The organism is Streptomyces sp. NPDC096324 (assembly GCF_044763015.1).
Taxonomy (GTDB): domain Bacteria; phylum Actinomycetota; class Actinomycetes; order Streptomycetales; family Streptomycetaceae; genus Streptomyces.
The window spans coordinates 512,347-570,017 of record NZ_JBIWFK010000002.1 but is presented as its reverse complement, the minus strand read 5'-3'; the positions used below and the strand labels follow the sequence as shown (position 1 = coordinate 570,017).

General features: G+C 71.0%; 43 protein-coding genes (2 of these 43 only partly in view). 17 read left to right on the top strand and 26 right to left on the bottom strand.

What is annotated here, in order from left to right:
* The 4 genes from ACIQ7M_RS05970 to ACIQ7M_RS05955 form a co-directional block, all read right to left on the bottom strand.
* Nucleotides 1-415: the 5' portion of a glycosyltransferase gene (locus ACIQ7M_RS05970; RefSeq protein ID WP_403640196.1), read on the bottom strand. Its footprint begins 857 nt before the window's first position; only the first 415 of its 1,272 coding nucleotides appear in the window; it begins with the start codon at nucleotides 413-415; its stop codon lies off the left edge, out of view.
* A complete protein-coding gene (locus tag ACIQ7M_RS05965) occupies nucleotides 412-1,194 on the bottom strand; it encodes a glycosyltransferase family 2 protein (protein WP_403640193.1) in 783 nt (260 codons plus the stop codon). Before ACIQ7M_RS05965 ends, ACIQ7M_RS05970 begins: the two co-directional genes overlap by 4 nt.
* A gap of 219 nt (nucleotides 1,195-1,413) precedes the next feature.
* On the bottom strand, nucleotides 1,414-1,842 hold the full coding sequence (locus tag ACIQ7M_RS05960; RefSeq protein WP_403640190.1) for a hypothetical protein: 429 nt from the start codon (nucleotides 1,840-1,842) through the stop codon (nucleotides 1,414-1,416).
* Nucleotides 1,843-1,849: 7 nt separating this feature from the next.
* On the bottom strand, nucleotides 1,850-3,709 hold the full coding sequence (locus ACIQ7M_RS05955) for a glycosyltransferase (RefSeq protein WP_403640187.1): 1,860 nt from the start codon (nucleotides 3,707-3,709) through the stop codon (nucleotides 1,850-1,852).
* 338 nt (nucleotides 3,710-4,047) lie between these two features.
* On the opposite strand from ACIQ7M_RS05955, the gene ACIQ7M_RS05950 reads away from it, so the two are divergent.
* The gene (locus ACIQ7M_RS05950; protein ID WP_403640184.1) at nucleotides 4,048-4,926 is read left to right on the top strand and encodes an alkaline phosphatase family protein; all 879 of its coding nucleotides are present in this window, start codon (nucleotides 4,048-4,050) and stop codon (nucleotides 4,924-4,926) included.
* A 79-nt stretch (nucleotides 4,927-5,005) separates the two neighbouring features.
* On the opposite strand, the gene ACIQ7M_RS05945 is transcribed toward ACIQ7M_RS05950, so the two are convergent.
* Together ACIQ7M_RS05945 and ACIQ7M_RS05940 are read right to left on the bottom strand one after the other, a co-directional pair.
* Complete coding sequence (locus tag ACIQ7M_RS05945) at nucleotides 5,006-6,088, bottom strand: GNAT family N-acetyltransferase (protein ID WP_403640181.1); 1,083 nt, start codon at nucleotides 6,086-6,088, stop codon at nucleotides 5,006-5,008.
* Between the two features lie 178 nt (nucleotides 6,089-6,266).
* Nucleotides 6,267-7,349 (bottom strand): GNAT family N-acetyltransferase, encoded by a 1,083-nt coding sequence (locus ACIQ7M_RS05940; RefSeq protein WP_403640178.1) that lies wholly within the window; start codon nucleotides 7,347-7,349, stop codon nucleotides 6,267-6,269.
* Between the two features lie 274 nt (nucleotides 7,350-7,623).
* On the opposite strand from ACIQ7M_RS05940, the gene ACIQ7M_RS05935 reads away from it, so the two are divergent.
* On the top strand, nucleotides 7,624-8,397 hold the full coding sequence (locus ACIQ7M_RS05935) for a hypothetical protein (protein WP_403640175.1): 774 nt from the start codon (nucleotides 7,624-7,626) through the stop codon (nucleotides 8,395-8,397).
* A gap of 95 nt (nucleotides 8,398-8,492) precedes the next feature.
* Here ACIQ7M_RS05935 and ACIQ7M_RS05930 read toward each other — a convergent pair whose 3' ends face one another.
* Complete coding sequence (locus ACIQ7M_RS05930; RefSeq protein WP_403640921.1) at nucleotides 8,493-9,716, bottom strand: metallophosphoesterase; 1,224 nt, start codon at nucleotides 9,714-9,716, stop codon at nucleotides 8,493-8,495.
* Nucleotides 9,717-9,975: 259 nt separating this feature from the next.
* Nucleotides 9,976-13,503, bottom strand: coding sequence for a S8 family serine peptidase (locus ACIQ7M_RS05925; protein ID WP_403640172.1), 3,528 nt, complete (start codon nucleotides 13,501-13,503; stop codon nucleotides 9,976-9,978).
* Between the two features lie 605 nt (nucleotides 13,504-14,108).
* On the opposite strand from ACIQ7M_RS05925, the gene ACIQ7M_RS05920 reads away from it, so the two are divergent.
* The 3 genes from ACIQ7M_RS05920 to ACIQ7M_RS05910 all read left to right on the top strand — a co-directional run bounded on the left by ACIQ7M_RS05920 (nucleotide 14,109) and on the right by ACIQ7M_RS05910 (nucleotide 23,396).
* The gene (locus ACIQ7M_RS05920; protein ID WP_403640169.1) at nucleotides 14,109-17,837 is read left to right on the top strand and encodes a S8 family peptidase; all 3,729 of its coding nucleotides are present in this window, start codon (nucleotides 14,109-14,111) and stop codon (nucleotides 17,835-17,837) included.
* 335 nt (nucleotides 17,838-18,172) lie between these two features.
* The gene (locus tag ACIQ7M_RS05915) at nucleotides 18,173-21,922 is read left to right on the top strand and encodes a S8 family serine peptidase (RefSeq protein WP_403640166.1); all 3,750 of its coding nucleotides are present in this window, start codon (nucleotides 18,173-18,175) and stop codon (nucleotides 21,920-21,922) included.
* 475 nt (nucleotides 21,923-22,397) lie between these two features.
* Complete coding sequence (locus tag ACIQ7M_RS05910) at nucleotides 22,398-23,396, top strand: TrmB family transcriptional regulator (protein WP_403640163.1); 999 nt, start codon at nucleotides 22,398-22,400, stop codon at nucleotides 23,394-23,396.
* Nucleotides 23,397-23,959: 563 nt separating this feature from the next.
* On the opposite strand, the gene ACIQ7M_RS05905 is transcribed toward ACIQ7M_RS05910, so the two are convergent.
* The 7 genes from ACIQ7M_RS05905 to xylB form a co-directional block, all read right to left on the bottom strand.
* Entirely contained in the window at nucleotides 23,960-25,483 is a 1,524-nt protein-coding gene (locus tag ACIQ7M_RS05905) for an aldehyde dehydrogenase family protein (RefSeq protein ID WP_403640160.1), read from the bottom strand.
* 250 nt (nucleotides 25,484-25,733) lie between these two features.
* The gene (locus tag ACIQ7M_RS05900; protein WP_403640157.1) at nucleotides 25,734-27,071 is read right to left on the bottom strand and encodes a GAF domain-containing protein; all 1,338 of its coding nucleotides are present in this window, start codon (nucleotides 27,069-27,071) and stop codon (nucleotides 25,734-25,736) included.
* A 109-nt stretch (nucleotides 27,072-27,180) separates the two neighbouring features.
* Nucleotides 27,181-27,783 (bottom strand): N-acetylmuramoyl-L-alanine amidase, encoded by a 603-nt coding sequence (locus ACIQ7M_RS05895; protein ID WP_403640154.1) that lies wholly within the window; start codon nucleotides 27,781-27,783, stop codon nucleotides 27,181-27,183.
* Nucleotides 27,784-27,910: 127 nt separating this feature from the next.
* On the bottom strand, nucleotides 27,911-28,924 hold the full coding sequence (locus tag ACIQ7M_RS05890) for an acetamidase/formamidase family protein (protein ID WP_403640151.1): 1,014 nt from the start codon (nucleotides 28,922-28,924) through the stop codon (nucleotides 27,911-27,913).
* A complete protein-coding gene (locus tag ACIQ7M_RS05885; protein WP_403640148.1) occupies nucleotides 28,921-30,405 on the bottom strand; it encodes an APC family permease in 1,485 nt (494 codons plus the stop codon). Before ACIQ7M_RS05885 ends, ACIQ7M_RS05890 begins: the two co-directional genes overlap by 4 nt.
* 292 nt (nucleotides 30,406-30,697) lie before the next feature.
* A complete protein-coding gene (locus ACIQ7M_RS05880) occupies nucleotides 30,698-31,906 on the bottom strand; it encodes an ROK family protein (protein ID WP_403640145.1) in 1,209 nt (402 codons plus the stop codon).
* Nucleotides 31,907-32,093: 187 nt separating this feature from the next.
* A complete protein-coding gene (gene xylB, locus ACIQ7M_RS05875; RefSeq protein ID WP_403640142.1) occupies nucleotides 32,094-33,539 on the bottom strand; it encodes a xylulokinase in 1,446 nt (481 codons plus the stop codon).
* 216 nt (nucleotides 33,540-33,755) lie between these two features.
* Between xylB and xylA the strand changes: the two genes are divergently transcribed.
* Both xylA and ACIQ7M_RS05865 read left to right on the top strand, forming a co-directional pair.
* Entirely contained in the window at nucleotides 33,756-34,922 is a 1,167-nt protein-coding gene (gene xylA / locus ACIQ7M_RS05870; protein WP_386981313.1) for a xylose isomerase, read from the top strand.
* A gap of 624 nt (nucleotides 34,923-35,546) precedes the next feature.
* A complete protein-coding gene (locus ACIQ7M_RS05865) occupies nucleotides 35,547-36,149 on the top strand; it encodes a hypothetical protein (protein WP_403640138.1) in 603 nt (200 codons plus the stop codon).
* A gap of 66 nt (nucleotides 36,150-36,215) precedes the next feature.
* On the opposite strand, the gene ACIQ7M_RS05860 is transcribed toward ACIQ7M_RS05865, so the two are convergent.
* Nucleotides 36,216-37,559 carry an esterase-like activity of phytase family protein gene (locus ACIQ7M_RS05860; protein ID WP_403640136.1) on the bottom strand — a complete coding sequence of 448 codons (1,344 nt, stop codon included), beginning with the start codon at nucleotides 37,557-37,559 and terminating at the stop codon, nucleotides 36,216-36,218.
* A 248-nt stretch (nucleotides 37,560-37,807) separates the two neighbouring features.
* On the opposite strand from ACIQ7M_RS05860, the gene ACIQ7M_RS05855 reads away from it, so the two are divergent.
* Nucleotides 37,808-37,990 (top strand): hypothetical protein, encoded by a 183-nt coding sequence (locus ACIQ7M_RS05855; RefSeq protein ID WP_103553378.1) that lies wholly within the window; start codon nucleotides 37,808-37,810, stop codon nucleotides 37,988-37,990.
* 138 nt (nucleotides 37,991-38,128) lie between these two features.
* Here the strand turns inward: ACIQ7M_RS05855 and ACIQ7M_RS05850 are convergent, their stop codons facing one another.
* From ACIQ7M_RS05850 to ACIQ7M_RS05840, 3 genes are all read right to left on the bottom strand, one after another.
* Entirely contained in the window at nucleotides 38,129-39,013 is an 885-nt protein-coding gene (locus ACIQ7M_RS05850; RefSeq protein WP_403640133.1) for a hypothetical protein, read from the bottom strand.
* Between the two features lie 135 nt (nucleotides 39,014-39,148).
* Nucleotides 39,149-39,466 carry a hypothetical protein gene (locus tag ACIQ7M_RS05845; RefSeq protein ID WP_355770210.1) on the bottom strand — a complete coding sequence of 106 codons (318 nt, stop codon included), beginning with the start codon at nucleotides 39,464-39,466 and terminating at the stop codon, nucleotides 39,149-39,151.
* Nucleotides 39,467-39,575: 109 nt separating this feature from the next.
* Nucleotides 39,576-40,109 carry a PadR family transcriptional regulator gene (locus tag ACIQ7M_RS05840; RefSeq protein ID WP_355770245.1) on the bottom strand — a complete coding sequence of 178 codons (534 nt, stop codon included), beginning with the start codon at nucleotides 40,107-40,109 and terminating at the stop codon, nucleotides 39,576-39,578.
* A gap of 110 nt (nucleotides 40,110-40,219) precedes the next feature.
* On the opposite strand from ACIQ7M_RS05840, the gene ACIQ7M_RS05835 reads away from it, so the two are divergent.
* Nucleotides 40,220-40,978, top strand: a complete 759-nt coding sequence (locus ACIQ7M_RS05835) for an alpha/beta fold hydrolase (protein ID WP_403640130.1) — start codon at nucleotides 40,220-40,222, stop codon at nucleotides 40,976-40,978.
* Nucleotides 40,979-41,096: 118 nt separating this feature from the next.
* Here the strand turns inward: ACIQ7M_RS05835 and ACIQ7M_RS05830 are convergent, their stop codons facing one another.
* Nucleotides 41,097-41,696, bottom strand: coding sequence for a class I SAM-dependent methyltransferase (locus ACIQ7M_RS05830; RefSeq protein WP_403640128.1), 600 nt, complete (start codon nucleotides 41,694-41,696; stop codon nucleotides 41,097-41,099).
* Between the two features lie 152 nt (nucleotides 41,697-41,848).
* Here ACIQ7M_RS05830 and ACIQ7M_RS05825 point away from each other — a divergent pair, with 152 nt between their 5' ends.
* From ACIQ7M_RS05825 to ACIQ7M_RS05795, 7 genes are all read left to right on the top strand, one after another.
* Nucleotides 41,849-42,622 carry an MHYT domain-containing protein gene (locus ACIQ7M_RS05825; protein WP_403640125.1) on the top strand — a complete coding sequence of 258 codons (774 nt, stop codon included), beginning with the start codon at nucleotides 41,849-41,851 and terminating at the stop codon, nucleotides 42,620-42,622.
* Between the two features lie 62 nt (nucleotides 42,623-42,684).
* Entirely contained in the window at nucleotides 42,685-45,246 is a 2,562-nt protein-coding gene (locus tag ACIQ7M_RS05820) for a nitrate- and nitrite sensing domain-containing protein (RefSeq protein WP_403640123.1), read from the top strand.
* A complete protein-coding gene (locus tag ACIQ7M_RS05815) occupies nucleotides 45,243-45,680 on the top strand; it encodes a roadblock/LC7 domain-containing protein (RefSeq protein ID WP_355770222.1) in 438 nt (145 codons plus the stop codon). The genes ACIQ7M_RS05820 and ACIQ7M_RS05815 overlap by 4 nt, the downstream gene beginning before the upstream one ends.
* 19 nt (nucleotides 45,681-45,699) lie before the next feature.
* On the top strand, nucleotides 45,700-46,113 hold the full coding sequence (locus ACIQ7M_RS05810; RefSeq protein WP_403640120.1) for a DUF742 domain-containing protein: 414 nt from the start codon (nucleotides 45,700-45,702) through the stop codon (nucleotides 46,111-46,113).
* Between the two features lie 194 nt (nucleotides 46,114-46,307).
* Complete coding sequence (locus ACIQ7M_RS05805) at nucleotides 46,308-46,913, top strand: GTP-binding protein (protein ID WP_403640117.1); 606 nt, start codon at nucleotides 46,308-46,310, stop codon at nucleotides 46,911-46,913.
* A 202-nt stretch (nucleotides 46,914-47,115) separates the two neighbouring features.
* On the top strand, nucleotides 47,116-47,529 hold the full coding sequence (locus tag ACIQ7M_RS05800; protein ID WP_403640114.1) for a roadblock/LC7 domain-containing protein: 414 nt from the start codon (nucleotides 47,116-47,118) through the stop codon (nucleotides 47,527-47,529).
* 127 nt (nucleotides 47,530-47,656) lie between these two features.
* Nucleotides 47,657-48,718: a DUF6397 family protein gene (locus tag ACIQ7M_RS05795; protein ID WP_403640111.1), complete on the top strand. Its 1,062-nt coding sequence runs from the start codon at nucleotides 47,657-47,659 to the stop codon at nucleotides 48,716-48,718.
* Here ACIQ7M_RS05795 and ACIQ7M_RS05790 read toward each other — a convergent pair.
* Entirely contained in the window at nucleotides 48,655-49,521 is an 867-nt protein-coding gene (locus ACIQ7M_RS05790) for an acyl-CoA thioesterase II (RefSeq protein ID WP_355770234.1), read from the bottom strand. The genes ACIQ7M_RS05795 and ACIQ7M_RS05790 overlap by 64 nt on opposite strands.
* Nucleotides 49,522-49,540: 19 nt before the next feature.
* Nucleotides 49,541-52,054 (bottom strand): DEAD/DEAH box helicase, encoded by a 2,514-nt coding sequence (locus tag ACIQ7M_RS05785; RefSeq protein WP_403640108.1) that lies wholly within the window; start codon nucleotides 52,052-52,054, stop codon nucleotides 49,541-49,543.
* 145 nt (nucleotides 52,055-52,199) lie between these two features.
* On the opposite strand from ACIQ7M_RS05785, the gene ACIQ7M_RS05780 reads away from it, so the two are divergent.
* Nucleotides 52,200-52,994, top strand: coding sequence for a metal-dependent hydrolase (locus ACIQ7M_RS05780; RefSeq protein ID WP_403640105.1), 795 nt, complete (start codon nucleotides 52,200-52,202; stop codon nucleotides 52,992-52,994).
* Between the two features lie 89 nt (nucleotides 52,995-53,083).
* Here ACIQ7M_RS05780 and ACIQ7M_RS05775 read toward each other — a convergent pair whose 3' ends face one another.
* The 4 genes from ACIQ7M_RS05775 to ACIQ7M_RS05760 all read right to left on the bottom strand — a co-directional run.
* Nucleotides 53,084-53,359, bottom strand: a complete 276-nt coding sequence (locus tag ACIQ7M_RS05775) for a type B 50S ribosomal protein L31 (RefSeq protein ID WP_403640102.1) — start codon at nucleotides 53,357-53,359, stop codon at nucleotides 53,084-53,086.
* 36 nt (nucleotides 53,360-53,395) lie between these two features.
* A complete protein-coding gene (locus ACIQ7M_RS05770; RefSeq protein ID WP_403640099.1) occupies nucleotides 53,396-53,866 on the bottom strand; it encodes a DUF5709 domain-containing protein in 471 nt (156 codons plus the stop codon).
* Nucleotides 53,867-54,079: 213 nt separating this feature from the next.
* Nucleotides 54,080-55,966, bottom strand: coding sequence for an ABC transporter ATP-binding protein (locus ACIQ7M_RS05765; protein WP_403640096.1), 1,887 nt, complete (start codon nucleotides 55,964-55,966; stop codon nucleotides 54,080-54,082).
* Nucleotides 55,963-57,671 carry the 3' portion of an ABC transporter transmembrane domain-containing protein gene (locus ACIQ7M_RS05760; RefSeq protein WP_403640093.1) on the bottom strand. It continues 160 nt past the right edge of the window, so only the last 1,709 of its 1,869 coding nucleotides appear in the window; the start codon falls outside the window, past its right edge; its stop codon occupies nucleotides 55,963-55,965. The genes ACIQ7M_RS05765 and ACIQ7M_RS05760 overlap by 4 nt, the downstream gene beginning before the upstream one ends.

The following is a 57,671-nucleotide window of genomic DNA, read 5'->3' as shown; positions in this document are numbered from 1 at the left end:
ACTCGGGGTACGTCGAGCGCAGCAGCGACCGCAGGCAGCGGCGCAGCATCTCCGGCCGGTCACGCGTGGCCACGATGACGCTGATGGCGGGTGCCTGCTGGAGCGCGGGGTGCCGGACGCCGCCGCCGGAGTGCTCGGCCCGGTCCACGGCGCGGAGCCGGGTGAGCTGTTCGGCCAGTTCCACGTTCGCCGTGTCGGCCAGGGCCCGCCACAGACCGTCGGGTCCGGAGGCGTTCGCGGCGCTGACCATGCCGAGGGGGCGACCGTGCAGTCGTACGAGTGCGCGGGCCTGCCTCCGCGGCCGGGCCGGACCCCGGTCACCGGGCAGCCGGAACTCGCCCGGACGGCCCAGGTCGATGTCGACCACCGGCACCGGGGGCCGGACGAGAGGGGAGCGGACCGGCGCGGCCCTCACGACGCGCTCCGCTCCGGCTGGGCGGAGGAGGGGCGTGCGGAGGTGTGCCGGGCGGAGGTGGAGGGGGCGCCCGGGCGTTCCGAGAGCAGGGTACGCAGCACCCGGCGCCCGTCGGATATGGCGTGGAGGTTCGAGCAGCCGCTGCGCCGGGGCAGTTCGAGGCTGGGGACCTCGGCGATGCGCAGTCCGGAGCGCAGGGCGTGCACGATCATCTCGGCCTCGATCTCGAAACCGACGGCGTGCAGGTCGAGCTGGTCGAGGAAGCTGCGCCGGAAGGCGCAGAAGCCGTAGCACAGGTCGGTCAGGTGCGCGTCGTACAGCCGGTTGGCGGCGAGCAGGAGCACGTGGTTGCCCATCTTGCGGATGGGCGTGATGTCGAGCGAGCCACCGCCCGCGACGAACCTCGAACCCTTGACGAAGTCGTAGCCGTGGTCGAGGAAGTGCACGAAGTGGGGGATCTCCGCCGGCGACATGCTGCCGTCGGCGTCCATCATCACGATGTAGTCGCCCTTGGCCGCGAGGAAGCCGGTGCGCAGCGCGTTGCCCTTGCCGGGGCCGCTCTGGCGGACGTTGCGCACGGTCGGCAGGCAGTGCTGAGCCATGGGGACCGTGGCGTCGGTGGAGTCGCCGTCGACGAGGATGACCTCGTCCACGCAGGCCGGGATCTGATCGAACACCCACGCGATGTTGCGCGCCTCGTTGAGGGCCGGGACGACCAGGCTGACGGTGCCGTGTGTTCCGGTCTCTCGCTGGTCACTGACGATCGGGTCGTTATACATGATCATGCATCTCCGAGTGCGCGCCTACGACATACGTTTACAACGTATATCTACACCTTCACCCGATTTGTGAGAGACGTCAAGACGGCGACGGGAATCATGAGGCGGCGCCCCACGTGGAGTGTTGCGGCAGCTCGGAGGCCCTTCCGGGCAGCTCGGAGGGGCCTCCGGTGTCTCACCTCGAGGCCTTCCGTGACTCACTCCGAGGCCTCCGGTGTCCTACTCCGGGGCCGGCGGTTCGGGCCGACCGCTCCCAGTGGTCCTCTCGGCCGAGTCCCCGGCGGCTCGCGACCCGCGGCGCCGCCGTCCGCCACGCCTGGGCAGCAGCGTCAGGACGGAGGTGACGGCGGCCAGTGCCAGCAGTGCCCGGGTGACGGTGAAGGCGTCCCGCAGGAACAGTGGTTCCACGACGAGCACCGCCATCGACACGCTGAGGGTCAGCGCCAGGACACCCGTCTCCAGAAGCGCCGTGCGGTCCCTGGCGCGTACGGCACCCGGGCGGGCCCACCGGGAGGCCGCAAGGCCGGGACAGACGAGCAGGAACGCCGTCGTCACCACACCGCGCAGGACCAGGGCGTCCGGCAGGAGCGTGACCACCGCCAGGGTCACCCAGCCGGACAGCGCGAGCCCCCAGCGCAGGGAGGTCATGGCCCCCTCAGCTCTTCGTGCCCTGATACCGGTAGACCACCGCGTCCTTGGTGCGGTAGACGGGGAAGTAGTCCGGGTTCTTCGACAGGGCCGAGTCCATGCGGTTCACGGTGCCGGCGGGCAGGACCCCCGTCTGGTAGATGTCGGCGGCCTGAGCCCGGCTCAGGATGATGAACGCGGGCTGCTGCGGGGTGGCCTGCTGGAGGAACCCCTCCAGGCCCTTCACCGGATCCTTCACCAGGCGCCGCCGGTCGTCGATGTCCTGCTGGTCGAACTCCACCTGGGCGTTGTCGTCGTAGCGCGCGTACAGGCCGGGGACGGCCGAGGTCAGCGAGACGACCGTGGACCCGGGAGGCGCGGTGGCCGCGACGAAGTGCCCGGCCGCCACCTCGTCCTCCGTGAAGTAGTTCGACGATTCCTTGCCGTAGTAGCCGAACATCAGCCCCCCGAGCAGGGCGAGCAGCAGCGGACAGGCGGCCAGCACCTGAAGGCGCGGCCGGCTGCCCCGCTCGAGGAGGAGGACCGCGATCAGCAGCGAGGCGGCGGGCAGCGCGAAGAGATAGGCGCGAAAGATCATCTCTCCGCCGTAGGCGTTCGCCGCCAGGACCGGCAGCGGAGCCAGGACGAGGAGGGGCAGGCCGGTGCGGCGGACCCATGGGCGGGCCAGGCAGGCGACGGCCGCCAGGACGAAGACCGCGGCGGACAGGCCCCGGTCGACCCAGGCCACGACGACATGGCCCGGGGCCGCCGTACCGAGGGCGGCCAGCCCGGAGACGACGTTGGTGTCGGGTTTCAGCAGTGAGCCGAGGAAGTCGTTCAGGTTCTCCGAGATGTAGGGGCGGGCGACGGTGGCGTCCCAGGCCACGGCCAGCAGCACCGTGCCGGCCAGGACGGGCAGCACGATCCGTCGGTTGCGCCGCGGGAGCGACAGCACCACCAGGGCGCTGATCAGCATGAGCGGTGTCAGCGGGTGCGAGGAGATGATGACGGCCGCGAGCACCATGACCAGCACGAACCGGCCCACGGGCCATCGGCCCGTGGGGATGTCGCCCGCCCGCGTGTCGCCCCTACGGATGTACCGCGCGTCGCCCCCGCGATGAAGCACCGAGGTGGGCAACTGCCCCATGACCAGGGCGATCATGGTCACGAAGAGCAGGAACGCGAAAGCCTGCGGGGCGAAGTAGTCCTGACCGACCCAGGAGCACGAGTAGTAGATCCACGCCGCCCCCCAGATCAGCCGGCGATCACGCGTCACCGTCCGGTAGAGCAGCAGCAGGGGAGCGAGCAGGACGGCGTTGAAGACGGGCGGGGTCCAGGTCGCGTAGCCGAGCGCCGAATCCAGGCCGGTGGCCTGGAGGAAGAACGCGTTGAGGTCGAAGAATCCGGGCCACTGGTTGTAGATGGCGAGCTTGCCCGCGTGAGGCACCTCGCCCTGGTGGCGGATCACCGCGTCGGTCACCGCGACGTGTTTCCACGCCCAGCTGTAGCGCAGAGCCGGGTAGAGCAGTGTGGGCGTCGCGTGGATGACCGCGATCAGCCCGAGGACGTAGGCCGCGAACCATCCACCGGCGGTCCGCCGGTCGGTCAGCGCCAGGCAGAAGCCGAGGGTGAGCAGGCCGAGGGCGACCCAGAAGAGCACCGGCAGCACCTGCAGCAGGCCGTAGTCGCGCATCCCGATGAGGTGCACGTCGCGCAGGGACAACAGCCAGAGGGTGAGGGCCACGGGGAGGATGAAGCGAGCCGTCCACTGGCGCGCCGTCGGCGGGCCGGAATCACGCGACTCACCGGCGGCGGTACCGGGCCACCGTGCCACAGCGCTGGTGAAGGACGCCATGCGCCCGCCCGTCAGCGTCTGGAGCTTGCCCATGAAGAGGTCTCTCGAAGAACCGGTGCTCCGACGACGATCCCCGTCCCACGGCACACAGGCTCCTCGGATGGACCCGTCACCCTCCCACCGTGACCGACAGGGGCGTTGACTCGACGCATCTGGCACCTTCCGGATCCGGTCCGTCGGTCCCCCGTCCCGGCGAACGGCCATCCGCGAAACCGGCCGACGGCACTCCCGTTCGTCGGTCCACATCAGTACACGATGTCGACCGGTAGGGGATATTAGTACCGATTGTGATGGTATTTCCGAAGGCTGCAAGTGGCGGCTCGTGGCGATCACACATGGCGCGCGTCGAAACGGTGCCCGGAGGGAGAGCGGTGAAGCCACGCGTGTGGGGCGCACGGCCGGGGCCCGGAGGGCTCCTGACGAGAGGGCTCCTCGCCTGGGCGGCCGTGGTGGTGACGCTCCTGACGACAGCGGGCTGCGACGAGTCGTCGGCCGGGTCCGGGATTCCCCGTCCGGACCATGTCGTCGTGGTGATCGAGGAGGACCAGCCGTACGACGCCGTCATCGGAAGCCCGGACGCCCCGTACGTCAACCAACTGGCCCGGCGGGGCGCCTCGCTCACGGAGTTCTACGCCCTCACCCACCCGAGCCAGCCCAACTACCTGGCGCTCTTCTCGGGCTCGTTCCTGGGCGTCGACGACGATTCCTGCCCGCACACGCTCACGTCGCGGAACCTCGGCTCTCAACTCCTCCAGGCCGACCGGACCTTCGTCGGCTACGCGCAGAGCATGCCCCGCGTCGGCTTCACCGGCTGCTCCAGCGGTGCCTACGTGCGCCGGCACAACCCCTGGGTGAATTTCACCAACCTCCCCGCTTCCGCCAACCGCCCCTGGACGGACTTCCCCCGCGACTTCAGGGATCTGCCGACGGTGTCGTTCGTCGTCCCGGACCTCGAACACGACATGCGCGACGGCAGCGTGCGGCGGGGGGACACCTGGCTGCGGAACAGTCTCGGCGACTACGCCGACTGGGCCATGACCCACAACAGCCTGTTGGTCGTCACCTGGGACGAGGACGACGGGCGAGGGCCCAATCACATCCCCACGGTCCTGGTCGGTGAGCATGTCCGCCAGGGCGACGACGACCAACCGAACAATCAGTTCGGACTGCTGCGCATGCTGCTGGACGCGTACGGCCTCACGCCCCTCCACCACAGCGCCGACGCGGAACCCGTCGACGTGTGGGAGTGACGCCCGGAAGGAGGAAACCCCAGGGGGCCCTGACAGCGGATCAGACGGATCCGGCGGACGAGGGGACTCGGGGGGAGACTCAAGGGTCCCGAAAGCGGATCAGACGTTTGACGGCTGTCCGCAGCCGGCGTTCGGCCGCCGAGACGGGAAGCCGTTCCCTGAGGTAGCGCGGGGAGGAGAAACTCTCGGCCCCGAACCCCGCCTTGAACGTGGCGAGGGAGGAGTCCGGGGCGGACTCTCCCATGTCGAACGTCCGGCAGGCCGCCGCGCACGCGTCCTCGATCGCCAGCCGGTACAGCAGGGGAACCGCGTGGACCGGATGCGCCAGTTCCCGGTCCATGGCGCTGCGCCACAGTTTGGCGTGACCACCGTGCCGCAGGACGACGCACGCGGCGGCTGGCTCCCCGGCACGCCAGGCCACCCAGATCGCGCAGTCGTCGCCGAACCGGGCGGCCACCTCTTCCAGCCGCCGCTCGGGGAACTCTCGCGTCCTGCGCCAGCGGGCCAACGCCGGCGGCTCGTGCTGCTGTTCGGCCCAGCGCGCGATCGACTTCCGGTACAGGTGGTAGAACGCGGGAACGAGCCGGCCGGTGCGATCGACCTCGACCTCGACCTCCGAGCGCTCGGCATGGCGGACCTCCCGCCGCCGATGGCGCCGGAAACGGCTCTCCCAGACAGTGGCGAAGCCGCCTTCGAGGTCCACCATCTGTGTCATGTGGGGCTCGGGAAGGAAGCCGGAGGCGGCGTCCGACCACAGGGCCTCGTCCGCCGGCCGCAACCGCACGGCGACCCGCAGCGCGCGCAGCCGCGAGAGATCGGCGAAGACCCCCCGCGCTTCCGCCGGACTCACCCGCTCCGGGCACACCGGTCCTCCGATGCCCCATTGGGCCGGCCAGGACTCCTCGGAGTCCAGGATCCGCGGTCGTCGCGTTCTGCCCACGAGGGGGAGTACGAGCCGGTGGCCGCCCTCGAACTCGTAGAGGCGGCTCGCGTCCCGGTACGGCCCCGTCGCGCAGAGGCAGTCCAGCCACAGCGGGGTCTGGCTGGGGTTGGTGTCCAGGTCCTTGACCGCCAACTCCCACCAGACGTCACGGGGAGCCGGTGTGGTAATGCGCGCGAATCCGGCCGGGGTGTCGATCAGGAGCTCAGCAGGTGCGTTCACGGGCCTCTCCCGCCGGGCGCGAGGCCCCCGCGAGGACGACGCTCGCGGACCGAGGACCCACGTGCCCACGTCCGATGCTAGGCGGGGCGCCGAGGCCGGGCATCTCGGTGGGGATCGAGCATCTCTGTGGGGAGCGCGCGTCTGGGTGGGGATGGGGTGTCTGGGTGGGGATCGGGCGTCACTCGTCCTTGAAGCCGATGAGACGCTTCGCCGCACTCCGCCAGAGTCGATCGATCGATGTCAGCGGAAGTACTTCCCTGCGATAGCCGAACGACGGGTAACCGCGGGCGCCGAGCCGTTCCTTGAAGACGCTGACGGAGGAGCCCGGAACCGAGTCACCCATGTGGTAGAAGCGGCAACCACTCGCGCAGGCGTCCTCGATGGCGAGCTTGTGCAGCAGTGTGGGGGCTCGACTCGGCTGAGCCAGCTCCTTGACCATGCCGGCCCGCCAGTACTTCGCGTGCGGACCGTGGCGGAGCACCATCATCGCCGCCGCGGGCTGACCTTGGTACGTGGCCAGCCACACGGCGCAGGACTCGGCGAACGTCTCCGCGACGGTCTGGAACTTGTGCAACGGGTCGATCCGCTGCCTGCGCCACAGAGCGAGCGCCAGCGGCTCGTTCTGCTGCTGCGCCCAACGAGCGATCGAGTGCTGGTAGAGCGCGTAGAAGGCCGGCACGAGGCGCCCGGTGCGGTCGACCTCCACGTGGACCCCCGCCTTCTCGCCCTTGCGTACGGCGGTTCTGACCGGAGCCTTGAACCTCCGCTTCCAGACGTCGTCGAAACCGCCGTCGAGGTCCAGGACGTACGTCGTGTGCGGCAAGGTGGTGAAGTCGGACGGCACCTCCGACAGCCAGGCCGGGTCGACGTCCGGCCCGAACCGGACGGACACGCGATTCGCGCGGAGGCGGGCCAGATCCCCGAAGACGTCGCGCACTTGCTTCGGGTCGGGAGCCTCGGCGGCGACAGGACCTCCGATGCCCCACTCGGAAGGCCAGGCGTCCTGGGCGATCAGACGGGCGGGCCAGCCGCGTCGCCGGACCAACGGCACGACGATGGAGCCGGAATCGTCGAATTCGTAGAGGCGGCTGGCGTCTTCGTAGGGATCTGTCGCGCAGATGCAGTCCAGCCAGCCCGGGGTCTGGGTGATCAGTGTCTCGTCGCTGCGGTCGACCAAGCGCTGCCACGCCTCCCGGGGCGCCGGACTCGTGACATCGAGACGGTCCCGGGCCGACACGGTTCGCTGGCCCGTCAGACGCATGACGCTACTTCCTTACGCGTCGCACACGGTGGGCGTTTCGAGCCTTCACTCCTTCAAGGGTGCTCTGTCGGTCATGAGGCCGCATCTTCGGTCGGCGCCCCGGCCGTGCGGTTCCGAGCGGGGCGCCGACCACGTGCGGAAGGCCAGGTGAGCACGTGCCGAGGACCAGGTCAGCATGTGCGGAGGGCCAGGTCAGAAGGTATTCTTGGCCCCAGAACGGCAATACGAGCGACCTTTACAGCGACCCGTATATCGCCACTCGACAGAGGTATCCGTGGACGGAATCGCCGGAACCCAGACCTCCACGCGCATGGTGCGCCTGCATCAGCGCTTTCCCGCGCTCCGGTTCATGAGCGGCGCGCGTCGCGCAGTCGACGACACGATCGATCTGGTCCGCCTCAAGCTCGACGCGCTGCCCGACGGCATCTATCAACCGGTCCCGGGCATCCCCGTGCGCAAGGCGAAGCGATCCGTCGGCACCGGTTCGCGCTGGACGGCGATGGAGCCGATCGTCGAGCGGCTCCGCGTGCGGAGCGCGCTGGACGTGGGTGCGAACGTCGGCTACTTCCCGATCAAGCTCGCCCAGCGAGGGATACCCTCCGTCGCGCTGGAGTCGGATCAGAAGTGCCTCCGCACGGCGACGACCGCCGTGCGGCGGAACCGGCTGGACAACGTGGCGGTGATGGACCTCGAACTGCGCCCTGACACGCTCGATCTGCTGCCCTCGACCGACTGCACCCTGCTGCTGTCCGTCTGGCATCACTTGGTGCGGGGGCTGGGTTTCGACGCCGCCACCGACCTGCTGCGGGGGCTCTGGGCCCGGACCGGCAAGGTGATGTTCTTCGACAGCGGCGAGGACGAGATGCCCGAGTCGTTCGGGTTGCCTCGTATGGTGCCGACGCCTGACGTGTGGCTCACGGAGTATCTGCTGAAGACGTGTACCGGAGGGCGGGTCGAGCACCTCGGTCGGCACCGCGCCTTCGACGCCGCCGGCCTCCCCACGGACCGCGCGCTCTTCGCCGTGATCCGGGAGACGCCGGACGCGTAGGGGCCCGGAGACGGCCCTGCGCGGAGGGACCAGGGGACCGGGACCGACCGGGCGGGCGGGAGGGGCGCCCGACGGATGTCCCGGCCCGTCCTGTGCTACCGCGGCGAGGCGGGCGATTGCGCGGAGCGGAGCACGAGCAGGGTGATCTCGCTGGGGGCGAAGACGCGGAACGGCGGGCCCCAGAAGCCGGTGCCACGGCTGGTGTAGAGGAGGGTGCGGGCGCCGTGGTGGCTGAGTCCGGCGACGGTGGGCTGGTCGATGCGGACCAGGTGGTGGAAGGGCCAGATCTGACCGCCGTGCGTGTGGCCGGAGAGCTGGAGGTCGATACCGGCGGCTGCCGCCCGGTCGATGAACTTGGGCTGGTGTGCCAGGAGCAGGACGGGCAGGTCGGGGTCGGCGCCGCTCAAGGCTCCGGCGAGGTGGGCACGGTGGCCTTCCAGGCCGGAGGACTCGGCGGTGACGTCGTCCACGCCGGCGACCACGAGGGTGTCGCCTCCGCGTTCGAGCAGCAGATGGCGGTTGCGCAGCGGTTCCCAGCCCAGCTCGTCCATCAGGTCGACCCAGCCCTGGGCCTCGCTGTAGTACTCGTGATTGCCGGTGACGTAGACACGGGCACGAGTGGCTCGCACGGTACCGAGCGGGACGGCCTGGGCGCGGCGGCGCTCGGCCGTGCCGTCCGCGATGTCGCCGGTGTGGCAGACCAGGTCGGCCTCCAGGGTGTTCACCGTCTCGCACACCCGTGCCGACCAGTCGGCGCGATCGAGGGGGCCGTAGTGGGTGTCGGTGATGAGGACGACGCGCGTGCCGTCCAACCCGGCACCCAGTCGCGGGAGTCGCACGTCGAGTTGGCGCACGCGTGGCACGCGGCGGGCCTCGGCGTATCCCCAGGCGAGCAGTGCGGCGGCCACGCCGAGAACGGCCCAGGTGACGATTCGGGCCCGGTCCTGACCCTCGCCGACGCCGGCCACGGTCAGGGCGAGCCGCAGCAGGACGCCGAGGAGAACGGACCAGGTGAACAGGACCCAGCTCGTGCCCAGCAGGGAGTCGCCGACGATCGCCAGCCGGTCCTGCTGACGCCGGCCGTGGCCGCGCACCATCGCGAGCGGCATACCGACCAGACCGAGGACGAACAGGCCGGTGCCGGCCAGCGTGACGGGCAGCGGCCAGTGCTGGCCGGTGTACAGAAGCACCCAGCAGGGCACGGCCCACAGCAGGACGGGGGCGATCAGGGGGATGAAGCGCATCAGACGGTGCAGTCGGCTCTGCCGCGGCGCTTGCGCCGCACTGTCTGCGGGTCGGGTGTCGCTCGTGTCGGTCACGCTGCCCCTCTCTGACCAGGCTGCCATCTCGGCACTGTATCTGGTCGCCTTCGGTTGATCGGAGGGGGCGTTCACGGGTGCGGCCTCGGGGAGATCGCCGCTCACCGGATGGCAGGGCCGGGGATCGCGTCGGCCATGGAGGGCGGCTCGCAAAGTCTTGAAGCCGAGCCGTTCGTACCGTGCATTCGGCACCGCAGGACGGCCCGCCCGTCGGAATACCGGGCGGACCGTTCTGGCCGAGATGTCGAGCCGCCGTGACTCAGCTCGCCAGGTCCGGCCGCTGGGTGACCCGGATCGCGTTCACCAGCGACTTGCCGTGGATCGCCGACAGCCGGACGTTGAGCTGACCGTCGGTGACCTTCACCGTGATGGTCTTGTCCAGAGCCGTGAACGTGCCCGCCTCCAGGGCGATGTCGAGGTTGGGGACGAACTCCTTGCCCTCGGCGAGCAGGTCGACGACCCTGGCACCCGGCTTGGTCCCGCTGACCTCGGCGAATCCTAGCTCGACGCGGTAGACGCCGTTGGGGACGTTGTCGAAGCGGTACTCCTGCGCGCCGGTGCGGGCGGTGCTGTAGAGCTCCTGCTCGTTCGTGCCGGAGATGGTCTTCTTCGTGCCGGCCGTGCCCCCGGACCCGATGTAGCCGTACGAACCGGCCTTGTACGCCTGGTCAGGACCCCAGGCGTCACCCCGCCGGTCCGTGATCGAACCGGTGGCGCCGGTGTCGAGCGCCGCCTGGTAGGCCGGGACGACGATCTTCAACGGAACCTCGATGACGGGGACCCTGCCGCTCTGAGACGTGATGAGCAGAGTGCCGGTGAGGACCGTGCCCGGGGTCGCGCCCTCGGTGTCGAAGATCAGGCCCACCTTCTGCTCGGCGCCGTTGGGCAGCGTGCCGGAGGCGGACGTGATCGCGACCCAGGAGGCGTCGCCCTTCTCCTCCACCGTGTAGGGAGTGACGGTGCCCGCGTTGCTCAGGGTCAGCGTGCGGGTGCGGTCCTGCTCCGCGGGTATGACCTCGGTGAAGCTGTCCCTGGAGGTCTTGACCAGAGCGGTCTTCAGGACGGCGTCGGCCACGGCGATGTCCCGGGCCTTCACCGCACGCGCCGCGGTGACGCCGGCGTAGTGCTCCGCGGAGACCGCGATGTCGTAGGCCGACTCCGTGGTGCCGGCCGGGACCTGGACGAGATAGCTGCCGTCTGCCCCTGTGGTGCCGGTGGCGATGGTGTCACCGCCCTTGCCGATCGTGACGGTGGCGCCCTCCACGGCCTTGCCGTCGTTGTCGTCGGTGACCGCGCCGGCGAGCACCGCGCTCTTGCCGGTGCTGAAGGAGACGCTCATGCCGTTGGCGACCACCGGCTCGTTGTACGAGTACTGCAGGGCGTCCGTGCCGGTGTGGTCCTCGACACCGATCGTGGCGCTGGAGCCGTTCTCGTAGCTGCCGCCGTCGATGTCCTTGTAGTGGTAGGAGACGGTGCCGTCCTCACCGATGACCGCGGAGAAGCTGATCCGCTGGGCAGGGGCCGAGATGAACTGCAGGTCACGCCACTCGACGACCACCGTGCGGTGCGGCGCCGTGCCGCGGGTCGCCCAGTAGACACCGGAGTTGCCGGAGGTGGTGTCGATCTGCAGGTTGTCCCAGAAGGGGTAGAGAGCACCGTTGGGAGTGCTCGTGGACGGCAGGCCGATGTTCGCCGAGGTGATGCTGGAGGTGCCCAGCGCGAGTACGCCCTTGATGGTGACGGTGGCGGAGCGGTAGGTCTTTCCGTACAGAGCGACCGGGAACGGCAGGTCGAGGGGGGCCGAACCGGCCGTCGGGCTGGCGATGGCGAGCTTGGTGTCACCGGTCGGGAAGTCACCCGTGCCGACCTGGCAGGTCGTGCCGAAGGCGTCCTCCCGGCCGGCCAGGTCGAAGTCCTTGGCGGCCGAAGCGGTCAGCTCCACCCGCACGGTCGTCGCTGTGGCACAGCGGCTGACAGGCGTGACGGCGATGTTGTACGTACCGGCCGGCAGGGTCACCGAGTACGTGCCGTCGGCAGCCGAGACCGTCTTCACCGGGGTGCCCTGGACCACGACGGTCGCACCGGCCTCGGCGCCGCCCTCGGTCCTCACGGTGCCGCTGAGCGTGGCGTCCGGCGCCTTCTCCAGCGTGAAGTCCTTGGTCGCCGTCCCGTTCTCGTCGATCGTGACGGTGGACTCGGTGGGGCGGTAGCCGAACTTGGAGACAGTGACCTCGTAGTCGCCGACCAGCACCTTGGGCAGGCCGTAGGAACCGTCCGCGCCGGTGGTCAGGGTGGACTTCATCGGTCCGTCCAGCGTCACGGTCGCACCCGCGACGCCGCCTTCACCGGAGACGACCTTGCCGCCGATCGCGCCGAGCGCGCCGCGCGGGGTGGCGTTGACCGCGGCGTACGCGTCCAGACGTCCTTCGCCCCAGACGTTGTTGTCGGCCGCGGTGCCACCGCAACTGGTGTCGTCGGTGTCGATCGCGGTCTCGTCGAGGATCTTCTCCGTCTCCGCGACGTTGCCGCGGAGTGCGGGTGAAGCCGCCCACATCAGCGCCACGGTGGCGGCGGTGTGCGGGGAGGCCATCGACGTACCGGACATGACGGCGTATCCGCCGCCGGGCGCGGCTGAGCGGATGTTGACACCCGGCGCGGCGATGTTCGGCTTGATGGTGCCTGCCTCACCGGTACCACGCGAGGAGAAGGGCGCGATGACGTTGTCGCTGTCGAAGGCGCCCGAGGCGTAGGTGTTGGAGTAGGCGCCGGGCGAGCCCGCCGTGTTGCACCCCCCGGTTCCGGCGTTGCCGTTGGAGAAGGCCGGGAAGATGCCCGCGTCACGCCACGACTGGACGGTGTCCTTGTACCAGGTGTCGATGACGTCGGCACCCCACGAGTTGTTGATGACGTCCGGCGCGAGGTCCGGGCGCGGGTTGGCGCCGGAGGCGTCCGTGGGGGCGACCATCCACTGGCCCGCGGCGAGCAGGGCGTCCTGCGAGCAGGAGCTGGTTCCGCAGCCCTTGGCCGCGATCCACTGGGCACCGGGCGCGACACCGATCTGGTTGCCGGCGCCGTCGTCGCCGACCATGGTGCCCGTCGTGTGGGTGCCGTGGCCGTGGTTGTCGCAGGGCGCGGCGCTCGGGCAGGTACCCGTGAAATCGACCCAGTTGTACGCGTGGTCGTACGAGCCGTCCGCCTTCAGGCCCCGGTACTTGGACGCGAGGGCCGGGTGGTCGAACTGGACACCGGTGTCGATGCTGCCCACGACGATGCCTTCACCGCGGATGCCCAGGTCGTTCCAGACCTTGGGGGCATTGATCCGGTCGATGCCCCACTCGACGGAGTTGGTCCGGGGCTCCTTGGTGCCGGGCAGCGGGTCGGGAACCACGACCGGGTCGTCGGCCTCGATGGTGGCCACGTCCGAGCGGGCCGCGATCCTCTCGGCGAGCGCCTTGTCGCCGGTGATCTTCACGGTGTTCGAGATCCAGAACGACTTGTACTTCGCTCCGGCCTCCTTGGCCAGCGCGATGACCCCGGCCTGGGACTTCTTGGCGAACGCGGTCTTCGTCCGGTAGACGGCACCGGCCTTGGCCGCCTTGCCCCTCGCCGCACGGGCGGACGCGTCGTCCGCTTCCTTCGCGAGGCCGACCCAGAAGGTCACCTTCTCCTGGCTCGCGAACTGCTTCAGTACCTTGCCCTCGGATTTCGCCTGGTAGGCGGAGTACGGGGCGGGTTCCGTCTGTGCCTGGGCCGGAAGGGTTCCGACCGCCAGGGGTACCGCAGTCATGGATGCGGTGACGAAGGCTGCGGCGGACCGCCGTCGGAGACGCGTGAAACGTCTGGACACAAGCTCTCCTTGAGAATCGATGGGGGATCTCCCCCACCCGTTAGGGACGACCTGGTGCCACACACAGCTGCCGCTGCCCGCTGGGGTGTTGGGGGAGTCGCCGCAGCTGCGTGAGCTTGCGGGGTGGATCCTGAGGCACGCGGAGCGAGCCGCACAAGACGCCCGGAAGGCGCCCGCGCACCCTTTTGATCTTCATCGCGCGCCGTCGCCCGCACGATCGCGGCGGGGGCTCTGCTTGCCGTCGGCGTCTCGCTTCCCCGCTGTCCGCTGCCGCCGATCCCCGACACGGACGCAGCCCGGCAACTCCTCCATCGGGGTGCTGACTTGGTGGTTCTCGACGCCGGGAACGCTTTGCCCGGCCAGGGCCGGCCGGTCCCGGAGCAGTACCGGGAGTCGTTGCCGCACGCCGTTCGTCACGGCGGTGCGGCAGCTCCCCTGCCCCTCCTTCCGGTGCGGAGCGAGCCGACTGGCGGCAAGTGGCCAGGCGACTTGCCGCCACCCTGCACGGGCTGATCACCCGCTCGGAGGGGCGGAGGATGCCTCGCATGACCTCCGAAGCCCAAACTCCCGGTTGCGCCAGGCCGACTCGCAGGTGGCGTGGCCAACTGGCGGTGCTCACCTGCGCCGCCGCCATGGCCGGCGGCCTGCTCATCCCCCTGCAGGCCGCCGCCCAGTCCGTCACCTCCGGCGAGCCCGCCCACGCGAACGACACCCACGCTCACGACATCACCCTGATCACCGGCGACGTGGTCCACTACGCGGACGGGCCGGGTACTCGTGACACCATCACCGTCGACCGCGTGGACGGCAGCGCCGGCGGCGTCGAGGTACGGCAGCTCGGTGACGACTACTACGTCATCCCTGACGAGGCCGCTCCGCTGATCGACGCGGGCACGCTGGACCGTCGGCTGTTCGACGTCACCGGGCTGATCGACATGGGCTACGACGACACCCACACCGACGGCCTTCCCGTGATCGCCACATACGACGCCGCGACCCGCTCCATCCCCACCGCCCCGACGGGCGCTTCCCTGACGCGCCGGCTGGGCAGCATCCACGGCGCCGCGCTGACCGTGAAGCGTTCCGGACAGCAGGCGTTCTGGAACGAGCTCGTCGCCACGCCGGGCACGAGCCGTACGCTCTCGGCCGGCGTGAAGAAGCTGTGGCTCGACGCACAGGTCAAGGCCGATCTGAAGGACTCGGTGCCGCAGATCGGCGCGCCCGCGGCCTGGGCCAAGGGTTTCGACGGCAAGGGCGTCAAGGTCGCGGTCCTCGACACCGGCGTCGACCCCACGCATCCGGACGTCAAGGACCGGATCGTCGGCTCCAAGAGCTTCGTGCCCGGTCAGGCCGTGCTCGACGAGAACGGTCACGGCACCCATGTCGCCTCGACGGTGGCAGGCTCCGGCGCCGCGTCGGGCGGCTCCTACAAGGGCGTCGCCCCCTCGGCCGACCTGCTCATCGGCAAGGTCCTCGGCAACGACGGCTCCGGGCAGGACTCCGGGATCATCGAAGCCATGGAGTGGGCCAAGGACCAGGGTGCCGCGGTCGTCTCCATGAGTCTGGGCGACACCACGCCCGACGACGGCACCGACCCGATGGCCCAGGCCGTGAACGCGCTGTCGGCCGACGGCGGACCGCTGTTCGTGATCGCCGCGGGCAACGCCTACGACCCCGGCGCCATCTCCACCCCCGGCTCCGCCGAGAAGGCGCTGACCGTCGCCGCCGTCGACAGGTCCGACAAGCGGGCGTCCTTCTCCAGCCAGGGCCCGCTGATCGGGAACTCCGCCCTCAAGCCGGACATCTCCGCTCCCGGTGTGAACATAACCGCCGCCGCCTCTCAGGCGGTCCCCGGCACCACCGGCATGTACCGCACCATGTCCGGCACTTCGATGGCCACCCCGCACGTCGCGGGCGCGGCCGCGATCCTCGAGCAGCGGCACCCGGACTGGACCGGGCAGCAGCTGAAGGACGCGCTGATGAGCACGTCCAAGGAGCTGCCGGACTACACGCCGTACGAGATGGGCACCGGGCGGGTCGACGTCTCCGCCGCGGTGGACACGCTGATCACCGCCACGGGTTCGGTCGCCGCGGCCTCGTACAACTGGCCGCACAGCGCCGACGACCCGGTCGCCGAGCGCACCCTGACCTACCACAACCAGGGCGACGACCCCGTCACCCTGGATCTGGCCACCGGCACCACGGACGACGCGTACACGCTCTCGGCCGACCGCGTCACCGTCCCGGCCGGCGGCAGCGCCGACGCGGTCCTCTCGCTGGACCCGGCGAAGGTCGCGGCAGGGACCACCTTCTCCGGACAGGTGACCGCCAAGGACCACACCACCGGCACGGTCGTGGCCCACACCGGGTTCGCCCTGGCCAAGGAGCGCGAGCTCTACGACTTCACGATCAACCTGCGGGGACAGGACGGGAAGCCCGTGACGGGCACCGTCAACATGGCGCGGCTCGGATCCGCCACGGCCGACACCTACGACGTGACGGGCACCCGCACCCTGCGCCTGCCGCCGGGCAACTACGTCGTGTGGTCGCAGCTCGACATTCCCGGCGACGGCGAGGACACCAGGGCGAAGGCCCTCCTGGTCGACCCGGAGACCAAGCTGACCGGTGACACCTCCATCACCCTCGACGCCTCGAAGGCCCGGATGGTCAGCGCCCGGACACCAAGGACGACCGAGGTGCGCGAGACGCGGTACGAGATGGTCCGTACCGCCGAGGACGGCACCGTGATCAGGAGCGTCGTCACCCTGCCGATCGCGGTGGACGAACTGTGGGTGAGCCCCACGGACAAGGTCAGCGAGGGCGAGTTCCAGTTCCTCACCCGCTGGAACCTCCAGGAACCCCGGTACACGTACCGCGCGGGCGGGGCCTCGCTGCCCGCTCTGGCACAGACCTCCGGCGCGCCCGTCACCGGCAGGCTCCGACTGCACACGGCCTACGTCCACACCGGCGCGGCCGCCGACTACGCGGACCTGGACGTCAAGGGCAAGGCCGTGATCGTGGACCGGAGCGACGCGGTCCCGCCGTACACCCGGGTGGCCAACGCCGCCGCCGCGGGCGCCAAGATGCTCGTCGTCCTCAGCGACGGCGCGGGCAGGCTCAACGAGTCCTACGCGAAGACCGGTTCGGCGGCCATCCCGGTGCTCTCGGTGCGCCGGACACAGGCGGCCGGTGTGCTGGCCCAGGACGCACGCGGCAAGGAAATCGAGATCGACGCGCAGGCGGCCCCCGGCTACCTGTACGACCTGGTCTCCCGCTACCCCGACCGGGTCCCGAACCGCACGATGACCTACGCGCCCGACCCGGACCGCGACCTGGCGCGGGTCACCAACCGTCTGTACTCGGACCGCTCCACCACCGGATTCGGCTACCGCTTCGACGTCCCGGCCTACGGCGCGGCCGTCGGTCTCAACCTGGAGGAGCGCTACCCGACGGTCCGCACCGAATGGGTGGACCAACTGGAGGGCGGTGCCTCCTGGCTCGAGAACCACGCCACGCAGGACGAGCGTGGGCTGCTGGCCCTCACCGGCGGGCTGCTGAGCTACACCGCCGGCAAGAACTACACCACCGACTGGTTCTCCCCGGTGCTGAATCCTCGCGTCGGTACCGCGTACGCGGGTCCCTACCGTGACAGCAACAACACCCTGTCGCTGGCCGTCACCCCGTACGCCGACGGCGGCGCCGCCGACCGGTCCGGCATTCTCGACCCCGGCACCACCAAGACGGCGCTGTACCAGGGGGACAGCCTGGTCGCGCAGTCCTCGAGTCGCTCGGTGCGCGCGGCGGGCCGTCCCGCCGAGGCACTGCCCTACCGTCTGGTGATGGACTCCGCACGCGACGCCGACGTCTGGCACACCACGGTGAGCAGCCACTCCGAGTGGGGCTTCACCTCCGGGGCGGTCACCGCCGATGCCGGGCGGGAGCCGGTGAAGCTGCTCCAGCCGCGATTCGGGGTGGGCACCGACCTGGCGGGCGACGTCGAGGCGGGTCACCGTGTCGGCCTCACCCTGTCCGCCGCGACACAGCAGTGGCTGACCTCGGTCACCTACGCGGACTCCGCGACGCTTTCCGTGTCGTACGACGACGGCGCCACCTGGCAGGCCGCCCCGCTGGACCGCAAGGGCCGGGGCTCCTGGTCGGCGGATCTGAAGCTGCCCATGAAGCCGGGCGGATCCGTCTCGCTCAAGGCCACCGCGAAGGCCGCGAACGGGCTGACCGTGGAGCAGGAGGTGATCCGCGCCTTCGGTCTGAAGTGATCGCCTGAACCTGTCGGCTGCCGGTCCGTACCCACGGGCCGGCAGCCGATTTGCTTTGCGCGGAGACCGGTTGGGCCCGCCGGACAGCGGCGCGGCCCGCGCCACGGTTGTCGATGCCGATGCCCTCGGTAGGGCTCAAGTGGGTGCAGTCGACCATCGCGGCCAGGTCGTACGGGTGGCTCTCGGCGTCCCGGGCCATCGACGTGTGGCCCCGAGCGGCAAGAGGCTGGCGACTTGACGCCATGGCACTTCTCGCCACCTCCATCAGCTGCGCATGGCAAGGGAGTTGGCAAGGCTGTCGCTCACCGGATCCTCTCTTTCCCTGGAGTGCACCTGTGAGACACAGCAGGCCATGGCGCCGAGCCGCCTCTGGAATAGCGGCGGTTGCCCTGCTGGGCGTCGGCCTTCCCGCGGCGGTCGCCGATGACTCCGGGAACGGTGCCGTCCTCGTCGCCGCGGACCACGCGGCCGCCGGACGGCCCGTCACCGTCACGCTGATCACCGGCGACGTGGTCGACGCGCGCGTCGACATCGACGGCCGGGTCCTGTCGGCGGCCCCACGCGCCGCCGACGGCACCGACCACCCTGCCGCCGTCTGGCAGGACGGCACGCACACCTACGTGTTCCCGCAGGGCACCGAGAAGCTCGTCGACGCGGGCACGGTCGACGCCGCGCTGTTCGACATAGGCAAGCTGGTCGCCGACGGGTACGACGACGCGCACACCGACGCCGTCCCCGTCGTCGTCGCGTACGAGGGCGGGCGCACACCCCGCGCGGCCGCCCCCGGCACCAGGACCACCGCGAACCTCGACTCGATCGGCGGCGCAGGTCTGGCCGTCACCAAGTCGTCCGCCGCCGACGCCTGGAAGGACCTCGCCCCGCAGGACGGACGGTCCAGGGCAGTTGGCGGCATACGCGAGATCTGGCTGGACGCCAAGGTGCACGGCACGGCCGTCCCGGACCTCGGCAGCCCGACCGTCCCGCTCACCGGCGCCACCACCGCGCACCGCGCCGGGCTCGACGGCTCCGGGGTCAAGGTCGCCGTGCTGGACACCGGAGTCGACGCGGACCACCCCGACCTGGCCGGACGCATCGCCGGGACCAAGGTGTTCGTCAGCGGTCAGGACGGCGTGGACCGCACCGGCCACGGCACGCACACCGCCTCGACCGTCGGCGGCACCGGAGCCGCCTCGAAGGGCCGCTACGCCGGCATGGCTCCCGGAGCCGATCTCCTCATCGGCAAGGTGCTGGGCGACGACGGCTCGGGTTCCCTCAGCGGCATCGTCGACGGCATGGAGTGGGCCGTCGCGCAGGGCGCCGGGGTCGTCTCCATGTCCCTGGGCGCGGACGGCGCCACGAGCTGCACCGGTCCGGACGTCGAGGCCGTCCAACGGCTCGGCGACCAGGCCCTGTTCGTCATCGCCGCGGGCAACGCCTCGCTCCGCGGCACGGTCTCCACACCCGGCTGCGCACCGAAGGCGCTGACGGTCGGCGCCATCGACCGGCACGACCGTACGGCGTCGTTCTCCAGCCGCGGCCCTTCCGCGGACGGCATGAGCGCCAAGCCCGACATCGCCTCCCAGGGTATCGACGTCGTCGCCGCGAAGGCGGGCGGCCGCGGTGATCAGGCCTACCAGGAGATGTCCGGCACCTCGATGGCCACCCCACACGTCGCGGGCGGTGCCGCGCTGCTCCTCCAGCGGCACCCCGAGCTCACCCCGGCCCGGCTCAAGGCGCTGCTGACCGCCTCCGCGGCGAGCACCGACGCGCCCGTCCTGGACCAGGGATCGGGTCCGCTCGACGTCGCACGTGCGATCACCCAGCCGGTGCTCGCCGGACCCGCGTCGCTGCTGGGCGACTTCGCGTACCCGCAGGCCGGACTCGACCCCGTCGAGAAGCCGGTCACCCTGACGAACATCACGGACAAGCCCGTCACCCTCGCCCTGACCACGCAGGACGTGCGCGGCGACGACGGCTCCCGGCTGTCCGGCTTCGCGGCACCGGCCGAGCGCAGCGTCACCGTTCCCGCGAACGGCACCGCCGACGTCCCGGTCCGGATCGATCCGTCCGCCCGGCTCGACGCCGGTGACTACGGCACCGTCACCGGGCGCCTCGTCGGCGTCGGCGCCCACGGCACCCGTGTCACCGTCCCGTTCGGGGTGCACATGGAGGAGCCGTCCGCCGACCTCACGGTCAAGGGCCTGGACCGGCACGGCGACCCGGCGGCCTCCCCGTCGACGTTCCAGCTGTTCGACGACCACCGGGACACCGCGAAGCGGTACACCCTCGGCTACCCGGACGCGGGCAGCACCACGGTGCGGGTGCCCCTGGGCACGTACGCCCTCGGTGGCGTGATCATGACGCGTGACGCGGCGGACAACGTCGGCAGTGTCGACTCCGTCTCCCAGATGTACGACGCCGAGGTGAAGGTGACCGGCGACGCCGTCGTCACCCTCGACGCGCGGGACGCCCGGCCGGTCACCTGGGACACCGACCGGCCCAGCCGACCTGCGGGATTCGCGCTCGGCACGACCTTCGGTCTCGACGACACCGGGAACCTGAAGGCGGGCTACGTCACGGCAGTACCGTCCTACGCGAAGGGGGTGTACGCGCAGCGGGTCTCCGGCGACGGCCGGCTCACCTTCCTCGCGTCGGCGCGGCAGGTCGCCCCGCTCGCCGAGCTGAGTACTCCTGACGGCCGGGTCCTCGACTCGCTGCCGCTCCAGAAGGGCACCGAGTTCGACGGCAAGGGCTCCGCCGAGGTCGTCCCCGTGGGCAAGGGCACCGACGAGAACTTCGCCGCCCACGACCTGGCGGGCAAGATCGCCCTGGTCGACGCGGGCACCGGCGGAGGCAACGGGTACCAGTGGGCGACGGCCGCGGCCGAGGCCGGTGCCGTCGGCGTGTTGTCGGCGGTCCCCGACACCGAGGGCCGGTTCCAGTTCAGCGGTGCCGACGGCGTGCCGCAGGCGTCCATCACCTGGGCCGACTCGCTGGCACTCAAGACGCTGGCCGAGCAGGGCAAGGCCACCGTGCGCTGGTCCGGTACCGCCACGGCGAAGAGCCCGTACCTCTACAACCTCGCGTACGTATCGCGCGGCTCGATCCACCCGGGCGGCCGGCGGGTCCACGACTCGGCCCTCACCGTTCGGGACGCTCGGTACCACGTGCAGAACTCAGCCGACACGACCTACTGGTCGGACGTCCAGGTGGGGCTGCCCGGCGTGAGTTCGGTCTGGGCCGGCGGTACCACGCTGCCCCTGCGCGCGCCGCAGGCCCGCACCGAGTTCTTCACGCCGACCGGCTCGGAGGGTCTGACCTGGACGACGCTGATGCGCCGTGACCTCGGCCCGTACAGCGGCACCGCCTACGACGGTCCGCACACGGTCGAGAAGGGCCGCGCGGCGGCCACCTGGTACAAGTCGCCCTACGGCCCGGTCCGCAACACCTTCGACCGGCCGCTGATGACCCGCAGCAGCAACCGGCTCTCGTACGTCGTCGCACCCTTCGGTGACGCGGGCGGGCACGACTCGACGATCGGGCAGCGGGACTACACCACCCGTCAGCTCCTCGTGAACGGTGAGCCGGTGGCGTCCACCTCGGGCATGTTCACGCTGCCGCAGGAGAAGGCGGAGGTCACGTTCCGTCAGACCTGGCGGCGCACCGCGACGGCCGCCGATCGCACGGGCCTGGCCTACGGCACGGAGTGGACGTTCTCCTCGGCCGCCGCGGACCAGGGCGCCCAGCGCCTGCTCGTCCCGGTGGTCGACGTGCCCAGCGACCTGCGCAACACCAGGCCCGCCGGGGGGACGACCACCATCCGGCTCGGGGCCGTCGCCGACGGTACCGACGGCCCCGTCACCCTGGACGGTGCGACGCTGGAGTACGCGTACGGCGACCAGAGCACCGTCGAGACGGTCTCCGGCTGGCACACGGCCCGACTCGTGCGCACGCAGGGCACCTGGCAGGCGACGCTCCCGGCGGACGCACCCGCGGGCAGCTTCGTGCACCTGAGGGTCACTCTGGCCGACAAGGACGGGGCGAGGGTCACCCAGACGGTGGTCCGCGCGTACGAGGTGCGCTGAGACCCTGCTCCCGAGCCTCCGCGCGGAGTTCGCCCAGGTCGGGATCGAAACGAAGACCGACGCCGGGGCGGTACACGGCCCGCCCGGCCGTCTTCGCGGACCGGTGGCGGGCCGGACGGTGGGGGAGCCACTGCCGACAACCGCGCCCGACGTGCCGCGATGCGCCGCCCCGACCGTTCCCGCCCTGCCGCAGGCCCGGCGCAACCGGACCTGCGGCAGGACATCCGAGCCACCTACGGCAATGCGCGCGGTCGTCGTGACGGATCCCGACGACGACTCCGCGTTTCTGCTGTTCCGACGCACCTCGGCCATCGCGTCCGATCCCCCTGGCCGAGCCGCGTCCTGAGGCTGCTTCGATCCAACGGTGGATGTGCTCCCGGGCCAGGGGTGCCCGTGGCTGCCTCGGGGCGCTGCGCGACACTGGCCCTCGGGGCCGCGGTGTGCGCGGGAGCAGGAGGGAAGGAGACAAGAGGGCATGCTGCGATCCATCGGTCTGTCGCTGGACGAGGAGCGGGTGTACCGGGTACTGGTACGACTCGGTAGCGCGACGGGTCCCGAGGTGGCCCGGCACCTGGGCGTGGACGTGCGGGAGGCCGACGGACTGCTCGGCAGTCTGGACAACGGCGGCATGGTGTCACGTGACACCGGACGGGTCGGCGCCTATGTGGTGGCCCCGCCACAACTGGCCTTCGGCCCCGCGCTTGCCGCGGGACGTCACGCCCTGGAGCAGGCGGAGTCCGCGGTGGCCGCGCTCGGCGAGGAATACGCTCGGGGCGCGGCCGGACAGGAACGGGCGGGCCTGCTGGAGGTGGTGACCGGGGCCGAGGCGATTCGGCACCGGTTCGAACAGATGCAGTACGGGGCCAAGCGCGAGCTGCACGCCCTCGTCACGGCCGAGCCTGCGGTCATACGCGAGGACGAGCACGAGGCGGAGGAGCACGCCACGGGCCGAGGGGTCCGGTACCAGGTGGTCATGGAACAGGCTGCGCTCGACCGACCGTCGACGACGGCGGCGCTCTCCGCGGCGCTGGGGCGCACCCAGCTGGTGCGGGTCGTCGAGCGGGTGCCGTGCAAGTTGGTTGTGGCCGACCGTTCCACGGCATTGATGCCGCTGCTGCCCCGGGACGCCGGACCGGCCGGTGCGGAGCCGACGTCCGTGGTGGTGCGGGCGCCGGGCATTGTGGAGGCGCTGCTCACGCTGTTCGAAGCGGTCTGGAACTCGGCCCGCCCACTGCTTTTGTCGGCATCAGGCGAAGTGGAGGCGGAGCCGCGGACCGAGGGCCCGGACGAGACCGACCTGCTCCTGCTGTCCCTGATGCTCACCGGGCTGACCGACCGTGCGGTAGCGGTCCGGCTGGGACTGGGGCTCCGCACAGTCCAGCGGCGGCTGCAGCGCCTGACGGAGGTCGCAGGGGTTACCACCCGGATGCAACTCGGCTGGCACGCCTTCGAACGGGGATGGGTGCGGCGCTGACCCGGCTGGGCGAAATGCCGAAGCTGTCGGACGAGCGGTTCGCCCTGTTGGAGAAGGAGCCGGCCAGGCGTCTGGTCCCATCAACTTCGCCTCGCCGTGCCGCTCGTGTTTGCCATCGACTCAGAATCCTTGCCCGGGTCCCCCATGACGCCTGTCCCCCGATACCACGTGTTACATGTGCACAAGCCGACGGCGAACAGCGGGCGATCCGATCCGGGTATGCGTATCACCTGCATTTGGTCGGGCGTGGCAGGGGGGTTGACCCTGCACCGGTCAGTCGGCCGAGCAGTCAATACCTAGGTCAAACTCGGAGCGGTTCACCTCAGCGGGTGCCGTGAGGTGTCGATAGCGAATGGGGAAGCTCACTCGGTAGACCTGCGGCTGTGCCGGACCCGCCCGTCGGACGTGGTCCCACAGGGACGCCGTTCGGTCCGTGACTGGGCCGGGACGGATTCACTTGGAGCTCGGACAGCGGCGCGAGGCATCGGGTTGGTCACGGAGAGCGGCTCCCATGTCGGGTTGCCCGGAGGCCGACGAAGCCTCCAGGCAACCGACTTGCAGCTCTAGAAGAAGCCGAGCTTCTTCGGCGAGTAGGACACCAGAAGATTCTTCGTCTGCTGGTAGTGCTCCAGCATCATCTTGTGGTTCTCGCGTCCGATGCCGGACTGCTTGTATCCGCCGAAAGCGGCATGTGCCGGATACGCGTGGTAGCAGTTCGTCCAGACGCGGCCGGCCTGGATGGAACGGCCCGCCCGGTAGGCGGTGTTGATGTCCCGTGTCCACACGCCGGCACCGAGCCCGTACAGCGTGTCGTTCGCGATCTTGATGGCGTCGTCGAAATCGTCGAACGACGTCACCGAGACGACCGGGCCGAAGATCTCCTCCTGGAAGATCCGCATCCGGTTGTCGCCCTCGAAGATCGTCGGCTGGACGTAGTAGCCGCCCTTCAACTCACCGTCGTGTTCGATGCGTTCACCGCCGGTGAGTACCTTGGCGCCCTCCTGCCGGCCGATGTCCAGGTAGGAGAGGATCTTCTCCAACTGGTCGTTGGACGCCTGCGCGCCGATCATCGTGTCCGTGTCGAGCGGGTTGCCGGGCTTGATGAGCTCGGTGCGGGCGACCGCCGCCTCCATGAACTCGCGGTAGTGGCCACGCTGGACGAGAGCGCGCGAGGGGCACGTGCACACCTCGCCCTGGTTGAGCGCGAACATCGTGAAGCCTTCGAGCGCCTTGTCGCGGAAGTCGTCGTTCTGCGCCCACACGTCGTCGAAGAAGATGTTCGGCGACTTGCCGCCCAGCTCCAGCGTCACCGGCTTGATGTTCTCCGAGGCGTACTGCATGATCAGCCGCCCCGTGGTGGTCTCACCCGTGAACGCGACCTTCGCCACCCGCGCGCTCGACGCCAGCGGCTTGCCCGCCTCCACGCCGAAACCGTTGACGATGTTCACCACGCCCGGCGGGATCAGGTCCGCGATCAGGCTCATCAGGTAGTGGATGGACGCCGGAGTCTGCTCGGCGGGCTTGATGACGACCGCGTTGCCCGCCGCCAATGCGGGAGCGAGCTTCCACACCGCCATCAGAATGGGGAAGTTCCACGGGATGATCTGCGCGACCACGCCCAGCGGCTCGTGGAAGTGGTACGCGACGGTGTCGTCGTCGACCTCGCTGAGCGCGCCTTCCTGAGCACGGATCGCTCCCGCGAAATAGCGGAAGTGGTCGATCGCGAGCGGGATGTCGGCCGCCAGCGTCTCGCGGACCGGCTTGCCGTTCTCCCAGGTCTCCGCGACCGCCAGCTTCTCCAGGTTCGCCTCCATCCGGTCGGCGATCTTGAGCAGGATGTCGGCTCGCGCGGTCACGGAGGTGCGCCCCCACGCGGGCGCCGCCGCGTGGGCCGCGTCCAGCGCGCGCTCCACGTCCTCGGCGGTGCCTCGCGCGACCTCGGTGAACGGCTGCCCGTTCAACGGGCTCGAGTTCTCGAAGTACTGTCCGCGAGCCGGCGCCACGTACTCCCCGCCGATGAAGTGGTCGTAACGCGCCTGGTAGGAGACGATCGCGCCCTCGGTGCCGGGCGCCGCGTAACGGGTCATGCTGGTTGCCTCCCGGAGAAGCGCTGCCCGCCGTTGGGCAGCTCTCGCCGCGAGGCTAGAAACCCGGACGTTGCAACGACGTTGCGCGGGCCGGGGAGCCGGGGAGCCGGGGAGCCGGGGAGCCGGGGAGCCGGGGAGCCGGGAGCCGGGGCCGCGGCCGAGACCTTGACCTGGGCTGGGTCCGAGACCGGGACATGGGTCCGCCGCCCGCCTCGTGCCGTTCCGCCACACGGGCGGGCCGCCCGCCCCGTCAGTGCGACCGCGGTCGCATCCGGCCGTCGCGCGCGGAGCGTGCCCAACCGGCCGGTGCCGCCTGCTCGGACTCCAGCTCCGCCACGCGCGCGTGGACAGCCGCCGCCGGGCGCAACGCCGACAGCGCCCGCCAGACGTCGAGATCGTCCTCGCCCCAGGGTGCACGGACCCAGTCGGCCAGCAGGTCGGGGTCCCGCCGGGCGATGATCGCCGTACGCAGCCCGTCCGCGAGCCGTCGCCGCAACCGCGTCACCGCGGGTGCCGTCGAACCCGGCAGCAGGGGCCCGGCGTAGACCGCGGCGGCCGCCGTCACCGCGCCGCTGCCGAGCCGTCGCTCCACCACCGCCACATCGGACTCGACCGGCCGGGTGAGCCGGTAGGGGCGCGAACCCAGCAGCCCGGCACCGAGGATCCTGCGCAGCCGCGCCAGCTCGGCCCGCAGGGTCACCGGTGTCACCGACTCGTCCTCATACAGGGCGCACTGCAACTCGTCGCCGGTCAGCCCCTCCGGATGCCGGGCCAGCAGCACGAGGATCTCGCTGTGTCTGCGGCTGAGCCTGATCTTCCTTCCGTCCGTGACCAGTTGGGCCTCGTCGCGCCCCAGGGCGGTCAGCTCGAGGGAGTCGGCCAGGGCCCGCGGCGGTGCGAGCAGGGCCAGATGAGTCTCGGCGGCCCGCGCCACCGCCTGTACGAAGCCGAGGCTGTGCGGATGCGCGAGTCCGTCCCCGCCGGTGATGTCCACCGCGCCGAGCACTCGCCCGGTGCGCGGATCGTGCACGGGTGCAGCCGCACAGGTCCAGGGCTGCACACGCCGGATGAAGTGCTCGGCCGCGAACACCTGCACCGGACGGTCGACGGCGACCGCCGTACCCGGCGCGTTCGTCCCGACCGCGGCCTCCGACCACCGCGCGCCCGGCACGAAGTTCATCCGCCCGGCCTGTCGCCGCGTCCCCGGATGCCCCTCGACCCACAGCAGCCGGCCCTGCGCGTCGCACACCGCGAGCAGATGCTCCCCGTCGGCCGCGAACGTCCCCATGAGCTCCCGGAACAGCGGCATCACCCGCGCGAGCGGATGCTCCGCCCGGTAGGAGCCGAGCTCCCCGTCCGTGAGTTCCACCCTCGCGGTGCCCTCCGGAGCGACACCCGCCCGCGCCGAACGCCGCCACGACTCGGCGACCACGGCACGCACCGGCCTCGGCACCGTGCCCGCCTCGGTGAACGACTCGTACGCACGGCGCATCAGCCGAACCCGCTCGGCGGGATCGGTGCCCGGTTCCAGGGCCACCCAAGGATCGGTCAACTCGGCCTCCAGGAAGGCGATGCGACTGGGTCCCATCGTCACTCCCGGTGCGGGCTTGGACAACCCGTGTGACGCTCTCCTTCCGCTCGGTGTCGCGCGGCGTGCCCCCTCGGTCCCGCGCGGTCCGCCGCGAGGCCGCTCCTGGTCAGGCGAAGTTGACGAGCCGGATGTAGCGCACCCAGTCCCAGTTCGGCCCGGGATCCGTGTGATCGGTGCCCGGCACCTCGTAGTGACCGAGGATGTGGGCGCGATCCTTGGGGATCCCGTACTGGTCGCAGATCGTGGCGGTGAGCTTGGCGGACTCCTCGTAGAGCGCGTCGGTGAAGTAGGCGGGCCGGTCCACCCAGCCCTCGTGCTCGATACCGATGCTTCTGGTGTTGTAGTCCCAGTTGCCCGCGTGCCAGGCGACGTCGCGCTCTCTCACGCACTGGGCGACATGGCCGTCGGCCGAGCGCACGAGGTAGTGCGCGGACACCTTCTTCTGCGGATTCTGGAAAATGGACAGGGTCGTGGCATAGGTGGCCTGGGTGACGTGGATGATCACATAGTCGAGGTCATAGCTGTAGGGGCGGTCGGAAGCCGTGTAGTTGGAGCTGATGGCCGGATTCCACTCGGCGTCCGGATAGTCGACGGCCGCCGCCGGCTGCGCCGTCGCCTTGACGTCGGGGAGCAACGCGTAGGGGAGGGCCGCGAGGGCCGCGCCCTTGAGCAGCCGCCGCCGGCTGGGGAACGGCCGTGCTCGTTCCATGGAGAGTTGGCCTTTCGTCGGTGGGGGGTGGGGGCCGTGATTCCGCGGCCCGGAGCCGGCAGGTCGACGCGGGTGCCGGAAGCGGTGGCGTGCCGGCGCGCCGTCTGTCGCGCGTGGAGCGCGCGCATCAGGGCCGGAGCGCCGCGGCCGTCTCCCGCAGTCGGGCGTGCATTCCGCGATGGGTCTCCCGCGCGGGCAGCCATTCCTTGCGCAGCTTGGCGACGCACGTGTAGTTGGTGTCGCACACGTTCGCGACGGGAGACTCGACCGTCTGCGTCGCGAACTGGTAGGCGTCCAGCTCGCTGAACCCGTAGTCGCGCATCAGCCACTGCACGAGGTCGAGCTGCGATATCCGGAAGGCGTCCTCCAACGGGCGTGCCGAGCCCGTCGAGATGATGTGGGTGTCGGACTCGATACGCGGCCACGGGGTGGCGACTCCCTTGAGGAGCTCGACGATCACCATCGTGTTCATCGCGCATTCGACCGCGACTCCACAGGTCTCGCCCTCACCCTGCCGGGCGTGCCCGTCGCCGAGGCTGAGCAGGGCGCCCTCGACGTTCACCCCGAGGTAGCAGGTCACTCCGGCGCGCATCTCCGGCGTGTCCATGTTCCCGCCGTGCGCGTCGGGCACCAGGGCGGAGCGCACCTCCAGGTTCGCGGGCGCCACACCCACGGTGCCGTGCATGGGATCCATCGGCAGTTCGACCTGGATGTCGCTGTCCCGCGCGCTGAACAGCGCGGTCCGCCGCTCCCGGTCGAGCTGCCAGATCCACACGGTCTCCGGCAGCGGTGGCTGAAGCGACGCGGTGGTGTGTGTGGAGGTCAGGGCGCCGAAGAGGGGGACGGTCGTCGACGCCGCCCAGTCACGGGCCGGCTCGATCGACACGAAGTGGACCGCGACCGTGTCACCCGGCTCCGCTCCCTCGACATGGAAGGGACCGGTCTGCGGATTGAGGAACGGGAACTCGCACACCTCGGAGACCAGGTCCTTCTCGGAGCGAACCCGTCCGGCGAAGCAGTCCTCGGTGTAGAGATCGAGCACCGTGCCCGGCGCGATGCGTGCCACAGGGGGTGCTCCGCCGAACGTCCAGGCGAACTCGTCCGGGGTGGGGCGCACGGTCAGGATCCGGGGGTCGCTCATGACTGCACAACTCCGCTCTGCGAGGGGGCGGTGGTCGAGGTCTCGTCGAGGTGGACACGGGCGGTCTCGGCTATGCGCCCGGGGTGGCGGCGCAGCAGGAAGATCAATATCACGACACCGGCCGACATCCAGGCACCCACGACCGGTCCGGCGTACGACACGGGTGGGGTCAGTTCGGTCACGAAGTCGAAGACGGGCAGACCTGCGGCCGTGAGCAGGGCGGGAACGAAGGCGATGATGCCGAGCACCGGGAACACCAGGTGCCGCACCGGTTTGAGCAACTCTCGTCTGCGGCGCAGGAAGTAGCCCGCGCAGGCGAGGTTGACCACGATGTACACGCCGATCACCACGGTGACGATCACGGTCGCGAGGAGCAGGAACGCGGTCACCGGGTCGTACGCGAGGCCCAGACCGAGCATGACCGCGACGCTCACGGCGCACTGCACGGCCACGCCGGCCACGGGGGAGCGGTGTCCGGGATGCACGCGTGCGAAGAGCGCGGGAAAGACCCGGATCCGAGCCAGCGCGAAGGCCGTCCGCGTGGAGACGGTGGCGCACGCGTTGGCGTTGGCGATCGTCGAGTTGACCACCGCGAGGAACACGAGCACCCAGAACAGCCCGAACGAAGCGCGAGCCACCCCTTCCCACGAGCCGGCGCCGGAGGCCCCGAACCCCGAGAACCGGTCGGGGCCGAAGTACACCGACATGGCGTACGTCGTCAGGACGTAGACGAGACCGATGGAGAGCGCCGCGCCGAGGACGGCCCGGTGCATCGTGCGGCGCGGGTCCTTGGTCTCCTCGGCCAGCGGGGCCGCCGCCTCGAACCCGGCGAAGGCGAGCACCGTGTACACCGATCCCGCGAACACGCCGCTGATCCCGTCGTAGCCCTTGGCCGTGTGGGACGTCCCGAACACCGACAGCGTGTTGTCGCCGCCGGCCTTGGCGATCAGCCACACCGCGAAGACGAGGAAGACCAGCACCTCGAAGACGCCGAGGACGGTTCCGAAGCGGGCCGAGGCGCGTACTCCCAGGTAGCCGGCCGCGGCGATGACCGCCGCACCCGTGAGCGACCAGGGCCACCAGAGGTCGCCCGGGTACGAGGACCATTCCTGGTGCAGCGTGCCGGCCGTGGTGAACCCGAGCTGGAGCAGGAGCAGGGGCGGCACCAGGGCTTCGACGAAAACATAGCCCCAGCCGACGAGGAATCCGACGGACGGGTGCAGCCCTTGCGCGGTGTAGGTGGCCACCGATCCCGCGGCGGGCATCTCGCGCGCCAGCTCGGCCACGCACGACGCGGTGAACAGACAGGCCACCAGGGCGATCAGCACGGACAGCGGCAGACTGCCGCCCGCGAACGCGGCTCCCGACGGGATGGACGCGGCGACCGCCGCAGCCAGCGCCATCGCGGTGATGCTCTGGAACAGGACCTCGCGCAGGCCGATCGCCTCACGCCGCAGACCCGGAACCGCCTCCTCCGACATCAGAATCCCCCGATCCGACCGGAACACAGCCCTCGGCATGACGGCTGCGCCTCGCGTGAATTACGGTACGGCGCTTGCCGGTTGGGCAGGAAGAGCCAGGCGCGAGTCCGTGGACGACCCGTTGAATGTGAACAACACGATCACCCGTAAGGGGGGAGACCCTCGGCCGGCGCCCGTGCTCATCCGGCTGCCGGCCCCGACGACCGGCCCCGACGACCGGCCCCGACGACCGACGCAGGGGATCCGCTGACGACAAGCCGGTGTCCCGTCCAACGATCCGGTGGTGTTCCGCCTACGATCGGCCCGCCACCGCCGCCGGGTCGTCCAGCACCGCACGCACCACGGAATGCGCCGCACCGAGCAGTGGCCCCTCGGACCCCAGACGGGAAACGGACACGGGACAGGCGGGACCCGCCGTCCGCCGCGCCAACTCGTCCTCCAGCGAGGGGAGCAGCCAGGGCGCCAGCCCGGCGAGGGCCCCGCCCAGCACCACCGTCTCCGGGTCCAGCAGGTTGACCGCGCCGGTCAGGGCGATGCCGAGCGCGGTGCCGGCGTCGCGCAGGGCACGGCGTACGTCCGGATCACCGTCGGCGGCACGCCGGGACAGCAGACCGACCCGGTCCTCGCCCGGTTCGAGACCGGCGGCCCGCAGGACGGCCTCCTCGCCCGCGTACTGTTCGAGACATCCGCGTCCGCCGCACGGGCACTCCGGCCCCTCCGGGCGCACCGGTACGTGCCCCAATTCGCCCGCGAAACCACGGGTCCCGCGCAGGAGCTGCCCGTCCACGAGCACCGCGGCACCGATGCCGATCTCCGCGGACACGTGCAGGAAGTCACGCGGGGTCGCCTCGCCGAGCCAGAGCTCCGCGAGCGCGCCGAAGTTCGCCTCGTTGCCCACGGCCAAGGGCCACTCGGCGGGCAGCAGCGCACCGAGGTCCGTGTCGTGCCAGTCGAGGTTCGGCGCCCGGACCACGGTCCGGGCGTCACGGGCCACGAGTCCGGGGACGGCGACGGCGAGGCCGGCGGGCCACAGCCCTTCCCGGTCGGCTTCGGCGACGACCTGACGTATCAGCGCCGTCAGTTCCTGGATCACAGGCCCGGCCGCCCGGCCGCGGTTCGTGCCGTGCCGCACGGCACGGGCCCGCACGGCGCCGCGGAGATCGACCGCGCACACCGCGAGATGGTCGACGCCCACCTCCGCGCCGATCCCGGCGGGGCCGTGTCCGCTGACCGCGAGCGCCGAGCCCGGACGTCCCACTGTGCCGGGACGCTCGGGCCCCAGTTCTTCGAGCAGCCCCGTGCGGATCAGTTCGTCCACCAGGGTGGAGACGGCCGCCCGGGTCAGACCGATGTGTGAGGCGACGGCGGCACGCGACAACGGTCCCTCGTCGCCGACGGTGTGCATCACCCGGGCGAGGTTGCGGCGGCGCATGCCCTGCTGGGTGTCGGGCAGTCGCCGGCCGGGACCGGTCGGATGGGCCTCGTGCAGCGGTGCGGTCATGCTTCCGTCAGTCCTCGTCCGGCCGTCCCGGCGGCCTGTCTCGGTGCGGGTCCCCGTCCGGCAGGCCCGTGTCGTCCGGCGGTCCCGCGTCGTCCGGGGCGACCGGGCGGTCCCGGCCGGCACCGCTCACGCGGGAGGGATGCCAGGCCGGGAGCCGGTCACGCCGGGGCGGCACGCCTGATCCTGGTCAGTTCCTGGTCGGCTCCCGTTCGAGCAGCGGGGCCGCGTCGGAGAGTACCCCGGTGATCCGCGCGAGCGTCTCCTCGTCCCGCTCGATGGCCTCGAACACCGGCCCGCGGGCGGTGTCCCAGCGCCGCGCCACCGCCGCCGGGTCCTCGCCCGTCAGCAGGCCGGCCGCCTGAGCGGCGGCGCCGAGCGCGACCAGTTCCCTGGCCTCGGGCACCTGCACGGGCCGACCCGAGAGGCGGCGTACGGTCTGCTGCCAGGCCTTGCCCCGGGCCCCGCCGCCGATCAGGAGCAACGGCGCCGAACGGTCGGCGTCCGCGTCCAGTACCAGGTCGAGGGCGCCCAGCAGCGCGTGCACGGCGCCGTCGTACGCGGCCTGGAGGAGCTGTCCGCCCGACGTGTCGTGCCTGAGTCCGTGCAGCAGTCCCGAAGCGTGCGGCAGGTTCGGTGTGCGCTCGCCGTCCAGATACGGGAGGAACGTCACCGAGGATCCGGGCTCGACCGCCTCCCGGTCGAGTCCGAGCAGCGCGGCGAACCGGTCTACGGCCAGCGTGCAGTTCAGTGTGCAGGCCAGCGGGAGCCAGTCGCCCCGCGCGTCGGCGAACCCCGCCACCGTGCCGGTCGGGTCGGCCGGGCGGTGCGTCGAGACGGCGTACACGGTCCCCGAGGTGCCGAGGCTGACCACCGGCGTGCCGGGGCGCAGCCCGAGGCCGAGCGCGGCCGCAGCGTTGTCACCGGTCCCGGCCGCGACCAGGGTGCCCCTGGAGAACGGCAGCTCACCCCTGGCGTGCACGGTCCCGGCCACCTCGCCCGGCCGGGCGACGCGGGGGAGCAGGGCGGGGTCGAGTCCGATGTGCGCGAGGACCTCCTCGTCGTACGCCTCGCTCCCGGAGCTCCACCACCCGGTGCCCGAGGCGTCGCCGCGGTCGGTCGTGCCCTGCCCGGTGAGCCGCTCGGTGAGGTAGTCGTGGGGCAGCCGGACCGCCGCCGTCGCCCGGACGGCCTCGGGCTCGTGCTCGGCCAGCCAGGCCCACTTCGTGGCCGTGAAGGAGGCGCCCGGCACGCTGCCGGTCCGCTCGGCCCAGGCCTTCGGGCCGCCGAGTGCCTCGACCAGCCGACGGGCCTGCGGCGCCGAGCGCACGTCGTTCCAGAGCAGTGCGGGTCGCACGGGCTCGCCGTGGGCGTCGAGCGTCACGAGCCCGTGCTGCTGCCCGCCGATCGACACCGCGGCGGCCTCGTGCGCCGCGTCACCGCACTGGCGCAGCGCTTCACAGAGCGCGTCCCACCACTGACGGGGGTCGCTCTCGCGGCCCTCCCCGGTGGAGACGGTGTGCGGCGCCTGGCCGCTCGCCACCACCTGTCCGGTCGACGCGTCGACGACCAGCGCCTTGGTGGACTGGGTGGACGAGTCCACCCCGATGACGAGCGGACCCTCGGCTGCTGACATCGGATTCTCCCTCTTCCGCGGCTCCGCGGGATCTGTGCTGGTCACGGGATTTGTGCTGGTCAAAGGCGTGTCCGGACCGCCACGGCCTGGATCCCGCGGTTCGTCCCCGGACCGATGTGACCAGGTTTCCTACTTCGTCTCTTCCCAGAGATGCGTCCGCATACTAATTTGTAAACCGCCATGACGAAATAGTCGGAGCTAGCAAGGAGCCGCGGCATGAACTACCAGCCCACCCCCGAGGACAGGTTCACCTTCGGCTTGTGGACCGTCGGCTGGCAGGGAAGGGACCCGTTCGGCGACGCCACCCGGCGCGCCCTGGACCCGGTCGAGTCCGTACAGCGCCTGGCCGAGCTCGGCGCCTACGGAGTGACCTTCCATGACGACGACCTGATCCCCTTCGGGTCCTCGGACAGTGAGCGCGAGTCGCACATCAAGCGGTTCAGGCAGACCCTGGACGCCACCGGCCTCAAGGTGCCGATGGCGACCACCAACCTGTTCACGCACCCCGTCTTCAAGGACGGCGCGTTCACCGCGAACGACCGTGACGTGCGCCGCTACGCGCTGCGCAAGACCGTCCGTAACATCGACCTGGCGGTCGAGCTCGGCGCCGAGACGTACGTCGCCTGGGGCGGCCGTGAGGGAGCCGAGTCCGGCGCCGCCAAGGACGTACGCGTCGCCCTCGACCGCATGAAGGAGGCCTTCGACCTCCTCGGCGAGTACGTGACCTCGCAGGGCTACGACCTGAAGTTCGCGATCGAGCCCAAGCCGAACGAGCCCCGCGGCGACATCCTGCTTCCCACCGTGGGCCACGCCCTCGCCTTCATCGAGCGCCTCGAGCGTCCGGAGCTGTACGGCGTCAACCCCGAGGTCGGCCACGAGCAGATGGCCGGACTGAACTTCACGCACGGCATCGCGCAGGCGCTGTGGGCGGGCAAGCTCTTCCACATCGACCTCAACGGCCAGTCCGGCATCAAGTACGACCAGGACCTGCGGTTCGGCGCGGGCGACCTGCGGTCCGCGTTCTGGCTGGTCGACCTCCTGGAGAGTGCCGGTTACGCGGGCCCGAAGCACTTCGACTTCAAGCCGCCGCGGACCGAGGACTTCGACGGCGTCTGGGCCTCGGCCGAGGGCTGCATGCGCAACTACCTGATCCTGCGCGAGCGCACGGCCGCGTTCCGGGCCGACCCCGAGGTCCAGGCGGCCCTGCGCGCCTCGCGTCTGCACGAGCTCGCGGAGTCCACCGCCGAGGACGGCCTCGCGGGTCTGCTCGCCGACCGTGCGGCCTTCGAGGACTTCGACGTCGAGGCCGCGGCTGCGCGTGGCATGGCCTTCGAGCAGCTCGACCAGCTCGCGATGGACCACCTCCTGGGCGCGCGCGGCTGACCGGAGTGCTCCCGAGGGGACGGACCCGCCCTCCGGCGGGTCCGTCCCCTCGATGGCTGATCTTCGTGCGGAAATTCCCGGAATCATGCGATCCATGGCATGAGTCCGTATCAACTTCCGCACGGGGGTCGCGCGATGACCGGGTTCGAGGCGACTCTTGGCGGTATGGCCATGCCGCCCGAACCGTCTCAGTCTCCGCGGTCGCGGGGAGACTCACGCCCTCTTGGGGGCGACGCCCAAAGCCCGCATTCGGGGAGCTACGGGCCTCTGTCATCGGAGGGTTTCAGCCCACCGTCGTCGGGTGGCTACGGCCCTCCGGCCTCCCCTGACGGCTACGGGCCTCCTGCCTCCGGCGGCTACGGCCCGCCCCCATCGGGTGGTTACGGTCCTCCGCCGTCCGGTGGTTACGGTCCTGCGCCGGACGGTTTCGGCCCACCTCCGGGAGGCGATGGCCCTCCTTCCGGAGACTACGGTTCGCCGGAACGAGGAGGCAGCCTGCCTCCCGGGTACGGCGGCGGTGGATGGCCCCCGCCACCTCCGCCCGGACCCCCGCCCGGACCCCCGTCCGGGCCCGGCGGTCACCGCGGAGGGCGGCGTCGCAACAGCCTGCTCCTCGTCATCGCGGTGATCGTCGGTGTCGGCGTCATCGTCGCCGTGGCGGTGACGGCCATGGGCGGAGGGGGCAAGGACGACAAGTCCCCCGCCGGGAACACCGAGAGCACCGGCCGGTCGCCGAGCCCCTCGCTGAGTCTCCCGTCAGGATTTCCGTCGCTCCCCTCGAGCCTGCCCACTGTCGTGCCGTCGTTTCCCTCGGACCTGCCCACCGGGCTGGTGCCCAGCGACCTGCGATCCCTCTTCCCGTCCCTCGCGGACGACGATGTGCCCTACTACCTGCTCCGGAAGGGCGATTGTTTCGACACGGACGCCGCCCTGCCCGGACAGGCCGCCAAGCGCAAGTGCACCCAGCCGCACGACGCCGAGGTCGTGACCGTCTCCGAGCTCAACGGCACCTACACGACGGAGTCGGCCCTCAAGAAGGCCGCGTCCGCGCTGTGCGAGGCTCCGCTGCAGCGAAAGGCGGCGAACCAGGCGGCGGGCACGGTGAGCCAGACACTCGTGCAGTACCCGGACACCGGGAGCTACGCGACCGGCATCGACAAGGTCGCGTGCAGCCTGGCCGCGGAGGTCGGCGAAGGCACCCGCAAGCTCACCGGGCCGCTGAAGTGAGCGGTACGCGTGCGTGGCCGTTGTCCATCGTCCACGCACGCGTACCGCGCCGAAGGATTTCCGGGATCAGATTCCGCGCGGCAGTCGCACGTAGGTGACCGTCGTCTCGACACCGCTGTCCACGAGCCGCCCCTGTGCGTCGAAGGCACCCGCTCCGTCGGTCATCCCGAAGTCGTTGTCGTTGATGAGGGCGAGGGTGTCGTGGTCCAGGCGCGCGACGCCCTCGATCTTGCCGGGCACCCCGGCAACGGTACCCAGGTCCACGACCAGGCGCTTCGAGAGCACCGGAACGCCGGCCGAGGCGGGGTCGTCCAGCTGCTCGAGCGACGGCGACGTGGTGTCACTGTCGTACGGTCCGCCGAGGATGTTCGCGCTCCGTGTGAGCCGCACCGAGTGCAGGCGGGACGCCTTGTCCGTGCGCTCCTCCACGAGCAGCCGGTCGCTGCCGACGGCCACCAGGGAGGAGATCTTCAGCTCGGACGTGTCGTCCTCGCTCGGGTCGACCACGTTCACCGCGTCGAAGCGGTACGCGTACTCGGCGGTCACGGCCCGCTTCCTGGGCGAGAAGCGCAGCAGCCGCGTGGTGCGCGAGGCGTTGCCCGCGTCCGCGTCCGGCAGTGAGAGGGGGCTCTGCAGCGCCACCACCAGATCACCGCCGGGGAGCTGGGCCAGCCCTTCGAGACCGCGGTTGGTCTTGCGGTGCAGCAGGACGGCGGGCAGCGCCTCGACGACCGGGTAGTCCGCGCCGGTCAGCTCGAGGCCCTTGGGGACGTAGCGCGTGAGGACCCTCCCGCGCGCGGAGACGTGGACCAGCGACGGGCTGTACTCGTCCACGAGCCAGAACGTGCCGTCCTCGGCCCGCACGATGCCCTCGGTGTCCAGGCCGTTCGCGTTGTACGGGAGGGGGGTCCGGGCGTTGTAGGAGTACGGTGCCTCGTCGCGCCCCGCCTGGTTGGACAGGCCGGTGACCGCCTTCCCGGACGATGTGGTGATCGGAATCGAGTCGATCACCTTCACGGTGTCGCCGGACACCCGGATCTTCACGATCGCCGGGTCGAAGCCCGGGACCGGGAACGTCCGCCGCTTCGTGCCGTCGACCTTGATCTGGCCGTTGGGCCCCCGGTCGGTGACCGTCCAGAACTCGCCCTTGCGCCCGGTCGGGTAGATGTCGCTGCCGATGCCGCCGAGATCGACACCACGGTCGTCGTCCACCGTGCCGGGCAGCAGCGCGTTGCTGAACGAGCCGAGCGGGATGTCCCCGAGGGTCGCGGTGCGCGTCACGCGCGGCTGCGCCGGTCCGGAGTTCGCGTCCGCGGTGCCGGCGAGCACGAAGGCGGCCAGCACGGCGAGCGGCACGCCCAGGGCGACGGATCGGTGAATGCGCGGCTTGCCGGCGACATGCGGGGACATCAGGCCTCCTGAGTCACAAGTTCGTTGACAGCGGCCAGAGTTGGCCCTGGCGCCGAACGGTTTGCGACGTGAGGGTGAACACCGCGCGTCGGACAGTCATCGGGTCCGCATCTGTCGACGCGAAGGCTGTCTCAGGGTTGAGTAGGGGGCGCGGGTCAGGGACGTATCAGGGTCGCGGTCCGGAACCGTGGGACGCGGGGACCCGTTCTCAGGACAGAGAGCGGCAGCAGCCGCGGAGGAGGCGACACATGTCGAAGAACGCGAAGATCGCCGCAGGAGGTGTGGCGGTCGGCCTGATTCTGTGGATCTGGCTGCCCTGGTGGGCCGCCTTCCTGATCGTGCTGGGAGTTCCGGCGGCCGCGTATCTGGCGCTGGACCCCTCGCAGCGGCGCAGGCTGCGCCGTGTCACCCGCAAGGAACTCGGCCGCTGAGGAGTGACCGCCCGGCGGTGATCCGTCCGTCGGGCGTCCCTCCGCTCACCGCGGACGGTGAGCGGAGGGGCTGACGTGACGAACGCGCGAGGTGGCCGGTCGCGAGCGGTGTCACGGGGATTCCACGGGACACCGCGCTCAGCTCGGGCGGACCGCCATCTTGTCCAGGGCCTCCAGGAGGCCGGGCAGCTCCGGTCCGCGACCGATGGGCAGAACCTCGCCGGGTTCCTCGTCGAGCAGGACGAACGCGATGTCGTCGGTCCTGGCGACCAGTGACCAGCCGGGACCGTCGGCGCGGAGCGTGCGGGCGTCGCCGGTGGCGAAGGAGGAGCGGACACGTCCCAGCGGGGGCGGGGTGTCCACGTACGAGCGGGCCTCGGCGAGAACGCGGCGGATCCCGGCGCGGTTCACGCCCTTCCCGCCCTTGGCCTCATCCTCGTCGTCGCCCTGGGGGTCTCGCGATTCCTGAGCGTCCTCGGCGTCGCCGGGGGCGCCGTCGGCACCCTCCGACGGCGCGAACTCGCTGTCGTTGATCTGCTCGCGCCACTGGGCCCACCGCAGCGCGATCTCGTCGGCGCCGAGGCGTCGCTGGGCAGGTCCCCATTCGGTGGTGTCCGGCGGGCTGAGCGGAGGCCGCTCCGAGAGCTCGGCCGACGGATCGTGCGGAGCCGGCACCCCCGGGGCCGATACCGCCACCTCGAGCGGCCAGCCCGGCAGCGCGGCGACGACCGTGCGCTCGTCGGGCGACAGCTCGTGTTCCATCCCGCAGTCCCAGGACGCGATGGCGACGGCGACCAGGGAGACGTCGTCGATGACGACGGTCCAGCGCGCGCCCTCCCCGTCCTGGCCGAGGACCAGGCCGTACCCCTCCGCGAGAGGCGCGAGGTCGAGCGTCGCGCAGGCCTCCGGGTAGTCGTCACCGAGCACGCTGGGGAATTTCGCCGGCGTCAGCAGTACCGCCGTCAGCACATACAGTGCGTCGTCGTCCCCGGTGGCGACGGCGTCTTCGTCCGTCCCGGCCATTCCAGCCTCCCGATAGCGCTCCATCTGTCGGCGCACCCTAAGCGACGGGAAGGCGCTTGTCACGGTCCCGAAACCCGTGCGGAGCTGCAGCTATCCGGCTGGACAGGGGCGAAACGCCCTCGCGGGTCCGCCCGGTCAGGCGGCGGGCAGTCCGAGCAGGGTGCGGGCGACCGCCTGCGGCGACTCGTCGCGTTCGCGGGCGAGGGCGACAACAGCCCGGCAGGCCAGCTCGTTGACCCCGAACGACAGGGCCTCGGGCGACACCCAGGCGGCTGCCTCGTCGATCTGGTCCTGGTCGTCCTCCGCGCATGCGGCCACGTACACCGCGGCCGCCTCGAACAGGTTGTATGTGCGCTTTCTCTCTTTGCCGGCCGTCTCCCGCGCACCCCTCTCGGGCCGCCCGGCCGCGGTCCGGCGCCCGATCGAGCGGAGCCTGCCGAATATGCCGGTCATCCGGTCACCATCCCCTGCGTCATCGCTGATCGTGCGGTTGCCACTACCCAACGTAGAGATGGAGCTGCGGCGGCAGAAGAGGGGCGACCCGGTGAAACCGGAGCTCGTGTCAGCGGCCCGCCGCGTCGAGTGAGCCGAGGGTGGTCCGCAGCCAGGCCAGCTCGGCCTGGCTGGTCGCCCGCGCGATGGTCAGGATGCCGCGCCGGAAGGGGTCGTCCAGCTCCTCGGCCCGAAGCGGCCGGTCGCCGTCGTAGAAGAAGCTCGCGGGCTCCTCCAGGAAAGCCAGCCTGCGGCGCAGCACGGAGGCCTGTGCCTCGGGGTCCGGCAGATGTCGGAGGAAGGCGAGCACCGTGAACCAGCGGTTCTCGTCGGTGATGTCCCGCCGCGCCGGTTCCGCGAGCCTGCGGCGAAGTTCGCGTCCGCCCTCCTCGGTGAGGGTCAGGACGTGACGAGGGGCGGCGACGGAGCCGGGCTGCGTGGCCCGTTCCAGGAACCGCGCGTTCTCCAGCCGCTTGATCGCGGGGTACAGCGTGCTCTCCGCAACCGGCTTCACGTGCCCCGTCAGCGCGGTGATGCGCTTGCGCAGCTCATAGCCGTGCAACGGGGCGTCGTACAGAAATCCGAGGATCGCCAACTCCAGCATGTCCTCATTCTGTCGCATCGGCGCTGTACATCGTTCCATCAATACATCGGAACCGATGTATGCTCCTGGGGCTGTGGAAAACGAAGGAACGGCGACAGGGGGAGAGCGCTATGCGGCAGGCGGAGTTCGACGGCAGGGGGAGCATGATCCGCTGGACGGAGGCGGCGGGCGACGGCCCCGCGCGCGTGTACGTGCACGGCCTGGGGTCGGCCTCGACGGTCTACAACGCCCACATCGCGGCCCGGCCCGAACTGGCGGGCCGCCGCACTCTGTTCGTCGACCTGCCCGGTCACGGCATCAGCGACCGGCCCACCGGCTTCGGCTACACCTTGGAGGGCCACGCCACGGCTCTGGCGGCAGCCCTGGATGCCGCTCATGTCACCGGGGCCGAACTCATCGCCCACAGCATGGGCGGCTCGGTGGCCGTCGTCCTCGCGCATCGCCGCCCCGAGCTCGTCTCACGGCTCGTCCTCGTGGAGGCCAACCTCGATCCGCGGCCTCCGGTCACCGCGGGCAGCAGCGGCATCGCCTCCTACGAGGAGGACGACTACGTCGAGAACGGCGGTCACGCGCGCGTGCTCGAGAAGGTCGGCCACCTGTGGGCCGCGACCATGCGCCTCGCCGATCCGCGCGCCCTGCACCGCTCGGCGACAGGACTCGCCCGGGGCACGACTCCGACGATGCGTCAGATGCTCGTGGAGCTGACGGTGGAGCGCCTGTATCTTCAGGGCGAGCTCAGTGGCGAACTCCCGGACGCCGACGGCCTGGAAGCGGCAGGGGTGCGTGTCGTGAACGTGCAGGGTGCCGGACACAACATCATGTTCGACAACCCCGACGCGTTCGTGGCGGCCGTCGCAGGCACGGCCTGACGGTCGATCACCGGATCCGCCGGTGCTCACCCCGGCGACGGGCCGGCGCTCACCCCCGGCGAAGGCGGACGGTCATCACCGGCGACGGGCCGAGGCCGTCCCTGGCGAAGGCGGGCGGTCATCCCCGGCGCACGGCCAGCGCGAGGAAGCGGGCGTCCTCGTCCACGTACGAGGTCATGTCCCAGCCCGAACCGGCCAGCAGGGGACTCAGGTTGTGCTCCGCGCGCAGGTCGTCCGGAGTGATCCGACGTCCCTGCCGGGCCGCGAGCGCGGCCCGGCCGATGGGGTGGAACAGAGCGAGTGTGCCACCGGGCCGTACCACCCGGGCCAACTCCACGATATTCGCGGCCGGGTTCGGCAGGTGCGCGACGAGCCCGGCCGCGAACACCGCGTCCAGCGACTCGTCACGCAGCGGCAGCGCGGTGACATCGGCCAGCAGCAGCCGCCCCTCCCGGTCCCGTCCGGCCCGGACGGCGGCCTCCAGCATGGCCGGAGTCAGATCGGCTCCGACGACCACCCCGGTGCCGCCGACGGCAGCTCGCAGCGGGGGCAGGGCACGCCCTGTGCCGCAGCCCGCGTCGAGCACGCGGTCACCCGCGCGGAGCCGCATGCGCGCCACCGCGTCAGCGTAGGCGGGACCGTCATCGGGGAAACGGCTGTCCCAGCCGGCGGCACGCGCACCGAAGAACTCCTGGACGTGTGTGTGGTCGTCGCTCATGTGCCGCATGATCTCTCACCGACATGAAGGACGGCGCGGTGCACACGTTCGAGCCCCAGGCGATCGCTCGGGCGCACCGCTTCGCCACTTTGCAGCAGCTTTCGAAACGCGCCCCCGTTGTGCGCCCCAGTGCGGACTAGCGTCCCGGGGCCATGGGACACCTGGACCACGCCGCCTTCGGCTGGCTGACCCCCGTACTGTCGTACGCAATGGCCTGCACCGGGTCCGCACTGGGGCTGCGGTGCACGGTCCGCGGACTCGACGCCACCGGCCGGTCGCGCCGCAACTGGCTGCTCACGGCGGCCTCCGCGCTCGGTACGGGCATCTGGACGATGCACTTCGTGGCGATGCTGGGCTTCGGAGTCACCGGCACGGAGATCCGCTACAACGTGCCTCTGACGATCTTCAGCCTGCTGATCGCGATGACCGTCGTCGGCGCGGGCCTCTTCGCCGTGGCCTACGGCCGTGACCGGCGCCGCGCACTCGTCCTCGGCGGCCTCACCGCCGGGTTCGGTATCGCGAGCATGCACTATCTGGGGATGGCGGCGCTGAGGCTGCACGGCCGGATGCGCTACGACCCGGCGCTCGTCGCCCTCTCCGTCGTGATCGGCGTGATCGCGGCGACCGCCGCCCTGTGGGCCGCGCTCTCCATCAGGTCTCCCGTGGCCGTCGCCATCGCCTCCCTCGTCATGGGCGGTGCGGTGAGCAGCATGCACTACACCGGAATGATGGCCGTGAACGTACGCGTCAGCCCGTCGAGCGACGCGCTGTCGGGCGCCACGGCGATGCAGTTCATCTTCCCTCTCGCCGTCGGCCTCGGTTCCTACCTCTTCCTGACAGCGGCCTTCGTCGCGCTGTCCCCGATGTCCGGCCGAGCCGAAGCGTCCGCGACGGCCCGGCGGCCGGTCGAGGGCGTCGCCCGCTGACACCGGTACCGCAGCCGCGCGGCCCGGACGGCACACCCCGACCCTCTCCGATCGAGGAGGCCATGCGTACACCCCGCAGGACCACCACAGCCGGCGCCCAGCCGTCGCCCCCGCGGCGCGGCCGTCGCGCGCACGCGGGCCCACCGGCGGACGAGGGGGACATCGGTGACCTCCTCGCCGGACCTTCGCCCGAAGGGCCCACGCGCGCGGGGCGGTGGGGCATCCGGCCCCGAACCGTCCGGGCCAAGATCGTCAGCCTGCTGATGGTGCCCATCGTCTCCTTGCTCGCTCTGTGGGCCTACGCCACCGTGAGCACGGCGCAGGACGTCGCACGGCTGCGGCAGTCGCAGCGCGTGGACTCCACGGTCCGCGCCCCTGTCGACGCCGCCGTCGCCGCGCTCCAGGCCGAACGCGCCGAGGCCGTCCGCTGCGCGACCGACCCCGCCGCCGTGTCGCCGGGCGAATTCGAGGACCTCTCCCGACTCACCGACCGCGCCGTGGCGAAGCTCCGCCTGGGAGACCACAACACCGTCGCCGACGGCGCGGACCTGCCCGACGGAGTCACCGGGCGGCTCGCCGCATTCGTCGCCGACGCGGAGCGACTGAAGTCGCTGCGCACCGGTGTACGGGAGCGCCGTACCGGATGGGAGGAGGCGTACGGCGAGTACACGAGAACCATTGCGACGGCGTTCGGCGTCGAAGGCGCGCTCACCGGCATCTCCGGCACGGCCATGCGCACGGACGCACGTGTCCTCCTCGAATTCTCCCGGGCGGGGGAGGCCCTCGCCCAGGAGGACGCCGTGCTCGGCGGGGCCCGGCTGGCCGGGACCCTCGACGGCGAGCGGCTACGACTGTTCACGGGCGCCGTGGACACGCGCCGCACCCTCACGGACGCCGCGACACCCGACCTCGACGGGCCCGAACGGACCGCCTGGAACGATCTCGTGGAAGGGAGCGCGTACGGCGACGTGCGTGCCGTCGAGGACAAGGTGCTCCTCTCGCGCCCCGGGCCCAAGGCACTCGACGCCGCGCCGGAGGCCGCCTGGAGCATCGCTCACGAGCGTGTCGGCGACGGAATGCGTACGGTCGAGGCCGACGCGGGTCGCGTGTCCGCGGACGACGCGACCGACCCGCTCGGGCATGCCCTGCTCACCCCCGCCGGCGCCGCTGTCCTCTTCGGCCTGGCCGCGGTAATCGCCTCGCTGATCATCTCCGTACGCATCGGACGCGACCTCGTCGTCGAACTGGTGGGGCTGCGCGACGGCGCTCTGGACATCGCCCGCCGGAAGCTCCCCGAAGCCATGCGCAGGCTGCGCGCGGGCGAGCCGGTGGACGTCGACGACGAGGCACCGCCGGGACGGCCTTCCGAGGACGAGACCGGACAGGTCGCCCAGGCGCTGAACACCGTGCACAGGGCCGCTCTGAGTGCCGCGGTCGAACGCGCCGAGCTGGCGGGAGGCATCTCCGGGGTGTTCGTCAACCTGGCCCGGCGCAGCCAGGTCCTCGTGCATCGCCAGCTGAACCTCCTGGACGCCATGGAGCGCAGGTCCGAGGACCCTGACGAGCTCGGCGACCTGTTCCGCCTCGACCACCTCACCACGCGGATGCGGCGGCACGCGGAGAGCCTCATCATCCTTTCCGGAGCCGCGCCCGGACGGGCGTGGCGAAGGCCCGTCTCGCTCACGAACGTGGTCCGGGCGGCGGTCTCCGAGGTCGAGGACTACGCGCGCGTGGAGGTACGGCAGCTCCCCGAGGCGGCCGTCGTCGGCGGAGCGGTCGCCGACCTCACCCATCTGCTTGCGGAACTCGTCGAGAACGCCGCTCAGTTCTCGCCCCCGCACACACGCGTGCGGATCACCGGCGAACCGGTCGCGAACGGCTACGCGATCGAGATCGAGGACCGGGGACTGGGCATGGGCAAGGACCGGATCGCGGAGGCCAACCTCCGTATCGAGCGGTCCGAGGCCCTCGACCTGCACGACAGCGACCGGCTGGGACTCTTCGTGGTCAGCCGGCTCTCGGCCCGGCACGGCATCCAGGTGCACCTGCAGGCCTCTCCCTACGGAGGGACGACCGCGGTCGTGCTGCTGCCCACGGCACTCCTGCAGGACGGTCCGATGGAACGTTCCCTCCGTGAGGCCGGCACGGACGGGCCGACGCCGGAAAGGGAGTACGCGCGCGTGCCGGTGGCTCCGGAACCCGACGCCGTCGAGGCCGTCACCGAGCGGCCCGCACTGGTCCCCCCGCGACCGAGAGCCGCCGAGGAGCGGACGAATGGATCGCCGGGGGCACCGCCCCCGGCGATCGGCACGAAGAAGACCGCTCCTTCGGACGTCGCGCTCCTCCGTCCACGACGTCCCGAGGAGGACTCCGGAGATTCCGGCGGACTTCCACGCAGGGTGCGCCGGGCGAACCTCGCCCCCCAACTGCTCGAACGACGTTCCGACGAGCCGGCGGAACCCCCGGTGTCCCCGTCGGGCGACGAGCGCACACCCGAACTCGTGCGGGCCCGCATGACCGCGTACCGGGCCGGCTGGGCACGGGGCGGCGGCGGGTCACCCGGCGTCGGCGCAACTCCCGGCCCCGCAAGGGGCACTGACAGCAGCGAAGGAGACCCCTCATGATCCAAGACCCGAGCACGGACAGCGTTCAGCGGTCCGGTGAACTCGACTGGCTGCTGGACGACATGGTGGTGCGCGTGACCGAAGTACGGCATGCCGTGGTGCTGTCGAACGACGGACTGGCGGTGGGCTCGTCCACCGCCCTGCGGCGCGAGGACGCCGAACACCTCGCGGCCGTCGCCTCCGGATTCCACAGTCTGGCCAAGGGAGCGGGCCGCCACTTCGGCGCGGGCGGGGTGCGTCAGACGATGGTCGAGATGGACGAGGGCTTCCTGTTCGTGGCCGCCGCGGGGGACGGCTCGTGCCTCGCCGTCCTGACCACGGTCACCGCCGACATCGGCCTCGTGGCGTACGAGATGGCGCTCCTGGTCAAGCGTGTCGGCGAGCATCTCCACGCCCCGCCCCGGGTCGGCGCACAGCCGCCCGCGGCAGGATGACCGAGGACGGCCCGCACAGATGACCGAGGACGCGCCGGGCACACCGGCATGGCCGGGCAGCCAGTGGTACGACCAGGAGGCGGGCCCGCTCGTCCGGCCCTACGCCGTGACGGGCGGCCGCACCACAGCCGGTCCGGCCGGGACGCACTTCGATCTGATCGCCCTGGTCACGCTCGACGGGGCGGCCGCAGGAGCCCATGAGGACACCTCGTTCGGCCCGGAGCACCGGACCATGATCGAACTGTGCCGTGCCGAGACCCTGTCGGTCGCCGAACTGGCCGCGGGCACCGGACTTCCCGTGGGCGTGGTCAGGGTGCTTCTGGGCGACCTTCTGGAACGCGGCTGTGTCACCGTCAACCGCCCGGTTCCGCCCGCGCACCTGCCCGACGAGCGAATCCTCCGCGAGGTGATCGAGGGACTGAGGGCGCTCTAGGCGATCCACATCGATCGGCGTCGAGGCCGTTCACGCTCACTCCTGGATACAGAACGCGCACGTTCCGGTCGCGAGGGGCAATCTGCGGTCCAACCCCCGTCCGGCCGGGTTGCAGTTGTCATGATGCTGGCTTCGCTCGCCCGTACAGACGCATCGATGCCGGCCATCGCCGGCACTCCCGAGAGAAGTGATCCATGGTCTCCGAGAACCCCGACGCCACGGGTGGCGACCCGACCGCCATGGCGCTGAAGATACTGGTCGCCGGCGGGTTCGGCGTAGGGAAGACCACCCTGGTGGGAGCGGTCAGCGAGATCCGGCCGCTGCGCACCGAGGAACTGCTGAGCGAGGCCGGTCGTTCCGTCGACGAGACCGACGGCGTGGCCCAGAAGATCACCACCACAGTGGCCATGGACTTCGGACGCATCACCATCCGTTCGGGGCTCTCGCTCTATCTTTTCGGAACACCCGGCCAGGACCGGTTCTGGTTCCTGTGGGACGAACTGTCGACGGGAGCTCTGGGCGCCGTCGTCCTCGCCGACACCCGACGGCTCGAGGACTGTTTCCCCGCGGTGGACTACTTCGAGCACCGCCGGATTCCGTTCGTGGTGGCCGTCAACCGCTTCCCGGGCGCTCGCGCGTACGGGACCGAGGACGTCTCCCGCGCCCTCGACCTCGACCGAGGTACGCCCGTAGTCCTTTGTGACGCCCGTGACCGCGACTCCGGGAAGGAGGTGCTGATCCGGCTCGTGGAGTACGCGGGGAGGGTGTACACCGCCCGACTGCTCGAATCCGTCGGCTGAGGGCGCCCCCCGTCGCCTCGGCACAGCCCGGCCCGGCACCACGTCGCCGTCGCACGGCCTCCCCGCGGTGCCACCGTTCACCCCGCTCGTCGGCCATCTTCTCTGCCATGCCGCCCATGCGCCTTGCCCGGACGGCGGCAGTGGGGAAGGCTTGCTGGTCGAATCCTCCGGCCAGGGGGAACAGCTACGGGGAGACCGGATCATGGAACAGAACACGGGACTCGGCTGGTTGCTGGACGACCTCACCGAGCGCGTCGAGCACGTACGGCATGCGCTGGTGCTGTCCAACGACGGGCTGGTGACGGGCGCGAGCACGGGACTCCGACGCGAGGACGCGGAACACCTCGCCGCGGTCTCGTCGGGACTGCACAGCCTGGCCAAGGGCTCCGGCCGCCATTTCGGCGCGGGACAGGTACGGCAGACGATGGTCGAGTTCGACGACGCGGTCCTGTTCGTCACTGCGGCCGGGTCGGGCAGTTGTCTGTCCGTCCTCAGCGGGGCGGAGGCGGACATCGGGCAGGTCGCCTACGAGATGACGTTGCTGGTGAACCGCGTCGGCGAACACCTTCGCGTGGACGCGCGGCAACCGGAAGGCAAGCCTGCTTCAGAGTTCTGACCTGCTGATACGTCGCCGTGGCTGAGGTTTTCCACAGGCTCCCCGCGATGTCCGACAAGCCGGATACGGTTTTTCCCGAGGCGAACGCACACCGGTGCGAGCCTCCGACACCACAGGGGAGACCGTCATGTCCGCGACCGCCATCACGCAGTCCGCCACCGTCTCGCTCAGCCGGGCCGCACGGGAACTGGAGCTCAGGCGAGGTGAATTCGATCTGGCGCTTCAGCTCGGCTGTGTGCGCTCGGTTCCCGATGAGGGAGGCGGGGGACGCAGGATCGCACGCGTGGAGATCGACCGGGTGCGATCTGAAGCGGGCTTCCCGGAGACGCTGCGCGAGCGGGTCAAAGCCGTCGGCACCTCGGAGGGCGCCGCCCTCGTCGGCGTGACGACCGCCCGGTTCACACGCCTCGCCCGCCTGGGACTGGTCGTACCGGTCAAGTTCTATCTCAACCGGTACCGGGTCGTCGTGTGGCTCTACCTCGCCGAGGAACTACGGCAGTTCGCGGCCGACGAGCAGAACGCGCCGCTGCTGAGCGGTCGGACACCGGAAGGCCTCGGGGACCAGTTGGGCGAAGGCCTGGACCTTCGTCCCCGCAACTGGCGTGGCCGTCACCTGGGGTTCCTGCTGCGGCAGACCGAGGATCCCTGGGCCCGTGCCGCGGCGGTGGCGTCCCTGCTCGACCCCGTCCACGTGGCCGAGATCGTCAAGGATCCCTACGAGCGCACCCAGCTCAACCGCCATATGCCCGCGCCTGTTTCACGGGCCGTGCCGGACTCGCCCGGCGCCCGGATCAACGAACGCATCACGACGGCGGACCACCCGGACGAGATCGGCTGGCTGAGGGCCGACCTGGGGCAGAGCGTCGTGGAAGCCAGGGAAGTCCGTCCCGCGCCCCGCCCGACACCGGACGTCTCGACCGTTCCGGCGCCGGTCCCGGCGCCCGCGTCGTCGGCAGTTCGACCGACCGGAACTCCACCGCCGGCCGGACGGACCTCACCCGCCGGTTCCCCGCGCGCCGAACGGCACCGCCTGGCCGCCGCGAACGCCCCGCTCACACGGCCGGAGTCGGCACGGTCGCGGAGGCTGCTCGCTTGGCTGCGTCGCAGGAGCCCGGACGAGTCCTCCTACAGGGCTCTGAACAGTCCCTCCTGCACGACCGAGACGAGCAGGCGCCCTTCGAGGTCGTAGATGCGCCCTCGGGCCAGACCGCGGCCACCCGTCGCGATCGGCGACTCCTGGTCGTACAGGAACCACTCGTCCGCGCGGAACGGCCGGTGGAACCACATGGCGTGGTCCAGCGAAGCCATGTCGAAACCGCGCGGACCCCAGAGCGGTTCCACCGGGATGCGGACGGCGTCCAGGAGAGTCATGTCGCTCGCGTAGGTGAGTGCGCAGGTGTGCACGAGCGGGTCGTCGCCGAGTGGACCGACGGCGCGCATCCACACAGCACTGCGGGGCTCGGCGCCCTTGACCTCCTCGGGCGTCCAGCGCAGCCGGTCCACATAGCGGATGTCGAACGGCTGGCGCCGCGCCATGCGTTCCAGCGTTTCGGGCAGAGCGCCCAGATGCTCCTTGATCTCCTGCGTCACCGTCGGCAGGGATTCGGGGTCCGGCACCTCGCGTGCCGGCGGCAACTGGTGCTCGAAGCTCCCTTCCTCGGGCTTGTGAAAGGAGGCGGTCAGATTGAAGATCGTGCGGCCCTGCTGCACGGCGGTGACGCGGCGCGTGGTGAACGACCGCCCGTCCCGCACCCGTTCGACCTGGTACACGATCGGGACGCCCGGCCGGCCCGGACGCAGGAAGTACGCGTGCAACGAGTGCACCGGCCGGTCGCCCTCCGTGGTGCGGCCGGCGGCGACCAGCGCCTGGCCCGCCACCTGGCCGCCGAAGACGCGCTGCAGCGACTCCTGCGGGCTGCGGCCGCGGAAGATGTTGACCTCGATCTGCTCCAGGTCGAGCAGGTCGACGAGCCTCTCGGCCGGGTTCGTCATCGGTGGGGTTCTCCTGTACTCAGAGCTGTCCGACGGCGGTGACCTTGACGATGGCACGGCCCTCGGCGTCCGAGGCCGTGAGGTCGACCTCCGCGCTGATGCCCCAGTCGTGGTCACCGTTCGGGTCGGCGAAGGTCTGACGGACGCGCCACAGACCGTTCTGCGGCTCCTCCACGATCGAGAGCAGCTTGGGGCCACGGGCGTCGGGGCCGGTACCGAGGTCCTCGTACTCGTCCCAGTACTTGTCCATCGCCTCGCCCCACGCGTCGGCGTCCCAGCCGGATTCCCCGTCCATGTCGCCGAGTTCGTCGACGTTGTCCAGAGCGGCCAGCTCGACCCTGCGGAACATGGCGTTGCGCACGAGGACACGGAAGGCCCGGGCGTTCGAGGTGACCGGCTTGACCTGGTCGGCCCTCTCCTGGGCCTCCTCGGCCGTCATCACCTCGGGGTTGGCGAGCTGTTCCCACTCGTCGAGCAGGCTGGAGTCGACCTGGCGCACCAGCTCGCCCAGCCAGGCGATCAGGTCCTCCAGGTCCTCGGACTTGAGGTCGTCGGGGACGGTGTGTTCCAGGGCCTTGTAGGCGCTGGCCAGGTAGCGCAGGACGATGCCCTCGGTGCGGGCGAGCTCGTAGAAGGAGACGAACTCGGTGAAGGACATGGCTCGTTCGTACATGTCACGGATGACGGACTTCGGCGACAGCGGGTGGTCGCCGACCCACGGATGGCTCTTGCGGTAGGTGTTGTACGCGTGGAAGAGCAGTTCCTCCAGCGGCTTGGGGTACGTCACGTCCTGGAGCCGCTCCATGCGCTCCTCGTACTCGACGCCGTCGGACTTCATCGCGGCCACGGCCTCGCCACGGGCCTTGTTCTGCTGGGCCGCGAGGATCTGCCGCGGCTCGTCCAGCGTGGACTCCACGACGGACACCATGTCCAGGGCGTACGACGGGGAATCGGGGTCCAGCAGGTCGAAGGCGGCGAGCGCGAACGTCGACAGAGGTTGGTTGAGCGCGAAGTCCTGCTGGAGATCGACGGTCAGCCGCACGATGCGGCCCGTCGGGTCCGGCTCGTCGAGCTTCTCCACGATGCCGCCGTCCAGGAGCGAGCGGTAGATCGCGATGGCCCGGCGGATGTGCCGCAGCTGCTGCTTGCGCGGCTCGTGGTTGTCCTCCAGCAGATGCCGCATCGCGTCGAAGGCGTTGCCGGGCCGCGCGATCACCGAGAGCAGCATGGTGTGCGTCACGCGGAAGCGCGAGGTCAGCGGCTCGGGATCGGAGGAGATCAGCTTCTCGAAGGTGCTGTCCGTCCAGCCGACGAAGCCCTCGGGAGCCTTCTTGCGGACCACCTTGCGGCGCTTCTTCGGGTCGTCGCCCGCCTTGGCGAGCGACTTCTCGTTCTCGATGACGTGCTCCGGTGCCTGAGCCACGACGTAGCCCGCCGTGTCGAAGCCCGCGCGTCCGGCCCGGCCGGCGATCTGGTGGAACTCGCGGGCGCGCAGCGTGCGCACCCGCGTCCCGTCGTACTTCGTCAGCGCGGTGAACAGCACCGTGCGGATGGGGACGTTGACCCCCACACCCAGGGTGTCCGTGCCGCAGATGACCTTCAGGAGACCGGCCTGGGCCAGCTTCTCCACCAACCGCCGGTACTTGGGCAGCATGCCGGCGTGGTGCACACCGATGCCGTGGCGTACGTAACGGGAGAGGTTGCGGCCGAACTTGGTGGTGAACCGGAAGTTGCCGATGAGCTCGGCGATCTGGTCCTTCTCCTCGCGCGTGCACATGTTGATGCTCATCAGCGCCTGCGCCCGCTCCACGGCCTGCGCCTGCGTGAAGTGCACGATGTAGACGGGGGCCTGCTTCGTAGCGAGCAGTTCGGTGAGCGTCTCCGTCAGCGGAGTGAGCACGTACTCGTAGGAGAGCGGGACGGGCCGGGTCGCCGAACGGACCACCGCCGTCGGGCGGCCGGTGCGGCGCGTGAGGTCCTTCTCGAACATGGCGACGTCGCCGAGCGTCGCCGACATCAGGATGAACTGCGCCTGCGGAAGTTCCAGGATCGGGATCTGCCAGGCCCAGCCGCGGTCGCCCTCGGCGTAGAAGTGGAACTCGTCCATGACGACCTGACCGACGTCGGCGTGCTTGCCGTCCCGCAGCGCGATGGACGCGAGGACCTCGGCGGTGCAGCAGATGACCGGGGCGTCGGCGTTCACGGAGGCGTCGCCGGTGAGCATGCCGACGTTCTCGGTGCCGAACATCTTGCACAGCTCGAAGAACTTCTCCGAGACGAGGGCCTTGATCGGCGCCGTGTAGAACGTGACCTCGTCCCGGGCGAGCGCGGCGAAGTGCGCGCCGGCGGCGATCATGCTCTTGCCCGAGCCGGTGGGCGTCGAGACGATCACGTTCGCACCCGAGACAACCTCGATCAGCGCCTCCTCCTGGTGGGGGTAGAGGGTGAGACCGCGTTCCCCGGCCCACGACTCGAAGGCTTCGTAGAGGGCGTCGGGGTCTGTGGTCTGCGGCAGCTGATCGATGAGGGTCACGCCCCCATCTTGCCTGTCGATACACGTGATGGGGGAATCGGATGTTCGGGGAAAGATCACGACCGCTACGCTGTGGCGCCGGTGACGCGTCGGCGTGCACGGGCAACTGGACAGCGTTACAAGAGAAATGGGGCGGGGAACGGCCATGATGGGACCAGCACACTCACTGTCGGGGGCCACGGCCTGGCTGGGCGTCGGAGCGGCTGTCGCCGCGACCGGCCATGCCATGCCCTGGCCGGTCCTGCTCGTCGGCGCCCTGATCTGCGCGGGCGCCGCTCTCGCCCCGGATCTGGACCACCACGCCGCCACCATCTCGAACGCCTTCGGACCGGTGTCGCGAAGGCTGTGCGAGATCGTCGACAAGCTCTCCTACGCCGCCTACAAGAGCACCAGGAAGCCGGGCGACCCCCGGCGCAGCGGCGGACACCGCACGCTGACGCACACCTGGGTGTGGGCGGTGGCGGTCGGATCGGGCACGGCGGTCCTGGCGATCACCTGCGGTCGCTGGGCGGTCCTCGGCATCCTCTTCGTGCACATGGTGCTCGCCATCGAGGGTCTGCTGTGGCGAGCCGCCCGTGGTTCGAGCAGCAACGTCCTGGTCTGGCTGCTCGCCGCGACGACCTCGTGGATCCTCGCGCAGACCCTGGACAAGCCGGGCAACGGCTCGGACTGGCTGTTCACCGCGCCGGGCCAGGAGTACCTCTGGCTCGGTCTGCCGGTCATCCTCGGCGCCCTGGTGCACGACATCGGGGACGCGCTCACCGTGTCGGGCTGCCCGATCCTGTGGCCCATCCCGATCGGCCGCAAGCGCTGGTACCCGATAGGTCCGCCCAAGGTGATGCGCTTCCGCGCGGGCAGCTGGGTCGAGCTCAAGGTGCTGACGCCGGTGTTCATGCTGCTGGGCGCCGTGGGCTGCGCGGCCGCGCTGAACTTCATCTGAGTCCGGCGCCCCCCGGGCCGCATCGGCGGCGCGTGGCTCCTTCCCGGCCGTACGGGCGCCTTCGGTTCGCCAGGGGGCGCCCGGCTCGGTCAGCCGTCCTTGTCCGCTCCGGCCCCCTGCTCTCCGCCTCCGAAGCGCCGCTCGAACTGGGCGATGCGGCCCTCGGAGTCCACCGTGCGGGCCTTGCCGGTGTAGAAGGGGTGGCTCTCGGAGGAGATCTCGACGTCCACGACCGGGTAGGTCTCGCCGTCGTCCCAGTCGATGGTCCGGTCGCTCGTGGCGGTGGAGCGCGTGAGGAACGCGTAGCCGGCGGCACGGTCGCGGAACACCACGGGGCGGTAGTCGGGCTGCTTGTCCTGCTGCATGGCGACTCCTTGGGAAAGAAGCGGGAGGCGTACGGGTCAGCCGGACACGGCGTCCTCGTCGACGATGTGCATCGCGGCCTCCTCCGCCGAGGCCGCGGCGCCGTCGATCCCGATGTCCGTGGCGATGAGCCCGCTCTCCTCGTCCTCGTGCGCGCCCTCGTTCGGGGCCACCAGACGGCCCGAGCGGAGGGCGCCCACCTCGTTGTCGATGGGCTCTCCGTCGGTGCCCTCGCAGTCGCCGATGCCGTCGCCGTCGGATCCGGCGATGTCGGGCAGCTCGTCGGCGAGACGCTCGTCCAGGGTCTCGCCCGCACGGCGCTCCGAGGCGGTCACCCCGCTGTGCTCCACCGCCCACGGCCGGTCCGGCGGCGACCAGCCGCGGTCCAGGGGGTCACTCACACCGTCCGTGACCAGTGTGTCCTCGGCGTCGAGCAGCCCCGCGTCGTCCTGTACCTCGGATCCGTCGGGCTGGTAGACGTCGTCTCCCCATCCGTCGGCGCTGTCCACGGGTACCTCCAGGGGGTGCGGACGGGACCGGAGCCGCCGTGTTCGACGGCGGGCGCGCGGACCCGAGGACACAGGCGTCGATCCCCGGGAACCGGTTGGTTCCCGGGAGTCCCCCGAGCGGGTGCCCACATCCAGCCTTCCACCCCCCTTCGGCACCGCGCAACGCCACAGGGGCCGACCAGCAGCGCCACAGGCCCCGGCCGGGTGCTCCGCTCACCCGTGCCAGGACCTCCACAGTGCCGCGTACGCGCCGTCCGCCGCGACCAGTTGCTCGTGGCTGCCGAGCTCGCTGATGCGGCCGTTCTCCACGACGGCGATGACATCCGCGTCATGAGCGGTATGGAGGCGGTGGGCGATGGCCACGACGGTGCGGCCGTCGAGGACACGGGCCAGCGAGCGTTCCAGATGGCGGGCCGCCCGCGGGTCCAGGAGCGAGGTCGCCTCGTCCAGGACCAGGGTGTGCGGGTCGGCCAGGACCAGCCGGGCCAGCGCGATCTGCTGGGCCTGGGCCGGAGTGAGCGCGAACCCGCCCGAGCCGACCTCGGTGTCCAGACCGTCGTCCAGCGCCCGCGCCCAGCCGTCCGCGTCGACCGCGCCGAGGGCGGCCCAGAGCCGGGCGTCGACGGAGGCGACGCCTTCGCCGGGAGCCTGCTTGCCCTGCCCCTGCCCCTGCCCCTGCTCCTGCCTGTGAGCCTGTTCTTGATCTTGCTCCTCGTCCTGGTGCTGCCGGGAGTGGGGGACGGCGAGCAGCAGGTTGTCGCGCAGGGAGCCCACGAAAACGTGGTGCTCCTGGTTGACCAGGGCGACGTGCGCCCGGACCTCCTCCGCCGGCATCCGGGACAGCTCGGCGCCGCCGAGGGTGACGTGGCCGTCGCGGGGCGCGTAGATCCCGGCGAGCAGCCTGCCCAGGGTCGACTTCCCCGCGCCGGACGGGCCGACCAGGGCGAGCCGGGTGCCGGGCGGCACCGCCAGGGAGACCTCCCGGAGCACGTCCACCCCCGCCCGGTAGCCGAAGTGCACCCGGTCGGCGTGGACGTCGCGTCCCTCGGGCTTCACCGTCGGGTCGCCGGCGGCGGGCTCGATGTCCCGGACACCGACCAGCCGCGCCAGCGAGACCTGGGCGACCTGCAGCTCGTCGTACCAGCGCAGGATCAGTCCCACCGGGTCGACGAGCATCTGAGCGATCAGCGCGCCCGTCGTGAGCTGGCCCACCCCGATCCAGCCCTGGAGGGCGAGCCACCCGCCGATCATCAGGACCGAGCAGAGCACCGTCACATGCGTGATGTTGACGACCGGGAAGAGAACCGACCGCAGCCAGAGCGTGTAGCGCTCCCACGCCGTCCATTCCCGGACGCGGCGGTCCGACAGCTCGATGCGCCCCCTGCCCAGGCGGTGCGCCTCGACGGTGCGCCCGGCGTCGACCGTCTCGGCGAGGACGGCGGCGACGGCGGCGTAGCCCGCCGCCTCCGAGCGGTAGGCGGCGGGTGCTCGCTTGAAGTACCAGCGGCAGCCCATCACCAGCACCGGAACGGCCACGAGGACGGCGGGAGCGAGTACAGGAGCGGTCACGGCGAGTCCGCCGAGGAGCAGTGCCGCCCACACCACGCCGATGGCCAGTTGCGGGACGGCCTCGCGCATCGCGTTGGCGAGCCGGTCGATGTCCGTGGTGATGCGGGACAGCAGGTCGCCCGTCCCGGCCCGTTCCAGGACGCCGGGCGGCAGACCCACCGACCGTACGAGGAAGTCCTCGCGCAGGTCGGCCAGCATCCGCTCGCCGAGCATGGCACCGCGCAGCCGTACCTCCCGCACGAACACGGCCTGGACGACGAGCGCGACGACGAAGAGGGCGGCGGTGGCCTCCAGATGGAGGTCGCGCGCGTGGTCCGAGACGCGTTCGACGACCGAGCCCAGCAGATAGGGCCCGGCCATCGAGGCCACGACGGCCACGGTGTTGACGGCGACGAGGAGCAGGAAGGCTCTGCGGTGCCGTCGGAACAGTTCGGTCACATAGGCGCGCACGGTCGCGGGCGCGCCGACGGGCAGCGTGTTCGCCGTCGTCGGGGCGGCCGGGTCGTACGCCGGTGGGGCCACGCCGATCATGCGGTCTCCTCGATCTCTTCCAGTACGCCGTCGAGAACGGCCGCGTCGTCCGCGGTCACCGTGCCGAGTGCGGTCCGGCTCGCGGCTTCGGCCGCGGTCTCCTCCTCGGTCTCGCGGGTCACCACGGCCCGGTATCGCGGTTCGCTGTGGACCAGTTCGCGGTGCGCGCCGACCGCGACGACCTCGCCCTCGTGGACCAGGACGACCCGGTCCGCGTGGTCCAGGAGCAGCGGTGAGGAGGTGAAGACCACGGTCGTGCGCCCGGTGCGCAGGGAGCGCACTCCATCGGCGATCCGGGCCTCGGTGTGCGAGTCCACCGCGGACGTCGGCTCGTCCAGGACGAGTACCTCCGGGTCCGTGATCAGGGACCGGGCCAGCGCGAGCCGCTGGCGCTGGCCCCCGGACAGGGAGCGCCCGCGTTCCGTGACGCGCGCGTCCATCGGATCCTCGGTGTCGAGCGAGCCCTGGGTGAGCGCGTCCAGCACGTCGCCGCACTGGGCCGCCGACAGGGCCGCCTCGGCGCTCACGAGACCCGACGCGGGCACGTCGAGCAGCTCGCGCAGCGTGCCCGACAGCAGCACCGGATCCTTGTCCTGGACGAGGACGGCGGTGCGGGCGCACTCCAGGGGCAGTTCGTCCAGCGGTACGCCCCCGAGGACCACCGAGGTGCTCCTCGGCCCGTCCTCGGCGCGAGCCTCGTCGCCCTGTTCGGAGGGGTGGCCGCCGAGCCGTTCGGCGAGCAGTCCCGCCGCGTCGGGGTCCCCGCACACCACGGCGGTGAAGCGGCCCGCGGGAGCCAGCAGACCGGTCACCGGGTCGTACAGATCACCGCGCGGTGCCTCCGCGGCGAGGGAGCCGCCGCTGTCGATGGCGCGTTCCAGGGACAGCACCCGGGCCGCGCGCCTGGCCGACGGACGCGAGAAGGAATACGCCATGGCGATCTCCTCGAAATGCCGCAGGGGGTAGGTGAGCAGCATGACGGCGCTGTACACGGTGACCAGTTCACCGACCTCGATCCGGCCGTCCCGGGCCAGCTCCACACCGCGCCAGACGACGGCGATCATCAGCAGACCGGGCAGCAGCACCTGGATCGCCGAGATCACCGACCACATGCGCGCACTGCGCACTGCGGCCCGGCGCACCTCCTGGGAGGCGCGCCGGTAGCGGTCGAGGAAGAGCTCCTCGCCACCGATGCCGCGCAGTACCCGCAGGCCCGCCACGGTGTCGGAGGCCAACTCGGTGGCACGGCCCGCCTTCTCCCGCTGGAAGTCGGCACGCCGGGTGGCCCGGGGCAGCAGCGGCAGGACGGCCAACGCCAGCACGGGTACGCCCACGGCGACGAGCACGCCCAGGGCCGGCTGATAGAGGACCAGGGCCACGCAGACCACCACGACCGTCACGGCGGCGGCGGAGAAACGGGACACGCCCTCCACGAACCAGCCGATCTTCTCGACGTCGCCCGTGGAGACGGAGACCACCTCGCCCGCCGCGACGCGTCGCGTCAGCGCGGAGCCCAGCAGCGCGGTCCGGCGGGCCAGCAGTTGCTGGACGCGCGCGGCCGCGGTGATCCAGTTGGTGACCGCGGTGCGGTGCAGCATGAGCTCGCCGACGGCGATGCACGCGCCGCACACGGCCATCAGCGCGCCGGTCAGGGCGAGCCGGGTGCCGGAGCGGTCGATGACGGACTGGACGGCGAGACCGACGC

Coding starts and splice junctions, on each gene's coding strand:
- ACIQ7M_RS05780 (WP_403640105.1), top strand. CDS start 52,200: ATGATGGGACCAGCACACTCACTGTCGGGGGCCACGGCCTGGCTGGGC.
- ACIQ7M_RS05900 (WP_403640157.1), bottom strand. CDS start 27,071: ATGGGACCCAGTCGCATCGCCTTCCTGGAGGCCGAGTTGACCGATCCT.
- ACIQ7M_RS05920 (WP_403640169.1), top strand. CDS start 14,109: ATGACCTCCGAAGCCCAAACTCCCGGTTGCGCCAGGCCGACTCGCAGG.
- ACIQ7M_RS05860 (WP_403640136.1), bottom strand. CDS start 37,559: ATGTCCCCGCATGTCGCCGGCAAGCCGCGCATTCACCGATCCGTCGCC.
- ACIQ7M_RS05775 (WP_403640102.1), bottom strand. CDS start 53,359: ATGCAGCAGGACAAGCAGCCCGACTACCGCCCCGTGGTGTTCCGCGAC.
- ACIQ7M_RS05795 (WP_403640111.1), top strand. CDS start 47,657: ATGTCCGCGACCGCCATCACGCAGTCCGCCACCGTCTCGCTCAGCCGG.
- ACIQ7M_RS05820 (WP_403640123.1), top strand. CDS start 42,685: ATGCGTACACCCCGCAGGACCACCACAGCCGGCGCCCAGCCGTCGCCC.
- ACIQ7M_RS05810 (WP_403640120.1), top strand. CDS start 45,700: ATGACCGAGGACGCGCCGGGCACACCGGCATGGCCGGGCAGCCAGTGG.
- ACIQ7M_RS05840 (WP_355770245.1), bottom strand. CDS start 40,109: ATGCTGGAGTTGGCGATCCTCGGATTTCTGTACGACGCCCCGTTGCAC.
- ACIQ7M_RS05910 (WP_403640163.1), top strand. CDS start 22,398: ATGCTGCGATCCATCGGTCTGTCGCTGGACGAGGAGCGGGTGTACCGG.
- ACIQ7M_RS05790 (WP_355770234.1), bottom strand. CDS start 49,521: ATGACGAACCCGGCCGAGAGGCTCGTCGACCTGCTCGACCTGGAGCAG.
- ACIQ7M_RS05800 (WP_403640114.1), top strand. CDS start 47,116: ATGGAACAGAACACGGGACTCGGCTGGTTGCTGGACGACCTCACCGAG.
- ACIQ7M_RS05905 (WP_403640160.1), bottom strand. CDS start 25,483: ATGACCCGTTACGCGGCGCCCGGCACCGAGGGCGCGATCGTCTCCTAC.
- ACIQ7M_RS05850 (WP_403640133.1), bottom strand. CDS start 39,013: ATGGCCGGGACGGACGAAGACGCCGTCGCCACCGGGGACGACGACGCA.
- ACIQ7M_RS05845 (WP_355770210.1), bottom strand. CDS start 39,466: ATGACCGGCATATTCGGCAGGCTCCGCTCGATCGGGCGCCGGACCGCG.
- ACIQ7M_RS05815 (WP_355770222.1), top strand. CDS start 45,243: ATGATCCAAGACCCGAGCACGGACAGCGTTCAGCGGTCCGGTGAACTC.
- ACIQ7M_RS05805 (WP_403640117.1), top strand. CDS start 46,308: ATGGTCTCCGAGAACCCCGACGCCACGGGTGGCGACCCGACCGCCATG.
- ACIQ7M_RS05835 (WP_403640130.1), top strand. CDS start 40,220: ATGCGGCAGGCGGAGTTCGACGGCAGGGGGAGCATGATCCGCTGGACG.
- ACIQ7M_RS05925 (WP_403640172.1), bottom strand. CDS start 13,503: ATGACTGCGGTACCCCTGGCGGTCGGAACCCTTCCGGCCCAGGCACAG.
- ACIQ7M_RS05890 (WP_403640151.1), bottom strand. CDS start 28,924: ATGAGCGACCCCCGGATCCTGACCGTGCGCCCCACCCCGGACGAGTTC.
- ACIQ7M_RS05960 (WP_403640190.1), bottom strand. CDS start 1,842: ATGACCTCCCTGCGCTGGGGGCTCGCGCTGTCCGGCTGGGTGACCCTG.
- ACIQ7M_RS05895 (WP_403640154.1), bottom strand. CDS start 27,783: ATGGAACGAGCACGGCCGTTCCCCAGCCGGCGGCGGCTGCTCAAGGGC.
- ACIQ7M_RS05855 (WP_103553378.1), top strand. CDS start 37,808: ATGTCGAAGAACGCGAAGATCGCCGCAGGAGGTGTGGCGGTCGGCCTG.
- ACIQ7M_RS05830 (WP_403640128.1), bottom strand. CDS start 41,696: ATGAGCGACGACCACACACACGTCCAGGAGTTCTTCGGTGCGCGTGCC.
- xylA (WP_386981313.1), top strand. CDS start 33,756: ATGAACTACCAGCCCACCCCCGAGGACAGGTTCACCTTCGGCTTGTGG.
- ACIQ7M_RS05955 (WP_403640187.1), bottom strand. CDS start 3,709: ATGGGCAAGCTCCAGACGCTGACGGGCGGGCGCATGGCGTCCTTCACC.
- ACIQ7M_RS05965 (WP_403640193.1), bottom strand. CDS start 1,194: ATGTATAACGACCCGATCGTCAGTGACCAGCGAGAGACCGGAACACAC.
- ACIQ7M_RS05825 (WP_403640125.1), top strand. CDS start 41,849: ATGGGACACCTGGACCACGCCGCCTTCGGCTGGCTGACCCCCGTACTG.
- ACIQ7M_RS05940 (WP_403640178.1), bottom strand. CDS start 7,349: ATGCGTCTGACGGGCCAGCGAACCGTGTCGGCCCGGGACCGTCTCGAT.
- xylB (WP_403640142.1), bottom strand. CDS start 33,539: ATGTCAGCAGCCGAGGGTCCGCTCGTCATCGGGGTGGACTCGTCCACC.
- ACIQ7M_RS05880 (WP_403640145.1), bottom strand. CDS start 31,906: ATGACCGCACCGCTGCACGAGGCCCATCCGACCGGTCCCGGCCGGCGA.
- ACIQ7M_RS05765 (WP_403640096.1), bottom strand. CDS start 55,966: ATGATCGGCGTGGCCCCACCGGCGTACGACCCGGCCGCCCCGACGACG.
- ACIQ7M_RS05885 (WP_403640148.1), bottom strand. CDS start 30,405: ATGTCGGAGGAGGCGGTTCCGGGTCTGCGGCGTGAGGCGATCGGCCTG.